Origin of the sequence: Moritella sp., from assembly GCF_013215705.1 — a bacterium.
GTDB lineage: Bacteria > Pseudomonadota > Gammaproteobacteria > Enterobacterales > Moritellaceae > Moritella.
Genome location: NZ_JABSQR010000041.1, coordinates 1 through 42,732, shown reverse-complemented (window position 1 = coordinate 42,732; position 42,732 = coordinate 1). Strand labels below are relative to the sequence as shown.

30 protein-coding genes are annotated in these 42,732 nt (G+C 40.2%); 13 read left to right on the top strand and 17 right to left on the bottom strand.

Going from position 1 to position 42,732, the window contains the following annotated elements:
• Positions 1-249, top strand: a 249-nt coding sequence (locus HRT96_RS20660; RefSeq protein ID WP_293160369.1) for a hypothetical protein, incomplete at its 5' end; no start/stop codon positions are given.
• Between the two features lie 443 nt (positions 250-692).
• A complete protein-coding gene (locus tag HRT96_RS20655) occupies positions 693-1,649 on the top strand; it encodes an integron integrase (RefSeq protein ID WP_293160367.1) in 957 nt (318 codons plus the stop codon).
• Between the two features lie 77 nt (positions 1,650-1,726).
• Here the strand turns inward: HRT96_RS20655 and gyrA are convergent, their stop codons facing one another.
• On the bottom strand, positions 1,727-4,459 hold the full coding sequence (gene gyrA / locus HRT96_RS20650; protein WP_293160365.1) for a DNA topoisomerase (ATP-hydrolyzing) subunit A: 2,733 nt from the start codon (positions 4,457-4,459) through the stop codon (positions 1,727-1,729).
• A gap of 263 nt (positions 4,460-4,722) precedes the next feature.
• Here gyrA and ubiG point away from each other — a divergent pair, with 263 nt between their 5' ends.
• The 5 genes from ubiG to HRT96_RS20625 all read left to right on the top strand — a co-directional run bounded on the left by ubiG (position 4,723) and on the right by HRT96_RS20625 (position 10,838).
• The gene (gene ubiG / locus HRT96_RS20645; RefSeq protein ID WP_293140779.1) at positions 4,723-5,421 is read left to right on the top strand and encodes a bifunctional 2-polyprenyl-6-hydroxyphenol methylase/3-demethylubiquinol 3-O-methyltransferase UbiG; all 699 of its coding nucleotides are present in this window, start codon (positions 4,723-4,725) and stop codon (positions 5,419-5,421) included.
• A 542-nt stretch (positions 5,422-5,963) separates the two neighbouring features.
• On the top strand, positions 5,964-8,237 hold the full coding sequence (gene nrdA, locus HRT96_RS20640; RefSeq protein ID WP_293160363.1) for a class 1a ribonucleoside-diphosphate reductase subunit alpha: 2,274 nt from the start codon (positions 5,964-5,966) through the stop codon (positions 8,235-8,237).
• An 87-nt stretch (positions 8,238-8,324) separates the two neighbouring features.
• Complete coding sequence (gene nrdB, locus HRT96_RS20635) at positions 8,325-9,455, top strand: class Ia ribonucleoside-diphosphate reductase subunit beta (protein WP_293160361.1); 1,131 nt, start codon at positions 8,325-8,327, stop codon at positions 9,453-9,455.
• A complete protein-coding gene (gene yfaE / locus HRT96_RS20630) occupies positions 9,455-9,718 on the top strand; it encodes a class I ribonucleotide reductase maintenance protein YfaE (protein ID WP_293160359.1) in 264 nt (87 codons plus the stop codon). Before nrdB ends, yfaE begins: the two co-directional genes overlap by 1 nt.
• 277 nt (positions 9,719-9,995) lie before the next feature.
• Entirely contained in the window at positions 9,996-10,838 is an 843-nt protein-coding gene (locus HRT96_RS20625; protein ID WP_293160358.1) for a DUF692 domain-containing protein, read from the top strand.
• 122 nt (positions 10,839-10,960) lie between these two features.
• Here HRT96_RS20625 and HRT96_RS20620 read toward each other — a convergent pair whose 3' ends face one another.
• From HRT96_RS20620 to HRT96_RS20590, 7 genes are all read right to left on the bottom strand, one after another.
• A complete protein-coding gene (locus HRT96_RS20620) occupies positions 10,961-12,226 on the bottom strand; it encodes a peptide synthetase (RefSeq protein ID WP_293160356.1) in 1,266 nt (421 codons plus the stop codon).
• A gap of 25 nt (positions 12,227-12,251) precedes the next feature.
• The gene (locus HRT96_RS20615) at positions 12,252-15,539 is read right to left on the bottom strand and encodes an efflux RND transporter permease subunit (protein ID WP_293160354.1); all 3,288 of its coding nucleotides are present in this window, start codon (positions 15,537-15,539) and stop codon (positions 12,252-12,254) included.
• Positions 15,536-18,049 (bottom strand): efflux RND transporter periplasmic adaptor subunit, encoded by a 2,514-nt coding sequence (locus tag HRT96_RS20610; RefSeq protein WP_293160352.1) that lies wholly within the window; start codon positions 18,047-18,049, stop codon positions 15,536-15,538. Before HRT96_RS20610 ends, HRT96_RS20615 begins: the two co-directional genes overlap by 4 nt.
• A gap of 148 nt (positions 18,050-18,197) precedes the next feature.
• Positions 18,198-19,313 (bottom strand): hypothetical protein, encoded by a 1,116-nt coding sequence (locus HRT96_RS20605; RefSeq protein WP_293160350.1) that lies wholly within the window; start codon positions 19,311-19,313, stop codon positions 18,198-18,200.
• Between the two features lie 64 nt (positions 19,314-19,377).
• Positions 19,378-21,030 (bottom strand): GH3 auxin-responsive promoter family protein, encoded by a 1,653-nt coding sequence (locus HRT96_RS20600; protein WP_293160348.1) that lies wholly within the window; start codon positions 21,028-21,030, stop codon positions 19,378-19,380.
• Between the two features lie 9 nt (positions 21,031-21,039).
• Entirely contained in the window at positions 21,040-21,831 is a 792-nt protein-coding gene (locus HRT96_RS20595) for a hypothetical protein (protein ID WP_293160346.1), read from the bottom strand.
• Positions 21,832-22,287: 456 nt separating this feature from the next.
• Entirely contained in the window at positions 22,288-22,506 is a 219-nt protein-coding gene (locus HRT96_RS20590; RefSeq protein WP_293160344.1) for a DUF3565 domain-containing protein, read from the bottom strand.
• A 202-nt stretch (positions 22,507-22,708) separates the two neighbouring features.
• Between HRT96_RS20590 and HRT96_RS20585 the strand changes: the two genes are divergently transcribed.
• Positions 22,709-23,452 (top strand): sulfite exporter TauE/SafE family protein, encoded by a 744-nt coding sequence (locus HRT96_RS20585; protein WP_293160342.1) that lies wholly within the window; start codon positions 22,709-22,711, stop codon positions 23,450-23,452.
• Between the two features lie 60 nt (positions 23,453-23,512).
• On the opposite strand, the gene HRT96_RS20580 is transcribed toward HRT96_RS20585, so the two are convergent.
• The 3 genes from HRT96_RS20580 to HRT96_RS20570 all read right to left on the bottom strand — a co-directional run bounded on the left by HRT96_RS20580 (position 23,513) and on the right by HRT96_RS20570 (position 25,916).
• Positions 23,513-24,232: a DUF4184 family protein gene (locus HRT96_RS20580; RefSeq protein ID WP_293160340.1), complete on the bottom strand. Its 720-nt coding sequence runs from the start codon at positions 24,230-24,232 to the stop codon at positions 23,513-23,515.
• 79 nt (positions 24,233-24,311) lie between these two features.
• A complete protein-coding gene (locus HRT96_RS20575) occupies positions 24,312-24,740 on the bottom strand; it encodes a DUF4399 domain-containing protein (protein WP_293160338.1) in 429 nt (142 codons plus the stop codon).
• A 171-nt stretch (positions 24,741-24,911) separates the two neighbouring features.
• A complete protein-coding gene (locus HRT96_RS20570) occupies positions 24,912-25,916 on the bottom strand; it encodes a rhodanese-related sulfurtransferase (protein WP_293160336.1) in 1,005 nt (334 codons plus the stop codon).
• A 240-nt stretch (positions 25,917-26,156) separates the two neighbouring features.
• On the opposite strand from HRT96_RS20570, the gene HRT96_RS20565 reads away from it, so the two are divergent.
• The 5 genes from HRT96_RS20565 to HRT96_RS20545 all read left to right on the top strand — a co-directional run bounded on the left by HRT96_RS20565 (position 26,157) and on the right by HRT96_RS20545 (position 32,712).
• Positions 26,157-28,007 carry an HAD-IIB family hydrolase gene (locus tag HRT96_RS20565; protein WP_293160334.1) on the top strand — a complete coding sequence of 617 codons (1,851 nt, stop codon included), beginning with the start codon at positions 26,157-26,159 and terminating at the stop codon, positions 28,005-28,007.
• Positions 28,008-28,072: 65 nt separating this feature from the next.
• Positions 28,073-29,299, top strand: coding sequence for a glycosyl transferase (locus tag HRT96_RS20560; RefSeq protein ID WP_293160332.1), 1,227 nt, complete (start codon positions 28,073-28,075; stop codon positions 29,297-29,299).
• Between the two features lie 56 nt (positions 29,300-29,355).
• Positions 29,356-31,194 carry a sugar phosphorylase gene (locus tag HRT96_RS20555; RefSeq protein WP_293160330.1) on the top strand — a complete coding sequence of 613 codons (1,839 nt, stop codon included), beginning with the start codon at positions 29,356-29,358 and terminating at the stop codon, positions 31,192-31,194.
• A 72-nt stretch (positions 31,195-31,266) separates the two neighbouring features.
• A complete protein-coding gene (locus HRT96_RS20550; protein ID WP_293160328.1) occupies positions 31,267-31,806 on the top strand; it encodes a hypothetical protein in 540 nt (179 codons plus the stop codon).
• 159 nt (positions 31,807-31,965) lie between these two features.
• On the top strand, positions 31,966-32,712 hold the full coding sequence (locus tag HRT96_RS20545; protein WP_293160326.1) for a glycerophosphoryl diester phosphodiesterase: 747 nt from the start codon (positions 31,966-31,968) through the stop codon (positions 32,710-32,712).
• A gap of 59 nt (positions 32,713-32,771) precedes the next feature.
• On the opposite strand, the gene HRT96_RS20540 is transcribed toward HRT96_RS20545, so the two are convergent.
• The 6 genes from HRT96_RS20540 to HRT96_RS20515 all read right to left on the bottom strand — a co-directional run bounded on the left by HRT96_RS20540 (position 32,772) and on the right by HRT96_RS20515 (position 41,998).
• Positions 32,772-37,559, bottom strand: a complete 4,788-nt coding sequence (locus tag HRT96_RS20540; protein WP_293160324.1) for a PA14 domain-containing protein — start codon at positions 37,557-37,559, stop codon at positions 32,772-32,774.
• 1,110 nt (positions 37,560-38,669) lie between these two features.
• Complete coding sequence (locus HRT96_RS20535) at positions 38,670-39,362, bottom strand: hypothetical protein (RefSeq protein ID WP_293160322.1); 693 nt, start codon at positions 39,360-39,362, stop codon at positions 38,670-38,672.
• 134 nt (positions 39,363-39,496) lie between these two features.
• Complete coding sequence (locus tag HRT96_RS20530; protein WP_293160320.1) at positions 39,497-39,934, bottom strand: hypothetical protein; 438 nt, start codon at positions 39,932-39,934, stop codon at positions 39,497-39,499.
• The gene (locus HRT96_RS20525; protein ID WP_293160318.1) at positions 39,931-40,638 is read right to left on the bottom strand and encodes a hypothetical protein; all 708 of its coding nucleotides are present in this window, start codon (positions 40,636-40,638) and stop codon (positions 39,931-39,933) included. The genes HRT96_RS20530 and HRT96_RS20525 overlap by 4 nt, the downstream gene beginning before the upstream one ends.
• 53 nt (positions 40,639-40,691) lie before the next feature.
• Complete coding sequence (locus HRT96_RS20520; protein ID WP_293160316.1) at positions 40,692-41,219, bottom strand: hypothetical protein; 528 nt, start codon at positions 41,217-41,219, stop codon at positions 40,692-40,694.
• Between the two features lie 32 nt (positions 41,220-41,251).
• Positions 41,252-41,998, bottom strand: a complete 747-nt coding sequence (locus tag HRT96_RS20515) for a DUF4145 domain-containing protein (RefSeq protein ID WP_293160314.1) — start codon at positions 41,996-41,998, stop codon at positions 41,252-41,254.
• Between the last annotated feature and the right edge of the window lie 734 nt (positions 41,999-42,732).

Sequence of the window (42,732 nt, the reverse complement as noted above, 5' to 3'; positions counted from 1 at the left end):
CTATATAAAGAAGGGCTTGGGCTTGCTCAACACTCGAATAAGGTGTCGGCTGCGCGACACCTATTCTTATATGTTAGGTATTTAGGCTCTGTTTTAGCTGAAAATAAAGAACTAAACGAGACAGTGAATAACCTATTCCCAAGAAAATCAAATGCTGCTCTGCTTGAAATAGTATGCCGTAAAAAGCGTAACCATAAAACAAATATAGCTCCCAAGGAAATTGAGCCAGATATTTATCCTTTGAAATAATTAAATCTAATGGCGGTAAAGATGCACCACAAATTAAGAATACCCAGGCGATTGGAATTACTTCGTTTAAGCTCCAAAATATAATGACCAATATGACTTTCGTTAATTGATATTGATAACCCATACTCTAGAAATACCTAACCTTTGTATAGTAGGACGTCTCGTTTTGCCAAATCCATTCACCACTACAAAGTACAATCAATCGACTGAAAACTAAGACTATACTTCAAATAGCGTGAATACTTGTTTCTGGGAAAACGAGCCGTCCTCTAAATTATTTTTTGAGTCTTGTTAATTAAAATAAAAACTCGCTATGTGACTGAGTATATTAACTTATTTTTTTAATAACAAGCTAAACAAGACTGTTTTCCGACAAACCGTGATTGCAATTACAAAAATATGAATAACACTGTATATAACATCAGTTAAATGGAGTTATGTATATGTCAGCAAGCCCGTTCATTGAATCGATCAGAGCTGAGATGCGTTTAAGGGGTTATAGTATACGCACAGAGAAAACTTATTTGTTCTGGATAAAACGGTTCATTCTGTTCAATAACAAGCGTCACCCACGTGAACTCGGCGCAGCTGAAGTCAAATCCTTTTTGACTTGGCTTGCAACCAATAATAATGTCGCGATGAATACCCAAAAAGTAGCGCTGAACGCTATCGTCTTCCTCTATCATAAAATAATGACAATAGACCTCGGGGATTTGGGTTTCAAATTAGCGACAAAACAACGCAGTATTCCCATTGTACTGAGTGCCGCAGAAGTATCAAAAATAATACACAACATGACAGGAACGCCTAAATTAGTAGTTGAAATTCTCTATGGTAGTGGACTAAGAGTAAATGAATGCCTGAGCTTAAGAGTTCAAGATATCTCGTTTGAGACTTTATCGCTAACAGTCAGGGACGGCAAAGGTAACAAAGATCGGCAAACGCTCTTAAGCCGCAACTGTATTGATAGGCTTAAAGAACATATCGATAAAGCGATGCTGTTACAAACTACAGATAACAAAACAGGTATTGGCCCCTCTTTACCTTATGCGCTAGGAGCTAAATACCCAAATGCTTTTAGAGCACCAGGTTGGATGTTCATATTCCCGTCAAAAAACCTGTGCCCACACCCCAGAACCAATCAACTTTGTCGGCATCATTTACATGACAGTGGAATCAGAAAAGCATTGAAACCAGCCGTGATCAAAGCCAAAGTTTTTAAAAAGGTGAATTGCCACACATTTAGACATTCGTTCGCCACTCATTTATTACAGACAGGAACGGATATTCGAAGTATTCAAGAATTACTCGGCCATAATGATTTAACCACGACCCAAATTTATACCCATGTAATTGGTCAGCATTTTGCTGGAACAGTCAGTCCATTAGACCGGTTATAAAAAAAGGCCTGTTACTCTAGGAGTAACAGGCCTTTTGAAGTTAATTTCAGTTAGTACATCACTGCACTACCCTTAAATTACTCTTCAGTAGCTTCTTCTGCGCTGTCTGTTGCATCAGTCGCATCAGTCGCATCAGTTGGAGTAGCAGGAACGTCTGTTGGTGATTCTGCATTTTCTGCATCATCAACAACAACTGCGTTCTCGTCTTCTTCAACTTCATCGATACGTTGTAAACCAACAACGATCTCGTCTTCACCAGTACGGATCAAACGAACACCTTGCGTGTTACGACCAACCATAGATACTTCAGAAGCACGTGTTCTTACTAACGTGCCGCCATTCGTAATAAGCATTAGCTCATCACCGTCAAGTACCTGTGTTGCGCCAACAACTTTACCGTTACGTTCACTTACTTTAATTGAAACAACACCCTTAGTACCGCGACTCTTCGCAGGGTATTCTTCAAGTGCAGTTCGTTTACCGAAACCGTTTTCTGTTGCTGTTAAGATTGCACCATCGTTCTTCGGTACGATTAACGAAACAACTTTTTGTCCTTCATCAAGTTTGATACCACGAACACCAGTCGCAGTACGACCCATAGGACGTACACCTTTGAACTTAACTTCAGGTTTGCCGTTCTCATCAAGAACTGGGTTGCCGTCTTCGTCAAGTACAGGCGTTTCTTCAAACTCGCAGAAACGTACTACTTTACCTTCATCAGAGAACAACATAATGTCGTTAGTACCATCAGTGATATCAACACCAATCAGTTCATTCCCTTCATTTAGGTTAACAGCGATGATACCGCCAGCACGAGGCTTGCTGTATGCACTTAGTGCTGTTTTCTTCACTGTACCGTTCGCCGTTGCCATGAAGACAAACTTGTCATCTTCAAACTCTGCCACAGGTAGGATAGCAGTAATACGCTCTCCATCTTCCAGTGGTAGTAAGTTAACAATTGGCTTACCACGGGCTTGACGACTAGCTAATGGTAATTGATATACCTTCATCCAGTACAAGCGACCACGGCTTGAGAAGCACAGGATATGATCATGTGTATTCGCGACTAACAGACGTTCGATGAAATCTTCTTCTTTCATCTTCGTTGCTGACTTACCTTTACCACCACGACGCTGTGCTTCGTAGTCAGTAAGAGGCTGATACTTAACATAACCTTCGTGAGACAATGTAACGACAACATCTTCACGTTCAATTAAGTCTTCTAAATTAATGTCTGCACTGCTTGCTGAAATCTCTGTACGACGTTCGTCACCAAAGGCATCTTTTGAAGCTTGTAGCTCTTCAGTGATCACTTCTAGTAAACGCGAAGGCGTATTAAGAATATGTAATAGTTCAGCAATAACATCAAGTAGTTCTTTATATTCGTTAAGAATCTTCTCGTGTTCTAGACCTGTTAGTTTGTGTAAACGTAAGTCTAGAATTGCTTGAGCTTGAATTTCGGTTAAGAAATACGAACCTTCACGAATACCAAACTCAGCTTCTAACCATTCAGGACGAGCCGCATCATCACCAGCACGCTCTAACATTGTAGCTACATCACCTAACTGCCAACCGCGGCTGATCAAGGCTTGTTTTGCTTCTGCAGATGTAGCAGATTGCTTAATTAACGCAATAATGTCATCAATATTTGCTAAGGCAATCGCTAACGACTCAAGGATATGAGCACGTTCACGGGCTTTACGCAGTTCAAATACAGTACGACGTGTAACAACTTCACGACGATGACGTAAGAACGCATCTAACATTTCTTTTAGCGTAAAGATTTTTGGCTGTTTGTCGATCAATGCAACCATGTTGATACCAAACACAACTTGCATTTGCGTTTGCGCATAAAGATTGTTTAATACAACCTCACCAACCGCGTCGCGCTTAACTTCAACAACCATACGCATACCATCTTTATCAGATTCGTCGCGTAGTGCACTAATACCTTCAATTTTCTTATCTTTTACAAACTCAGCGATACGTTCAATCAAACGAGCTTTGTTTACTTGATACGGTAGTTCGTGAACAACAATTGTTTCGCGACCACGATCATTAGTTTCAATATAAGCACGAGCTCGGATATGAACTTTACCACGACCAGTACGGTAAGCTTGCTCGATGCCCGCTTTACCATTAATGATACCGTATGTTGGGAAATCTGGGCCTGGAATGTATTCCATTATTTCTTCAAGACTTAGGTCTGGATTTTGAATTAATGCTAAACAAGCATTAATAACCTCATTTAAATTGTGAGGCGGGATATTCGTTGCCATACCCACGGCAATACCTGACGAACCATTAACCAGTAGGTTAGGGATACGTGTAGGCATAACTTCTGGAATAAATTCAGTACCATCATAGTTAGGTACAAAATCTACCGTTTCCTTGTCTAAATCAGCAAGTAATTCATGCGCGATTTTTGACATTCTGATTTCGGTATAACGCATTGCGGCTGCTGAATCGCCGTCAACAGAACCGAAGTTACCTTGACCATCAATCAACATGTAGCGCAAAGAGAAAGGCTGCGCCATACGTACAATAGTGTCATAAACCGCTGTATCACCGTGTGGATGATATTTACCGATTACGTCACCAACAACACGTGCTGATTTTTTGTATGGTTTGTTCCAGTCATTCTTCAATTCGTTCATCGCGAATAAAACGCGGCGGTGAACTGGCTTCAAACCGTCACGAACATCAGGAAGAGCACGACCAACAATAACGCTCATAGCGTAATCTAAATAAGAATTTTTTAATTCTTCTTCAATATTGATAGGTGTGATGCCTGTGGCTAAATCACTCATATAAGCCTTTACCCCTAAGTTTTAAATTGCTTTCTATTTATATTTTTTAGAGAAGCATTCTAGCATAATATTTACCTGCAAATACAATATATAAGAAAATTAACTCGGTTGAATCGATTTTTATTAACAGCTTCGCAAATTATTTATTCGACGACTCATAAATAATACTTCTGAAATCATTTTCTCGTTATATACTGTGCCCATATTTATTATTTTTCACCCTATTAAGTTTCACCTTAATTAACGTATCAAGAAGACTTTGTATGAATGTAGATAAACAGGAAATCGCTAAATTTGAAGCCATGGCCAGTCGTTGGTGGGATCCAGCAGGTGACTTCAAGCCATTACATCAAATCAATCCATTACGCTTAGACTACATAGATGAACGCTGTGGAGGCCTATTTGGCAAGAGAGTGCTTGATGTTGGCTGTGGTGGCGGTATCTTAACAGAAAGCATGGCTCGCCGCGGTGCGCAAGCACTCGGCGTTGATATGGGTAAAGAACCCCTCAACGTAGCTAAATTGCACGCACTTGAATCCGGTACTAAAGTTGAATACCGTCAAGTATTAATCGAAGAATTGGCAGAAGAACAGCCAAATAGCTTTGATGTCATTACTTGCATGGAAATGCTAGAGCATGTTCCCGATCCTGGCTCTGTGGTTAACGCTTGCATGCGTCTGGTAAAACCGGGTGGTCATGTATTCTTCTCAACCATTAACCGCAATTTAAAATCATACTTGTTCATGATTGTTGGTGCCGAAAAAATACTGAAAATGATGCCAAACGGTACCCATGACCATAAGAAATTTATCAGACCTTCTGAACTATTACACTGGGTTGATCAATCGGGCCTCTATTGTCACCACATGACAGGCCTGCATTACATTCCATTAGTTGACCAGTTCAAGCTAGGCGAGAATGTTGACGTTAACTATATGCTACATACGCAGCTTATCGATTAATATCACGATTAATGTAGTTCTTTCACCTAACAGCACCCTCGCTGTTAGGTGAACACGCTCACCTTCAGTCTAAATAATTCAGCTTAAGCCCTCATCCACGTTCTCAAACAAAGTTATCCACTTTATGGGTAATATGAAAGTTACTGTGTACAAAATGACGGTATTGTTTGTAATAACAGCCACCTCACAAAATTTAAATATAATACTTGCGTGATACTTTTCTACACGAATCAGCTGTAAATATAATCAAATTATTTGAGGATCCTCACACAAGTAAGGCAACACTTTTTTTTCTTTTTTTTTCATTTTAACTGTTGATTTTTGCTAACCGTAATTGATCACTGAGGCCAGAATGTAAGTCGCCACTAACTCACTAAATTATCCACAAGTTGTTCTGTTTAGTGCTACTTGCCAAAAACCGATTATCCCTCTATCTTGTATGCATGAATACAGGACAACACTACATCTTGTGTATTAACAAGAATATCAATACTAGTGTTGGTAGAAACATTCTTAACATTGTTTTAAGGTCAGTCAGCTAAATGAATAAGAATTTACTAGTTACAAAACGCAGCGGTAAGCAAGAAACGATCGATCTTGAAAAGATCCACCGCGTGATCAAATGGGCAGCCAAAGGGTTGGATAATGTATCAGTATCACTGGTCGAGTTAAAATCTCACATCCAATTTTATGACGGTATTCGCACTGAAGATATACATGAAACCATGATCAAAGCTGCGGCGGATTTAATTAGTGAAGAAGCGCCAGATTACCAATATCTGTCTGCGCGTTTAGCCGTCTTCCATCTACGTAAAAAAGCATACGGTCAATTTGAACCACCTGCGCTTTATGACCATGTGAAATTCAATGTTGATGCGCTACGTTATGATGCTCATTTACTTGCTGATTATACTGCTGAAGAATTCGCAGAAATGGATGAGTTAGTTGATCACTGGCGTGACATGAACTTCTCTTACGGTGCAATTAAACAGTTAGAAGGTAAATACCTACTACAAAACCGTATTTCTGGTGACATCTTCGAAAGCCCACAATTCCTATATATCTTAGTCGCTGCGAGCTTATTTGCCACTTACGACAAATCTGTGCGTATGGACTATGTTCGCCGTTTCTACGAAGCAACATCAACCTTTAAGATCTCATTACCAACGCCAATTATGGCGGGTGTGCGTACTCCGACTCGTCAATTCAGCTCGTGTGTACTGATTGAGTGTGACGATAGCCTTGATTCTATCAATGCAGTATCTAACTCTATTGTTAAATATGTGTCGCAACGTGCTGGTATCGGTATCAATGCAGGTCGTATTCGAGCCCTAGGTAGCTCAATCCGTGGTGGCGAAGCATTCCATACTGGTTGTATCCCATTCTACAAACACTTCCAGACAGCAGTTAAATCATGCTCTCAAGGTGGCGTTCGTGGTGGTGCAGCAACATTATTCTACCCATTATGGCACTTAGAAGTTGAATCACTGCTTGTACTTAAGAATAACCGTGGTGTTGAAGAAAACCGTGTACGTCATCTTGACTACGGCGTGCAACTTAACCGTTTAATGTACCAACGCTTAATTGATAACAAAAACATTACCTTATTTAGCCCATCTGATGTTGATGGTTTATATGATGCATTCTTCCAAGATCAAGATGAATTCGAGCGTCTATACACACTTTACGAACAAGACCCATCAATTCGCAAGCAAACGATTAAAGCCAGCGAACTGTTTGCTTTACTCATGCAAGAACGTGCTAGTACTGGTCGTATCTACATTCAGAACGTTGATCACTGTAATACCCACAGCCCATTTGACCCAGCTGTGGCACCGATAAGACAAAGTAACTTGTGTCTAGAAATTGCTCTGCCAACGAAACCAATGCAACACCCTGGTGACGAAGATGGTGAAATTGCGCTATGTACATTATCAGCGTTCAACCTTGGTGCAATTAAAGACCTAAGTGAATTAGAAAACCTTGCAGACCTTGCAGTGCGCGCACTAGATAGCTTACTTGATTACCAAGACTACCCAATGCCAGCGGCTGAAAAGTCAACAATGGCGCGTCGTTCATTAGGTATAGGCGTGATTAACTACGCATACTACCTAGCGAAAAACGGGGTTAAATATTCAGACGGTAGTGCCAACAACTTAACGCATAGAACATTTGAAGCAATTCAATTCTATCTATTAAAAGCGTCAATGAACCTATCGAAAGAACGTGGTCCATGTTTAGCATTTCATGAAACAACTTACGCTCAAGGTATCTTACCAATTGATACCTATAAATCATCGTTAGATGAGATCTGTGACGAAGCATTACACCTAGACTGGGAAACATTACGTAGCGAAATTAAAGAACACGGCTTACGTAACTCAACGCTAACTGCATTGATGCCATCAGAAACATCAAGCCAGATTTCAAATGCGACAAACGGTATTGAGCCTCCACGTGGTTTAATCAGTATTAAAGCAAGTAAAGACGGTATCTTGAAACAAGTAGTACCTGATTACGACAATCTACGTGATAACTACGAGCTACTTTGGAACATTCCAAGTAATACCGGTTATTTACAACTGGTTGGTTTGATGCAGAAATTCGTAGACCAAGCGATTTCAGCTAACACTAACTATGATCCACAACGTTTCCCGGGGCAAAAAGTACCGATGACAACGCTGTTAACCGATCTGATGTTAGCGTATAAATACGGCTTAAAAACGCTTTACTACCATAACACCCGTGACGGTGCATCAGACGTAGATGTTGTGAAAGAAGACGAGGGTTGTGAAGGCGGCGCATGTAAGATCTAAACAATCAACTACATACACCAAGTTAAACCTACACCCTTTCATTTGGCAGCTTAGGCTGCCAATTTAATGTATTAATAGAGATGACCAATGAGTTACACTACTTTTTGCCAAACCCCAAATGATCAATTAAAAGAACCAATGTTTTTCGGCCAACATGTTAACGTTGCCCGCTTTGACCAACAAAAATATGAAATTTTTGAAAAGTTAATTGAACGTCAGTTATCATTTTTTTGGCGACCAGAAGAAGTTGATGTAAGTAAAGATCGTATTGATTATCAGCAATTACCTGATCACGAAAAACACATTTTCATCAGTAATCTGAAATACCAAACATTATTAGACAGTATTCAAGGCCGTTCTCCTAACGTTGCTTTTTTACCACTGGTGTCACTACCAGAACTAGAAACTTGGATCGAAACCTGGTCATTCAGTGAAACTATTCACTCACGCTCGTACACCCATATTATTCGTAATATTGTTAACGACCCATCAGAAGTATTCGATGATATCGTTGCCAATGAAGAGATTCTAAAACGCGCCAAAGACATTGCCGGTTATTACGATGACTTAATCAATGCGACTCAACAACTACACCAGCTTGGTGAAGGCACACATGTCGTAAACGGTGAAACAATTGTCGTTAGCCAACGTGCAGTGAAGAAGAAATTATACCTCGCAATGGTATCGGTAAACGTACTTGAAGCGGTCCGTTTCTATGTCAGCTTTGCTTGCTCTTTCGCTTTTGCAGAACGTGAATTAATGGAAGGTAACGCTAAAATCATCAAGCTTATTGCCCGTGATGAAGCCCTGCATTTAACCAGTACCCAGCACATTTTAAACTTAATGGCTGACGGTAGAGACGATCCAGAGATGCAAGAGATCTCAATTGAGTGCTTCCAAGAAACACAAAAAATCTTTACCGATGCAGCACAGCAAGAAAAAGACTGGGCAGAATATCTGTTCAAAGATGGATCTATGATAGGCTTGAATAAAGATATTCTTGCTGATTATATTGAATACATTACCAATACCCGTATGGCGGCCGTTGGTCTACCTAAGGCGTTTGAAGTGAAAAGCAACCCACTACCGTGGATCAATGCTTGGTTAATCTCTGATAACGTACAAGTTGCACCACAAGAGTCAGAAATCAGCTCATACTTAGTTGGTCAAATTAACGCTGAAATCAACCACGCAGATATTGGTGCATTCGTTTTATAATGCCGATTACGCTGACCACTGATTCAGGGAGCTTTCAGGTTTCAAGCCAAGATAGCTCTCTGCTCGATACCCTTGAGCGTACAGGACATCAAATTGAATACCAGTGCCGCCAGGGTTATTGTGGCGCTTGCCGAACACCACTAATTTCCGGCACGGTTACTTATACAACGGATCCGTTAGCCACAGTGGCACCCGGTTCGATATTACCTTGTTGCTGCAAAGCAGATAGTGATATTAAACTTACCGTGACAGCGATGATATAAAGTAACTTGGGTATATAACGGTTGCAGCATAATATACTCGACACTTATACATTACCAAGTATTAACGCCCCGAAAATAACAAGCCTTAACGAGATTGACTACGTTAAGGCTTTTTCATATCGTGACCAAACATTCATTTTCTTCACCTCATACAATGCAACTCTCAATACCTTACAAGATTGAGTGTGATTTACTTTGCAAAACCATAAAACCTTACCCATACTCCTTTCAATAACGCACAGAATTTCAAAGGCGTATTTAAACATAGGACAACTTTATGTTAGATAATTTAGTTGGGATCGGAATGCGTCCAGCGCATTATGAGCAACTCACCAATACCCAAGTGGATATAGGCTGGCTAGAAGTTCACAGTGAAAATCACTTTGAGACTAATTCAGAGGCAACTTATTACTTAGATAAAGCCAGTGATCGCTACCCTATCAGTTTACACGGTGTCGGCTTAGCACTCTCTTCGCATGAGCTGCTTGATACCATCCATATTCATAACATTAAAAAACTGGTTGACCGTTATCAGCCATTTTGTATATCAGAGCATTTAGGGTGGAGTTCAATTGCTGGCCAGCATTATAGCGATGCGTCGCCAGTCTCCTATACAGAAGAGAACTTAAAGCATGTTATTGGGCGTATAGAGAAAATTCAACAAATTTTAGGCCAAGCAATTGCAATCGAAAATCCAGCCTGTTATAGCAAAAACAAAAAAAATACCCTAACAGAAGCCGTCTTTTTAACCGAGTTACAAGCCGCCACCAACTGTACAATATTACTCGATATTAACAATGTTCATATCAGTAGTCACCAGCTTGAATTCAACCCTTATGATTACTTAGCATCGATACCAAGCCATATCGTTAGCGAGATCCACCTCTCTGGTAGCAATAAACTATTAAAAAATAACCGCATCACCTTCGACCAAGAACATGGCCAAAAAGTAACACCAGAAGTATGGCAGCTATTTGAGTATTACTTACAGCATTGCAACACAATTCCGACCTTGATTGAATGGGATACGAATATTCCACAGCTCAGCAAATTACTAAATGAAGCATATACGGCACAAAAAATGATCCTCAAATCGCAACGCTTTAAAAACGCATGTTAGTCCGCCATTACTACCCTAGTTCGTCCTCCAAAATACGCTAGAACCCAGCCGCGACAAGGTTAGCCATGATTTGCTGATAAAAGTCGGCTGACGACCCCCTATATAAATCAAGTTCCTATTCATTAACTCACCTGCTTAAGTGAGTATTCATCGCTATTGATATTTTGTTCATGTCCAAAACAAATACCATGACATATTTGCGATAACGCATGTTCAGCACGGCCATTACTACTGAGCTGGTGTGGAATACGCAGAATAACTTCAACAGAATCTTTGTTGCCGGCTAGCACTAAAAACAGCGCAGTAGTATTAAAGTAAGGTGGAATGAAAAACACACTCGTGCAACTAAAGCCTGCGGCGCTGTATTCTTCCACGTTCAGGAAACCGAGATTAGAAATAATGCCGGAAGTACGGTACTGTCCTGTTTGTTGGCGCTTTAATGCGAGTTTGTCATTAAATTTTTTCATCCAAGCCAATGGCACCCAATTTAGTGCATTTAACGTCGGTATACCGGCAAACTGAGGCATCCTTGCGTGTTCATTTTCTGCTATTTTCAACTTAATTTGCTGCGCCCAACTCGCCGTTGTCGTCTCTGCCGATACCTGCATTAATAACCCGCCGGTTAAATTACCGGTTGAGACAATATCAGTGTCATGCATACGGAGATCAACAGGTAATTGAATACGTACTGCCGAATCTGAATAGAGGTTGGCTAATTTGGCAATACTAATACCCGCGTTGGCTAAAACTTGCTTATAACTACCAGGCAGCGTTCTACGCAGCCAAGAAGACCCAAAGTCTTGTCCAAGGGGAATACCTGTCGGCGCAGTCACAGTATCATTGACTTTTCCACCCGGGACTGTGGTCACAGATTTAGCTAAATCAACATCGCGAACAAAGCTATTGTCACCATGGAGTGACTGCTGGCGCAACGCGCGCAGTACTTCATCTGCAAATATTTTGGTGCCTCGCCCATCCATCACGGCATGATGCGTTCTAAAAATAATGTGATGTTTACCACTGTCCTCACCGAGTACTAATAAGACTTCACAACCGGTACTGGTTTTTACATCTAAGGGACGATTTAAAAATGGCGCGGCGTTATCACTCATGCCATCCCAATTTAAGCCACGGATAACTTCCAGCTGTGTAGTTTTTCCGGCATCAGCCCAGTGACTAAATCCCAGTTTGCCTGATAGTCTAAAACGCGTGCCTTGCAGCGCCTCTGAAGCTTGGGTTACCGCTTTTTGCCAAGCCGGTATGTCGATATCCCCTTGGCCTTCAAGTACCATTTGATTAACAACACAGGTAGCCGTTTCTTCGGCATTAAAATCATCACAACTAATATAAAAACGCTCTATTGGTGAAAGTTTACGTTTAAACGCCATCGTTCCTCCTTGAACTCTAAGACGGTTATGCCGCGCTATCTGCAGCTCGGTTATCAGGTAGATCCTTATTACTATTTCTATTTCTATTTCTATTACTATTACTATTACTATTACTATTACTACAATCATCAAATCCTTGGATTTTAACTATTGATTTTTTCGACACTAATGTGGTTAGTGCAACAACAATATCCTGGTTCAATAAATACACTGCGGGCACCAATAACAAACTGACCAGCGTCGCAAAGAGTACGCCAAAGGCCAATGATATCGCCATTGGGATCAAGAATTGTGCTTGTAAACTGGTTTCACTCATTATCGGTACTAAACCAATAAATGTAGTTAACGACGTAAGAATAATGGGACGGAAACGCCGCACGCCCGCACTGGTGATCGCCATTTCTAATGACATGCCTTTACTGCGTTTTTCATTGATATAATCAATCAGAACTAAGTTGTCATTCACGACGATCCCGCTCACTGCAACCATGCCAATAAATGACCACAAGGTAACATCAACCCCTAACAACAAATGCCCTAACAAAGAACCAACCAGACCAAAAGGGATCGCAAACATAACCAGCAATGGTTGTGTATAAGAACTAAATAAAATGGCCATCACTAAGTACATCGCGATTAACGCTAATAAGTAACTGCTTGTTAAAATATCCACAAACTCGACAATACTTTTCTGCTTACCGGCTTTCGACCAATTAACCGCAGTGGTCTCGGTTAATTGCTGTAAAAATCCAGCTTCTAGCTCAGCGATAACAGCCTTAGTGCTATTTTTACCCGGATCGACAAATGCAGAAACAGAAATAACCCGATTGCGTTCATAACGTTTAATATTATGCTCTGCCGATTGATAACTCACATCGGCAATGGTAAACAGCGGGACGCCTTCACCACTTGGTAGTTGAATGTGCATATTCTCTAAATGCCACAGTGAGCTGGTCGCCGCTTTTGGATAACTCACCTTCACTTTCACTTCATCTTCACCACGTGGCATGCTTTGTACTTCAACACCTAAATAAGCCTGCTGGACTTGCTGCCCAAGTGCGCTTAATGTCAGTCCCATATCGCGTGCGACAGGCTTTAGCGCAAGCTGAACTTGCCGTGAACTACGCTGTTGCGAATCTTGGATATCATATACACCTTCAAACCTGGCTAAAACTTGCTTTAATGCGTCAGCTTGCAGCGCTAAATCAGCTAAATTACGACTCGACAACTCAATATTGATATCAGCACTTGGCGGGGTAAGATCAGAGACAAAGCTTAGTTCAATACTGTCTTCAATTTCACCAACCCGCTCACGCCAGTGACTAATGATGTCATGACCAGACATTACCCGGTCGTTCGATACCGATAACTCCAGATATACTCGGCCAATATGATCATCCGCTGTCGCTTGTGATTCGCGTGAATACTTACTTGTCGGTGCCACAACTGAATACACATGAGCAATCGCAGAAATACCCTTCTCATCCGTCAACTTTTGCTGTAACTGCAAGGCTTCTTTTTCAATCTTTAACAAGGCAAGTTTGGTCTTCTGCGGATTACTGCCTTCAGCAAAAGTGACATTGGCATAGGCAATATCACCTTCAATGGTCGAAAATAATACCGTACGTAACCAACCACTGGAAAGTAACGTTAACGAAATAAAAAACAACCCTAAAAATCCCAGAATATAACTCCAACGCCAGTGTAAGACATGGTCTAGAAAGGGTTTATATTGACGGATAACGAACATTTCTAACGCGGCAGAAAACTTGGTTTGGATCCCTTCTAATCGCCCGCCAATCATTTTAAGGTTCTGATTAAGCTGGCTTTCAGCAGAATTAATAGCCTTGTCAGCGGGTTGATAGCTTAAATGCGCAGGTAAAATAAACAACGATTCAAACAATGAAAATAATAGCGTGGTAATGACAACCACAGGAATAACCTGCATGAGTTTACCTTCAGGCCCAGGTAAAAACAGCAACGGCATAAAGGCAATGACACTGGTTATAATGGCAAAGGTAATGGGCTTCGATACTTTATAAGCCCCCTCAATCGCACCTTCCACGCCTTTATTACCTGCTGCTTGCTCGGTGTAAATACTTTCGCCGACGACAATCGCATCATCAACCACAATGCCGAGCACCAGTAAAAATGCAAATAAAGAGATGATATTGATTGAACCATCAAACACAGGTAACAACCAAAACGCCCCCATAAACGAAATAGGGATTCCTAAACTGACCCAAAACGATAAACGCCAGTTTAAAAACAACAATAAGATGACAAACAATAAACACAAACCGCTAAACACATTGCCAACCAATAAATCGATACGGCTCATGAACAACTTAGAATCGTCTTGCCAAACATACAAACTGATCCCTTCAGGCAAATAGGTTGCTGGCGATTTTACGTATTTATTTATCACCTCCGCAACCTCAATAATGTTCTGGTCGCCCACACGATAAACATCTAACGATACCGCCCGTTGACCATCAAGCTGAGCCATTGTGCCCTCATCCCGAAAGCCATCGTGAATAGTGGCAATATCACTGAGTAAGATCCGGCCACCGTCTTCATTCGCTTGTAAAATAATACTGGCAAAGTCATCCGCACTTTCAATCTGACCTAAGGTTTGGATCAATATATCACCCTGCTCTGTCGCTAGACTACCGCCGGGTAAATCAAGCGCAGTGGCTTTTAACGTATTAACCACATCTTCGAACTTTAAGTTATATTGTGCCAAACTGTCTTCTGATAAAGCGATACTGATCTCGTAAGGTCTAGCGTTTTGTAACTCAATCACCGAAATAACCGGATCTTCGAGTAAATCTAACCGAATGTTTTCTGCCAATCGCTTTAATGCCCACTCATCACCGGCACCTGAAATAATCAGTTTTGCAACCCGATAACGTTCAATCAATTCACTGATAACAGGCTTTGCGACCTCTTCAGGAAATGAGTGTATGCTTTCAATTCTTGATTTAACTTCATCCAATACCGCTTTGGTACTATAACCATCGGCAATATCAATGGTGGTATAGCAAGATCCTGAACTCGCGAAGGATGTTAAATCGAGCGTCCCGGCAATATCATATACAACGGCTTCGATACGGGTACAGACAAGGGCTTCCACTTCTCGGGGGCCGGCACCGGGATACAATGTCGAGATCGCAATACGCTCTAATGACACGCCGGGGATTAGCTCTTTACGAGTTTCAGGTAATGCTAGACAACCAAGTGCGATAATCACCATCATGATCAGATTTGCCGCTACCTTATTTTTGGCAAACCAAGTGATTAAGGCTCTCATGCTCGCACCTCAATTTGCGCAGTGGCATTATGCAGCGCACTTTCTAGATCGAGGTCTAAGTCTAAGTCTAAGCTGATCACATTCAACTTCATGCCATCTACGGCAACATCAAGCGGGGTTAATATCAGTTTATCGCCTGCATTCAACCCTCCAATGATATAAACCTGCTCTTTACCTTGATGAAGCACCTCAACCCTGGCAATTTTAAGACGTTGCTCGGTATCCAACAGCCACACTTTATTATCATTACGCAAGGATAAACGTGGGATAATCACCACTTTTTCAAACTCACGACCAGCTATCTCGGCAATCACAAATCGACCGGGTTGTAAATATAACGGTTGATCCGGATCGTTTAATACCTCGGCAATGACGTACTGCAATCTATTCTCGGCTAACCCACCTTCCGTACCCGTAATCGTCCCTTGCCATTGATAGCGTTTATTATTCACGCGCACAGAAAGGGTAACCCGAGGATGTTCGACGCTGGAACCAGCGACAACAACTTCGGTATTGTTATCATTCGTAAATGCGGTGACTTTGAATGGTAAATCCAGCAAGGTTAAATATTTATCCGCAACAGGCAGACGTACATGCATCTTATCTAACGCGTATATTTCACCAATGACTTCGCCCGAATTAACTAATTGACCGCGACCAACACTCACCGCTTTAACCCGACCAGAAAACGGCGCTTTAATTACCGCTCGCTCTAGTTTTATATTGGCTAAACGTAAGTCCGCCTCAGCCGCCTTAACCCGACTTTTAGCATCATTAATTTGCGGAATGTGACGGGCAAAACGGGTGGCTTTACGCGCAAGTCCACTTCGCGCTACATGGGCTTTTGCTTTAGCTTCAGCTAAGTGGAGTAATGCACCATCCACGGCCTGCTTCTTTTTAATCACTTCAAGTTGATATGCTTCATCATCCATCGATAACAACACATCGCCAGCATTAAAATAACCACCCGCGGTGAAGTTATCAGCAACGGATTTAACCCTTGCAGTCACTTCTGAATTTAGCTTTATTTGCGTTTTTGCAGCAACGATACCACGACTAAAAATAGGGATCACAGCATCGTCAAAAGTCACATCCATATAACGTACGGATGGAAAACGATTAATCTCAGGGTTAATTTGACTTTGCGGCCGGATAACAGATAACAGCGTCATGCCGATAAAGGTGAAGGCAATAATTGAAAGCGGGATTGATATTTTTTTATGGCGAATAAATAATGCGGGTCCCTTTTGCCAATGTAGCGATAACCTTGTTTTAACCTGCTGCACACGGCTCTGTAACTTAGGTACGAGCCCCTGCTTTAATTTACTATAATGTGTTGCCTTTGCTAACTTAATAGAATGCTTTGTTTTGGTTAATTTGACTACCTGAGCCGTCGCCTCTGCGCTTATTGTATCAGTATCACCGCTACAGGTACTCACAGTCGTCTCTTCTGTCGTCAGTAAATCACCTTGTAACAGATGCTGCTTCCAACTCTGCATTAACCCATCTGTGGTCTCGATATCTTGCGCAATATAGGGGTGTAACTTTAACCCTAAGGACAACTGCTCATGCCACAATAAAATACCTGTCGAGACGGGATAATTCTTGGTGCCAATTCCACAACAAACCCACATATCATCTTGATTAATAACTGGGTTATCATCATCTTTTAATGGCCAGCTACCTAAAAAACTAAATGAACCAGCATAGAATTGGCGTTCACTGACATATTGATAAATACGACGTATGCCCTTGTCTCCAATGATTTTACCGATATGAGCCTGCCACCAAAGCTGCCAATGACTTTTGGCTTTGATTTTCTGCTTCACTTGTAACTGAATATCTCGAGGGGCAATAGTATTGTTAAGGAGAACATTAATACCTGAAGAACAATTCCCGGTGTCAGGAGTATTGGGTAATGCGCCACGTAAATTAACGGGGTACAGCCAGTAATAATCTTGCTGAGAAGCGAGGAGTTGCTCTGCAACGGCTCTGTTTAATGCCCAAAACAGATAGATATTCAGTGCGACTCGATGTTTTTTAGCTAACTTTTTGATCTCAAGCGTTTCGGCTTTAGTGAAGTAGATATTAACAATAGGGGCATCATTGCTGTATTGAGTACTATCGCTATATTGAGTACTATCGCTATATTGAGTACTATTGTCATTATCAGCTAGATTTGTCGCCGCATAATCTGGAAATGTGGCTTTCCAGCGAATTGTTTTTGGGACATTAGACTTACCGTCAGCAAACAGCATTTTAATTTGCTGCCAATTAGACGGTGCAATTTTGTCTGCAATTTTGGGTAAATCCTTACACGGGTAATCATGCTCACGTAAGATCGTGGTAAGCCCGCCTAACCCATCCATTTTACTGTGCGAAAATTCAAACCAATTGATGTCATCCGTGGTTTTATTTAACAACCCAACATTCATTCGGTCACCGATCCCAAACGCTTTACGTGCCTGAAACCACATTGCTATATAATCTTTATTTTGGCTACTACTCATCGGTTAGCTTCCTTGTTAACCAAACTGAATGCCTCGAACAAATCGAAACTGTCTTTACTTTTCTATTTTAACGCTGCTATTTCTCAACGCTTCTCGACTCACTAGCTAAGCTATTTAATACCATTTTCATTACGATAAATTAATCTGCTTACAGTCTTGCTGGCTCTAAATACAGTGGATATGTGGTATCAAATTTATGCCGAGGATCATCGTGATAACTCGCAATAAAATGCTTGCTGTGCAGTACTTTAGAACGATACTGTTCGAGAATACGTTGGCGAGTATCTAATGAGGGTAATCCACACACTAACGCCTGATAATTTAGTGCTAAACAATCATTATAAATATACTGTAATAACCGTGAAAATAACTTTTCATCGTCATTAATGACTAACAAGCTATGCAGTGAAACATAACTCAGTTTATCTCCAGCTTTCGGTAGCATCATGCCGCCAAATAATTTGGAATAAGCGTTATTGAGTAAACGCGCCACTGACATTAATTTGCTGTAAGTAACAAAACGAGTTTGCTTAAAACTGCTCTGGTCCCAAATACCGGCCATTGCCACTAGGTTTTTACCCTCAAACATCAAATAATAATTGCTGATGACGAGTCCTCGGTAATACTCATCACCATTCAACAATTTAATAAAATCATAATGTGGATAAAACTGTTTAGTCTTGGCTTGCTGCTCAAAAAACACTTGCATCAAGTCAATATCATTATGATCCGCTTTACGAATATTAAACTTACTCTCCGAACTTGGCCGCGGCATCGTTAAACGAGGATTAGTTAAATACAACATATGCGTTGTCATCTCACCAAAATCGTAATACGTTGGCGTGATGCTGCGCCCACTGCCGATCGAGTTTAATGAGGCGTCATTATCACTCAGGATCACCGTCTGCATCCAATCATTGCCCATCGCTTTGCGATAGCATTTAAGCAGGTTAAAAAGAGTTCGACCACTTTTAAAGTCAGGATGGATCCGTAAATCATTACCATAACGTACTTTCTGACGTTCACCATTAACATAGACATCACGCTGCCCAATACTAAAAATAGCAGCAACGCGATCGCTTTCACGTTCAATTGCAACCCACACATCCAGTATTTGAGTCACCACTTTCGTTGCCATGAAAAAATCAGGAGTACGTTCAAAATTGATCGTAATCGCCCCTACCTGTGGCGTTGCGGCGATTAACGCGATCAATTCATCAGAATCATTTGCTTGTGCTGGCCTGGTATAAAATCGGCTTGCCATTTGCCTTACCTCTACGACTTAATGACGCTATTTACGCTAGGATCATGTTGTAATTACGATACGGTTATGCCGCAATGGCGTCCAGAAATACATTTGGAGTATCAATATCCCAAAGCACTAAAGGCTCAATTTTGATATTCCCAACAACCATGCCACGCGCTTCACAACGGGAATAATACAAATCTCGCGCGTTCTGACTGCAACATACTTTTAAAGTCCCCAACTGACCGAGATCTCTGGCTAGTTGGTAATGGAAACAAGCCTTTAATTCAGCTTCAGCATTGGCAGCAACCTGCTTCATTTCAAGTTCGGTGATCTTGCTATTCGGTTCACAAAGTAACAGATAAAATGGTTTTTCATTTGGCGTATTCGCGGGTACAGCAAAAACAGTGATCGCTGTTAAACGTGGATTTTGTTCCGCCGATTTCATAATTTCAAGCGCGATTTCAGGACTCATCTTTTCACCGACAAGATCAATGCCATCCAACCGTCCTAAAAATTCAAAACACGGGCAATCTTGTAGGAAACCGCTGACACGTAATTTATCTTTCATCGCATAACGCAACAAGCCACTACCCGTGGTTAATACAGGGCGTACTAATTGATCTTGTTTCAGTTTCCAGGCAGGAAATACTTCTTCAGTATCAAGATCAATAAATTCATAAAAATGACTGCATATAGCCAATGGATACTGATTTTGGAAAGGAATAGTGACCACACCTTCGGTCGCCCACAACCCTTTACCCTGGAATTCACTTTGTGGCAGTAAATTTTGTAACTTACTCGCCCACGTAGCAGATGATGAGGTATCCCACGCGCTAACCAGCGCTAATTTTGGCCAAATCTGCTGTAATAACTCAGCTGAAATGCCGCCCTTCCAATGTAATAATAACTCAGCTACACGCTGTGATCTTGGACATTTTAAGCCAGGTAATGCCGGTTCCCGTTCGCCCCACTTACCAGTGGCAAGTACCGACACCAACTCTAATTTATGTTTAATAATATTATCAAATAATGTCAGTGCAAAAGTGGGACTCCACACCGATAGGAAGCTTAATGACTTATCCGCAAGCAGATAGCACAAGGTGGCAAATTGAGAATCTTCCGATGTATCAGCTAAAGACACACCTTCAGGCACTGAACTCGTCAGTCCCATGAATAGTCTTTTCCACCAAGGCAGTAATTTCAAGTCATCATTAACTGCGCCTGAGATGGTACGCCTTAATTCTGTCGGCATCCAGGACAAGGACCAGTAATGCGTCCCTTTTAACATCCCTGGATGATGCATATACATATCCATCATCCAGGGCGAAATAGCGGCATCGAGTTCATTCAAAAATGACTGTGTATAAGGGATCCATTTGATTTTTGACGTTGAGCCGCTCGTCGGTTGAAATCGCTCATTCGCTTCGACACTCAACTCTTTACGACTACCTGCCCTCGCTTTGTCAATTTGTTCAGCCCAATCACTGTATTCAGTGATTGGGACTTTACGAATAAACTCTTCATAACATAGCGAACTCGATAAATTATATTTTTTACCCGATACACTCGGTGCAATCACTTTAAGTAACGAACTCAATTTTTCACGTTGCACAGCTTGTGGTTGTGCTAAAGCTTTACAAAACTGTTTGTATCCACGCGCACTCAGATTCTGTGCGGTTTTATGGGTAAATTTATGTGCTATCTTACGAGTGATACCATTTATTAACACCATAATATCTCCCTACTTCACTAAACGGCGAGTTAAGTTTATAAGTCCTAAATCCCAATTAATATTGTTCTTTTGTAATACTTTACGTAATGATTTATGTACAAAGAACGTGAACATTGACGCGTTAATCTCACCAATACATGGTAGCTCTTTCCCCTCACGCCACTGTGGATTACGTTCTTCAAAGAATCCGATTTTAGGCACATTTAGCTTCAATTCAGTGGTAATTTCGGCAACTTCACCACGTAGCTTTTGGTAATCGCCACCAAAGTCGAGAATTTGTTGTTGCTTGTCGAAGTAACTTGGATACAGATGTTGACAGTATTGATCGACAACAGATGATAGCTCATCAAATTTGCCTTGATGGTGAGGATAATGTTTAGGGAAATTATTCGCTAATAATAAATAAGTTTTATAACCTTTAGAAATCAGTAGCCAGAATAGTGGTGTGAGTGGATCTCTTAGTTTTTCTTTCAATAACACCTTAACAAAACAAATCATCGGTTTATTGGTTCCCCAATATTTGCGTTCTAAGATGGTATCACCACTGAAGATACCTTTGACCTCTTCGCCTTTAAGCGTAAAGCGTAATGTTTTTAGGGTACTAAAACCAACTATACGCTTTGATTTACTTTCGCGAATCAAAATCAAACCGTCTTTTTCAGACAAATCATCGATGAATGTTGAAAAGTCAGCATTGTGATAGTACTGAATAAAGAGGTTGTGCATCTCCCTTACTTGCTGAATAGAAATGCGATCTAATGTGATGTAGTCTGCTGATATTTTCTGTTTTTTAGTTTCCATTTGTGACCCAATCCTTGGAAAATGAGAGAGAGTAAAATGTACTCTCATTCAATCTCAAGCCATCCTTAGCTTGACGGTCTTTCCTGATTCATAAGATAAATCTGAAAGTTAAAGTAATGTATCACTAAAATATGTTCGCTTGAAGCAAGCGTAATAACCGTGTTTTCACAAATAAACCAGACATACGTAGGTTGTAATAATTAAAACAACCTCTAATAGCGATATATAATTTCAAGTTATACAGCTACAAGAACCGAATCAACCAATGTAGGACATTTGGAGACAGTAGAACCGACCATTATATCTGTGGAAAAGTGACCGCAATCACAGGAAAATATGTATCAGAATAGAATAAAGGATCTAATCTTTAACCTATTAGCATTAGTGCTAAGCAGTACTTTCAACACGTATTTACAATTAGTTAAGTCGTTGTAATGAAAGAATATGAACAACAACTCATACCATGATCATCACGCCGTCGCGAGGTGCACCTTCATCGCATTTTTTACAGTTAAGTTCATACCCTAACATAGATTCACGTCCATCGACTGTAACGACCCACGGGCGACAAAACCAAGGTGGGTTGTGGCGGACATGCTGAAAATGATCACATGCTAGTTCAGCGACCCAATCATCCTCTTCATCTTTGTGATAACCAACAATAGGTTGTTTCATTTTATTCTCCAATCAAATCATTTCCTAATTTACACTAAATAACGCTTTAAAGGATCTAGATTAATTGAGTAATGCTTGTATTCTCAGTACAATAAAGGTCAGTTCGAAAATGTTAAGTAATTACACATAACAGTGCATTCATGCCAACTTTGATGAGTAAATACTGCGAGTTCGTATTAATCACCACGATTAGGAATACATAATGCTCGTTGAAACTTTATTGCCTTTTGTGGCGATTATTGCTGTGGCTACCTATGTACAGAGTATCGCAGGTTTTGCCTTAGGTATGATCGTAATGGGGACTGTCACAACTTTTAACCTAGTGCCTATTGCTTTTACATCCGTTGTAATTAGTAGCGTCACGCTAATGAATAGTATATTCATACTTAAAGGCTGTTTCGGGCAATTAAATAAGCGAATAGTCATGATTACCGTAACTGGCATGTTGCCAGGCATGTTTATAGGCTTAACATTACTAGAATACCTCAGCAGCTCTTTTAATGAGATATTACAAACGATACTGGGCGTTGCGATTATCGGTGCAGGGATCAGTATGATCTTAAAGTCACCACATAAAGACCGTAAACACTCTAAAGAACCCGCGTTTTTCTGTGCAGGTACTGCATCGGGTATCTTAAACGGGATGTTTAGTATGGGTGGTCCACCACTCGTCTATATTTTCTATCGCCAACCTTTTACGCTTAATCTCATTCGTTTATACCTGCTAAGTATATTTTTTGTTAGTTCAATTAGCCGACTCACTATGGTTGGGATACGCGGTGAATTAACATCGGACATGCTACTCTTTTCCGCTGTATGTATTCCTATCGTACTTGGCGTTAGCTGGCTTGCCAAACATTACCCACCACCGATCAGTTTAGATACTATGCGTAAAATAGCTTTTTGTATGTTAATGATTATCGGCTCTAGTTTATTATTTAGATAGCGAGATATGCTTTAAATACACAGATAAAAATAACATTAACTAACGCAGAAAGAGTGTAATTCATTCGTTATAAGATTTTTTATCAGCCTGTAAATGTATCATAAATGCGTACATACACATTCCACAAATACCTCCCACAATCACCCCAATGGCAGAACGAACTGCGTACTCAACAATAACCGTCGAGCCATGCACAATATTTGCCAATAAGACAAAAAAAACAATGCTTATAGAATACATAAGCACACCTTCGAGCAACTTACCCTGATATTGTTCTTGGCGATTCTTACTGACCGCAAACACATACCAAACAAACAAAGCTGCTAGGCCCAATATCCCCCCGCCGTATTGGTTCAACTTGTACATGGGTAATGAAAGTATTTCTCTATTCCAGAACTCACTATTCACAACAAACGAACCGTCAAAATGACTCGTCGCATCCCACAATACATGACTGTATGCACCGACCAACACCCCAAGCACGACTAAAAAATACGAAGACTTTCCGAATGACCATTCCCTTCTCGGCAACCGAAACAGTTCAAGAGTTGGCCCCTCGATCCATCGATACCAAACAAGTAACATTAAAAGTGACGGAAGAAGACAATAAATAAGCACCCCTAGCTCCGAATGCCCGGGCGCTTCTGTTGGACTAAGCGCGAAAAGATATGGAAAGTCGGGTGACATGCTTCCTACAACCATTGCAGCAAGCGGAACCTTTCCTCGCGCAATTACCGAGACAGGTAGTGCGACTACAGCGTGTGATAATGTGTATGGCATCGTTTTATTCACCCAACAGGTTGTTATACGGAATTACGTATAACGTGAATTCCAGTTTAATTTCATTATCATAAACAGTTTACTTAACCGTTATCGTTATTTTCGTCGACATTAACGGTTTATTATGAGGCACATGAGCATAATTCCCAAGCAGTAACTGCAAAGTATGCTTACCCGGTTTTAGTGTTAGTTGGGTTTCCGTTTGGCCACCACCAAAATGGCGTACTTTATCTGTCGCTTGTAACGGTTTAGTCAAATTTGGCAGCACCTTAGTATCAATAAGCAAGTGGTGATGCGCCGTTTTAACGCGATCTATTCCCGCGGGTGCAATGCCCATTCCACGTAAACCAAACCTAACCGTAAATGTTGATGAAACAATGTCTCCGTCGATCGGACTAATAATGTATACACTGGCGCCTGACGGGGTTGTATTTCCCGATTCCTGTTTCAATGCGAACACATTAAAACTCACCATAAACAATACCAATAATAATGATTTTCTTAACATACTTAGCGCCCCATTAATGAATGTTTTCACCATCTTGCATTAATTGTAGACCACGCCAAAAATTATAAACAATAATCTCAAATTGCAGGTAATAAAAAACCGCTGCTAAGTTACTATTCTAAGTAACCTAGTTCAGCGGTTTTTGTTTAAAGCATGTCTAAACTTAACGTATTATTTCGCGTTTTGCTCAGCTTTCTTCTTGGCTTTTTCTGCGCGGCGCTCATCAATGATGTGTTTAATTTCACCACCTATGTGTGACTCGCCACGTTGCTCAGCTAATTCCATTTGACGTTCACGTTCTGCAAAACGGCTACGCTGTGTATCAGATACTTGATCATGGCAACGGTGACAACTAAGGCCTTTCACATAATGTTCACTTTGCATTTCGTCTTGCGTTAACGGGTAACGACAAGCGAAACATTGGTCACATTCGCCTTGCTCTAAATCATGATTTACTGAAACACGTGCATCGAATACAAAGCACTCACCTTCCCACATTGTTTCTTCTTTTGGCACTTCTTCAAGATACTTAAGAATACCACCCTCTAAATGATAAACTTCGTCAAAACCTTGCTCTTTTAAATAAGCAGTTGATTTTTCACAACGAATACCACCAGTACAGTACATCGCTACTTTCTTGTGTTTTGCTTTGTCTAAGTTGTTTTTCACATACTCAGGAAATTCACGGAAAGTCGCTGTGTTCGGGTTTACAGCGTTTTGGAATGTACCAATCTCAATTTCATAATCGTTACGCGTATCAATCAGAATAACATCAGGATCAGAAATAAGTGCATTCCAATCTTGCGGTTTTACATACGTGCCAACAACTTGGTTAGGATCAATACCTTCAACACCCATAGTTACGATCTCTTTTTTCAACTTAACCTTAGTACGTAAGAACGGATTCTCATCGTTATAAGATTCTTTGAAAGAGATTTCACCCAGACTTGGGTCTTGAGATAAAAAGCTTAATACAGCATCAATACCTGCTTGTGGCCCAGCAATTGTACCGTTGATACCCTCAGCCGCTAATAACAGCGTGCCGCGAACATCTTGGCTTTCCATTTTTGCTAATAAAGGCGCGCGTAACGCTTCGAAATTTTCTAAACGTACGAATTTGTATAATGCACAAACGGTAATTTGAGCAGTATTATTGGTAGTGATTGGTGCTGACATTTGGTTATTCCCCATTGAGCTAACTGGAACGTAAATCCAGAGCTGTAGATTAAGGCGGCGATGGTAACAGAAATATGATATAGCAACCAGTGAAATTGATCCTGATCAAAAGCGCGATCCAAAACGCCCGATTAAAACATAAAAAACTATACTTTAGAGGTATCACTTTACCAAGCCACAACAACTGGCACAGTTATTGAACAATTCATAATAAGACTCGCTCATTCAAGGATGGCTTTTATGATGACAAACCCGCAATTAACTGCATTCATTAAGCGTAATACACTCGATACGTCTTATTTAGCGGATGCTGCAAAATGGTACTCCGCGCTCATATCGGCAATTAGATCGCACCAATACAGTGCATTAGCGCAGACCGTCACCAATGCAGAACACAGTCATAACAAACAAACTCCTGTTTTACTTGGTATTAATGGTTGCCAAGGTTCAGGTAAATCGACACTCGCTGATTACCTCGCTACCTATTTAACCAGCGAATATAAAATGAATGTTGCGGTTCTCTCTCTCGATGATTTTTATTATAGCCACCAGCAACGTAAAAATTTATCTGTACATGAGCATCACTTATTACAAACTCGTGGCGTGCCTGGAACGCATAATTTATCACTTGCACACGACACATTAGATAAGCTGCAATCCGCTAACAATAAATCAGCCCCCGTGGCACTGCCTCGATTTAATAAAACCACCGACAACCCTTACCCCGAATCAGAATGGCCTGTGATTTACGGCGCTGTTGATGTCATTATCTTAGAAGGTTGGTGCTTAGGCGTACAAGCCCAAACAGAGGAAGCACTATTCGAACCCGTCAACAGTCTTGAAGCGACAAAAGATAAATACGGTGTTTGGCGTCGCTATGTGAACAACCAGATAAAACACCATTATGCTGCACTTTATGAACGACTAGATATGTTAGTCATGCTTAAAGCACCGAGTTTTGATACTGTTTATCAGTGGCGATTGGCACAAGAGCTAAAATTAAAACAACAAGCACTAACGCTCAGCACCCCACTTGAACGTGTCATGACCGAATCTGAGATAAAACTGTTTACCGCTTATTTTCAACGACTCACCGAACATGGATTAACAACATTACCCACCTTATGTAACTGGGTGTTTGAACTCGATACTCACCGAAATATAGTGCATTCATACTGTCCTCAATCGATACAGCTTGATCATTACCCGACCATTTTCACCGATCTTGATGGCACCTTGCTCGATCATGATAACTACAGCTTTACACCCGCATTAACGACGCTGGCTGAATTAAAACGCGCGGCAATACCGGTTATTCCCAATACCAGCAAAACTTACGTCGAATTGGTCGAATTAAGACGTATATTAGATTTACACGGGCCCTTTATTGTTGAAAACGGTGCAGCTGTTTACATCCCAGTTAACTACTTTAGTCACCAGCCTATCGGCACAATACAACAAGATGGCTACTGGGTTAAATCTCTCGTACATTTACGCGAACATTGGTTATCACTGCTGCCAACCGTACCCGTAGAATTAACTGCATTGTTTACCAATATGAATAACATGACAGTTAACGACATAGTCAATGCGACAGGATTGGATGCAGCAAGTGCGACCCTTGCCAGTCAGAGGCAATACGGAGAGCCCGTACTCTGGCATGGCAATGCCGCGCAGAAACAACTATTTATCCAACATTTAAACAAACAAGGTGCGACAGTTTTAGAAGGCGGGCGTTTCTTACATGTCTGCGGCAATTGCAACAAAGGCAAAGCAATGGACTGGTTAATGGAGCAGTTCAAATTCTTTAATCCACAGCAAACGCCCTACTCTATCGCGCTTGGTGACGGTAATAACGATATTGCCATGTTAGAAGCTGCACAATATGCCGCCATCATTTCATCACCTGTACACATACCACCAAAATTAAAACGTAAACAGCGCTTAATCACCAGTAAAAATACGGGGCCAACAGGCTGGGCAGAAGTGTTAGCTAAGTTATTACCGCAGGTATTATCTGAGCTGTCACCTAGGCTACTTCCCAACGTAGTACCAATAATGTTACCTGAGCTTGAACAAACGACAGCTTAAATTCATGACGCATTAATTTAAGCTGTCGTTCAATAGTTAGATGCAAATATTAAGGAAGGTTTATCATGGCTGATTTTTATCAAAATGGTGTTATTACAACACTGCATAACCTAAACCAACGTCCATTAGAAGCAATGGAAGCAGAGCTCATCGAGTTTTCGAAACTGCGTCCTATGGCATTAATTCTCCCATCACTTTTCTCAGAGTTAGAAGGTGAAGCACTGCCTAACATTATTAATCATTTACAAGATGTGCCGTATTTAAACGAGATTGTGATAGGTTTGGACCGCGCCAATGAAGCACAATATAAACACGCGTTAAAATTCTTCGGTGCCCTGCCACAACATCATCGTATTTTGTGGAATGATGGCCCTCGCCTGCAAGCACTTGATGCCGAACTCGCCGAACTAGGCTTAGCACCCAAAGAATTAGGTAAAGGCCGTAACGTCTGGTATTGCATGGGTTACATTCTCGCATCAGGTAAATCTGAATCTGTGGCTCTGCATGATTGCGATATTCTAACTTATGACAGATCACTGCTCGCTCGCTTAATTTACCCCGTTGCTAACCCACAGTTTAACTATGAATTCTGTAAAGGCTTTTACGCTCGCGTTGCCGACGGTAAAATTAACGGTCGTGTTTCTCGATTATTAATCACACCATTATTACGCTCATTAAAACGCGTTGTTGGTCATAACGATTACCTTGAATACATGGACAGTTTCCGTTATCCACTCGCGGGTGAGTTTTCATTCCGCAAAGACGTACTCAACGATATTCGCATTCCAAGTGACTGGGGATTAGAGATCGGTGTATTGTCAGAAATGCACCGTAATTACTCCCATAATCGATTATGCCAAGCTGATATTGCGGATATATACGATCATAAACATCAAGACCTGTCATTGGATAATGAAAACGGCGGTTTATCAAAAATGTCGATTGATATTACCAAGGCTTTTTTCCGCAAACTCGCAACGCAGGGTCATACCTTCACCAATGAGAATTTCCGCACCATCAAAGCGACCTATTACCGTATCGCCTTGGATTTTGTTGAGACCTATTATAACGATGCGGTCATGAATGGCTTAACGCTCGATATTCATGCAGAAGAAGAAGCGGTGGAAATTTTTGCGCAGAATATTATGACCGCAGGGCAAAACTTCCTCGACAATCCAATGGAAAAACCGTTCATGCCCAGTTGGAACCGCGTTATCTCAGCCATGCCTGACGTTTTAGAACGCCTCAAGGAAGCCGTTGAATTAGATAGAGCAGAGTTTATATCTCAGTAGTGAAGAGTTGAACGCTCAATTATAGCCGTATCAACACTATAAAATGGATGGTGACGATGTTAAATCCAAACAACTTACAACTACAGTTACAACAGCGAGTAGCACAGCAGCTCTGCACAATTTATGCGGATATTAAGTTATCCGTATCAATCGAAGCGCTGGCCGCTAAATTGATCAGCACCATGCGGCTAACCGATCAGTTGCATACGCCAACACCACAAATAAATCATTGGTCTGAAAAAGATACCATCTTAATAACCTACGGTGACAGTATCCTCAATCCAGATGAAAAGCCGCTGCAGACTTTACATCGTTTTCTACAAGGTTATTGTACCAATACCATTAACAGTGTGCATATTTTGCCATTTTTTCCGTATAGCAGTGATGATGGATTTTCGGTTATTGACTACGCCAGCGTTAACGAGGCCTTAGGTGATTGGGATGATATAAAGCAGATAGCGCAAAGTTATCACCTTATGTCAGACTTAGTGATCAACCATTGCTCTAGCCGCAGTAAATGGTTTGACAACTTCATCCGTGATGAAGGTACTGGTTATGATTATTTTTATACCGCAGCAACTTATTCACTGTCAAACGCAGCGGTCTCAACGAATACCGATAAAAGTGATAACAGTTACGATATAGACGCCGTCGTTAGACCGCGCACGTCTCCCTTGTTTAGATGTACACAAACCGCCTCCGGCGAACAGCAAGTATGGTGTACCTTTAGCCATGACCAAGTCGATCTTGATTTTAGCAATCCCAAGGTACTCATCAATTTCGTGTCTATTATCCGCCAATACTTAGACAATGGCGTGAAGCTGTTCCGCCTCGATGCTATCGCCTTCTTGTGGAAGAAAGCCGGCACACCTTGCATTAACTTGCCTGAAACCCACGAAATGGTGCGTTTACTCAGAACCCTAATCGAACATGCACGCCCAGACGCCGTGATCATTACCGAAACCAATATTCCCAACAAAGAGAACCTGACCTATTTTGGTAATGGCAACGAAGCACACTGCATCTACAACTTCGCCCTACCACCATTATTAGTCAATACCTTGATAACCGGTAATTGCCAATACTTAAAACAATGGATGATGAGTATGCCACCAGCACAAAATGGCACGGCTTATTTTAACTTTATCGCGTCGCACGATGGTATTGGCTTACGACCTGCTGAAGGGTTACTGTCTGAGCAAGAGATAAATCAGTTAGTCACGACGATGCAAGCGTTTGGTGGTGAAATATCCTGGCGAACAGTGAGCACAGATACCAAAAATAACGCGAGTTCGCAAACCAAAATAGAGCGTAAACCTTACGAGTTAAACATTAGCTTATATGATGCATTACAAGGAACAACAGCAGGTAGAGATGAATGGGGACATTTACGTTTCATCTGTGCCCACACGATCATGTTCGCACTCGAAGGTATCCCCGGCATCTACATTCATAGTTTACTGGGCACCGGTAATGATTATAAAAAACGTCAACACACCAGTCATAATCGCGCCATTAACCGACATCGCTGGCAGCTTAATTTGCTCACCGCACAGCTTAATGATCCCGAAAGCCAACACGCACGGTCATTGCATGATATCAATTACCTGATCACATTACGCACTGCGCAGCCGGCGTTTCACCCAAATGCCACTCAATTCACTTTACAGTTAGGCGAACAACTCTTTGGATTTTGGCGACAAAGCATCGACCGTAGCCAAAGCATATTCTGCATCACTAATATATCTAATACACAACTGACATTAGCGCTAGTCAGCGTGAACTTGATCAGCAGCGATTTTTGGTATGACTTAATTACCGGTGATACCATCGACGATATTAGCCAAATATTAACACTCTCCCCCTACCAAACATTGTGGTTGAGTAACCGTTAAACGCAAAGCAAAGTTATATTAACTATACTCTGTTGTAACATTCCTGAACTTAATCAACAGGGGGGTAGTGTAATGAGAGTTACATCCTATATTTTAGGTTCAATATTACTTTGCAGTAGTTTTACCGCTACAGCATATAATGACAGTAAATCCCAAAAGTTACTCAAAGATGCCTTGAGTGCTGCGCCTATCGCCTTGCGAAGTAAAGTAACCGTACTGGATTGGGATCACAAGGTATTAAAACAAGGCTCGAATAACTACGCCTGTTTTCCTACGCCGCCTCACCTAAAAGGTAAAGCCCCGATGTGTTTAGACGGTCCTTGGCTGGCATGGGCTGACGCATGGATGAACAAAAAACCATTCCAAGCTAAAGCCATGGGTATCTCGTATATGCTTGCTGGTGACGAAGGGGCAAGTAATATCGACCCTTACGCCAAAGAAAAAACAAGTGATAATCAGTGGATCAAAGAAGGCCCGCATTTAATGATAATAACCCCAGATAAAACCCTACTCGATTCACTACCGACAGACCCGCGTAATGGTGGTCCCTACGTGATGTGGAAAGGGTCGCCCTATGTTCATATCATCATCCCTGTTACGACACAAAAATAAAACAAACTGCATACTCGGATTATCTTCGGCTAACAATATTGCAATACATGAAGTTAAACCTTTATTTTATTTTTTAAATTTCGAATGGCGATGGTAGTATTAGTGTCACATTTCGTTTCTATAATCACATCTATTATCTCGCCACCATTTAGTGTCAATATGTTAACAACAAAAAGATTGATTGCTCATCGTGGGATGTCATCCCTCGCGCCAGAAAATACATTAGCCGCATTCTCTTTATGTAAAGCTCATAATATTCAGTGGTTTGAGTGTGACGTTGATATTTTAAGAGACGGTACGATCATTGTTTCCCATGACGATACCTTAGATCGTTGTACCGACAAGAGTGGTCAGTTATATAACATCAGCTGCGACGATATCGCTAATATCGATGCAGGCAGCTGGTTTGCAGACCAATTCATTGGTGAAAAACTACCCACTCTTGAAGAGTTAATTGCCTTAGCAAATACGCTTGAGCTAAACATGAATATCGAAATAAAATCATGTGCAGCCAGCCCAGAGTTAAGTTATACCCTTATTGATAACTTAATCGTTGGGCTGAAAAACCTAGACCCTGAGCGTGAATTAATCGTCTCAAGTTTCAACCACCTTGCACTAACCGAATTCAAACGTCGTAGCCCTGAAACTCAAGTTGCTTGTTTATTTGAAAGCCACAACTTGTGGGATAATTGGAACTCAATTCTAGATTGGTGTAACGCTGATTACATCCACCCACAAGACAAAGGTTTAACACAAGAAATGGTTCATAAATTTAAAGCTGCCGGTTTTAAAGTTAACGTGTGGACAGTCAACGATCATGCGCGTGCTAATCAGTTATTCAACTGGGGCGTTGACGGTATTTGTACCGATATCGCACATGAATTCACAATACAAAGTATTAGCTAACCAATAATAAGCTTATTAAGCATCGACAACACACCGGTGGATGTATCTAAAGTTACGCTTTATTCCGTGAATAAAGATCTGACGTCCTGTGCTGACAATGCTTTATGATAAATTTTGACACTATCATATGCTTGTTCCAATGCGGATACACAAACTTTAGGGTCATCCGAGGTCGCACCATCTTCACAGGTAACGCTCGTATGCCCACCCACTTTAAATGGTGAACCGCCACCGTAACCAGACGTATTCATTGCCGCAATGATCGGACTATCCCCAGCAGGTAAATTACCTTGTAGATCAAACGGTGCACCATCAATATAACCAAGTAATTGCTGATTTTCTCGATCGATGACAACGGCCACATGGTGCCAACTGCCGTCAACAATTGCAGCAGGTTGAGTGATCGTTACATTATTCGGATACATAAATCGGTCGCGGAAGTTAACTTGAATTTCTAAATCATGTCCACTAGCGCGGATCTCCCAACCACCATAATTCATATTATTTGGGGTTTTAGACGATTTACCAATAAGCAGTTTATCACCGTCGGTTACCGTATATTTAAACCACATTGCTGCAGTAAAACTTTTATGACCCGGATCTAATTTATGTGGTAATAAGCTGTCACCTAAAGGATCATCAGCCACCAGCTTTGACGCTAACAGTGGAATAGTAATACCTTGGTCTGCTATCCCTGTAGTTTGCATTTCCGTCAATGTAACACCTGCTGTTTCGGCCTGTAAATCGTGACTAAAACCAGACAAGTCCGTCACTTTATTATCGATTAAGTTATCCATATCCCAATTGGCGGCTAATTCAGGCGTTAACACTTGGATCATCACAGGGCCACGGGTTTGATATTCACCATCAGTGACAACATAACTAAATTGATCTACCCCAACAAAATCGGCTGGTGGCGTATAACGTAATGAATCTCCATCAACAGCAATCGCACCACCCGCTAATGTTGTCGAGTCAAAACGAGCAATTGTTAATACATCGCCATTCGCATCATAATCATTTGCGAGTGGATCGACTAAGCCAGATTCATTTTTATACACAGTTAAATAATCTTTAAAAGTGGCAGGTAACATTGGGTCGGTTAATGCCTTCGCGGCTTTAAAGCGAGAGCCTTTTTGAATCCGACGCGTCGTATTCCATGCTTGCATATTACCCATATGCGTTTTTGGCTCTTGGATTTGATTATTATTATCGGTTTGTTCACCATGGCCTAACCCTAAGTTATGCCCAATTTCATGAGTGAAGCCCCAGCTCATGGTATAACCTGCGGTACAGCCAACCCAATAACCACCACCCCAACACTGCCCGCCATTCACCGGATCTTGAAAATCAATCCTGAAGTTAGTAGCATCTGGCGCACTCGGACGAGTTTGCGTAGCCTTACCGATATCTCCTTTTAATTCGATAACTGCTTTACCAATATCCCAACGTAAGCCTGTTTTTTGTGCCCACATATAGTCAAGTTCATTAATATGCCCTTCCATTTGCGCAATACCATTAACAATGTTATTTCCTGCTGCTTTATCAAATTGATTTTCTTCAAATTTAAAAGCCACACGCGCTAAACTATTATGGAAGTCATGTCCAGGTTGCGGTTGATATAAACGGCCATTCTCAATAGAAGGCAACTCAAAATCAAGAATTAACTCTTGAGTATTGGTTTCATCATTACCTAACGCCGTTATAGTTATAAATTCACTGACATCAACATTTTTCTGCCAAGCCAGCATATCTCCCCCCCAAGCAGAAAGGTGAATAATACCTAACGCATCAACCACACCAGTAATAGTGACAGTCGGGTTATTCGTTACAATGCCACGGTAAGTTCGAATCTCTGGCATTGGTGACACAGATTCATATTCTTTGACTCGACGAGAATCAAATGTGAGTAATTGAAAATTGGGAGAACGTACCGAATGTTTGGTTAACGCTAATGAGTAGTCAACGTCATTAATGCTAACATCGATATCAATATTTTTCGGTAATGACTCACCAGCAGTTTTGTTGGGATCAATAACAACCGTATTCACAGTAATCGTATGCTGACTCCAGATACTGCCCGTAGGCCCAGCAGTCACAGTCCGAATATAATACGTTTTACCGGGATCTATTGGTGACAATGTAATGCTATGCTCCCCAGCTAACAAATCATTTAACTTAACGCGATACTGCCAGCCTTCAGTATTACTACCAGCATCCATTTCACCATAATAGACCCAAACTGGATAACCCTCAGCGCTTTCATCTACACTAATATCAAGCTTAAGCTGATTGCCTTGACTATCAAAACCGGTTTGTATTGCAGTTTCTACTTGTGCCGCAGCAGGATGAAAACGACTGTACGGTATCAGGTACTCTCCCGTCATCAAGGTACGATTGGGAATACCAGCCCCCTGCCATGCAACAGACATGTGATCACCACCACCGCCTTCTTTATGAAGCACTTCGATATAATAATACTGACCAGCATTTAAATTAATATTCGTTTTAACCTGGCTACTATCACGCCAGTTATCTTCACGAGTATAACCCGTAATATGTGCGACTAACTCAGCTTTATCACGCGTCATATCAGGGCTAATACGTAATTCACTATTATCATCAGAAGCGATCCAAAAACTGTACTCCCCACTCACTGGTACAGTGAAATAACCATAAACTCGTTGGCCATAAGAAAACCCCATATTGGTGAGTGATTTAAAGTCTGTTAATGTACTTTGTTGATTAATCGAGGCTAAAGTATTAATAACAGCAACACTCGAACCGGATATTCCAGTCCATATTTCCTGTGACACACCTTGATAAACTAATACATCACGGGGTAAAACATTCACTTTCACTAGCGTAGCACTTGTTTTATTAGCTTTAGTTATTGTAATTTCAAGATTAAACGAACGGGATTCGCCCTCAAGTATATGACGTTTCAAGCTAAGCTGGCCTTTCTCATTGATTGCAAACAAGTCAGCATCGTCACCAGATATTATCTTAAATACCAGCTCCTGCGGCTCATTAAAACTCAATATTGCAAACGAAGTACCGATAGAGTGATTAGCAGGAACCGCAAATTCATAATACGGATATTCGAATACAGGAGTACCAGCAACCAAGGCGTTAGTCTGAATCGATCGCACACTTGATAAACCACTACGGTTACCAACAATATCAATGGCTTCAAATGTAATATCGTAATTCGTAACAGGTAATAATTGCTTTAGTTTATAATTCGTATCATAAGTTTGTGCTACATATTCTCCACCTTGATAAATTCGGTAAAGTATTTGTTGTTTATCTTCATCGGTTGAAGCATCCCAACTCAAACCTATAAAATCAGTCCCCTTTTCATTAACCCTAATATTAGTCACCATCGAAGGCGCTATAAAATCATCAATCACGATCATCAAAGAATCACTTTCCAGCGACTTGTTACCGGCTTTATCCTGTGCGCGAATAGTGAAGTCATAACGAGTGGCACTTTCTAATCCCGTTAACTCAATCGATAACTCGTCCTTACCTGTTGTTGCGAACAACGTATTATTTGCATAAATTAAATAACGCTCTACATCAACATTATCGGTTGTCGCATTCCATTGTAAAATCACCGTATCTTCGGCCGTTTTTAGCCAATTAAAGTTAAAAATAGACGCTGGTTTTATCATATCAATAGGTAAACGTAGATATTCATTAGTGATAACCCCTTGTGAAATGCCAGGACCTTCCCAAGCGACAGCTAACAAGTCAGAGTAATACTTCTCTGCCATTAACGCCCTTACAGCATATGCTTGACCTGCTTCAAGGTATATTATTTCAGAAGCTTGGCTATCATAACGCACAGGATCCCATTCATGTTTTAATGTAGAATGGTCGGTATAAGCAATTCTGGTTAGTCCCTTAGTACTGCCACTATCACTTAATAACAACTCAGATTGTTCATTTGATGCAATCCAGAATTTATATTCACCTGTGACAGGCGGCACGATATAGCCTTCCATTATTTGGCCGTATCTATTTGCAAAATTACTTGGTGATTCGAAGTTAGTTTCAATATTGATAGATGTCGGATTATCTGGAAATGTAGGTAATGCTTTAAGCTCAGAAAGTAAACCTCGAACGCGATTATCTCGATAGTACTTACGCAGCAACCCTTGATTCTCTGGTTTTTCCGCATACGGTATGAATCCAACCTCAAGTTTCACTGTTGCCGTACTTAAGCCATCACTAACATCTACAAAAATATCCATGACTTGTAATGACAACGCATCAATCGATGACGTCACAGTTAATATACCTTGCTCATCAATAGCAAAATAATTCAATGCCTGTTCATTAGAAACTCGATAATGTAATGAATCACCATTGGCATCGGCTGCATCTATTTGAGTCACAACATAACCAACCACAGCGGTATCGTTTAGCAAAATAATATCAGTAATCGGTGAAATGACAGGGCTGTCATTCTCAATTGTTAAAGCGGTTATAGCATGCGATTCAGACTCTCGCCCCTCACGATCAAGCGCTAATACTTCATAGACATAACGCTGATTTTCTTGTAAATAATTATCAGTGAAGCGATATAAACCACGACTAACCGTCGCGATCTTATTATTATCTCGACGAATAATATAGCCTGCCGCGTCATGACTATCATCCCAGCCTAGCGTCAAGCTCTTTTTGCTAGTAGCAATTAATCGCACATTTTCAACGGCCACAACCTCTTTTTCCGGTTGCTCAAGCACAGAGCTTGGTACATGAATACTTTGTTCCGGTCCGGAATTTTCGTTACACCCTGTAACCGATAAGATTAATACAATCCAGAACATATACTTCATTATGCTTTCCTAAGTTTATCTAATAAACCCCATCTTTTTTGATGGTGCAATATAAAATCACAGCCACATATGATAATTCACATATGGCAGTGCGTATATGAAAATACATATACGAAAGCACATTTAAAAGCACGGCGAGTAAAAACTACAATCAATATCAATAAATGGCCACAATATTGTTTATAATTCATTCAAAAGGTGACGCAGTATATTAAGATGAAAAAACCCCAGTAATTACTGAGGTTAGGAAGGATTATGATTAACAGATATATCTATGTCATTACATTGTTTTAGCGAATGTACGGGTGATAACGTCTTGTTGCTGTTCTGATGTTAATGAGTTAAAACGCACAGCGTAACCCGATACACGAATTACGGTTGGAATTTTTTTTAGACTGAAACAGTTGGCAACTTTTTTAGACTGAAATAAGACTCCAGTTTAAGCTTAGAATAGAGGTTAGTTTGGCCCTACTAATTCTACAAAACAAAAAAAGTCCAACCTCTTATATTTGATAGAGAGAGATACCTGACTAACTAGTTTATAGTTGAGCGAAAGAGGAGTGCTTGATTAACTAGTTTAACTTTACGGAGATTTACAGGAATGAGTAATTGTAAACCCAGTCATATGATTCTTGATTTAAATGCCCTCTCTGAAAATGAAGTGAGAAGCCAGTTCAGAAAATTCAATGTGGAGCTACCTCTTCATTTCGACTTCAAGCAACATTCATCAATTAAGATCTGTACACAAACTAGAATAGTATTAAAAGTGGTTAAGTTGTACTAATGCAAATCTCATTGAAATCTAGTGCGCTAGCTGATCAACAAACTGACCTTTCTGGATCATTAACACGGTTTACATAAATCTAATATTTAAAGAGTAGGATGTTGGCAACTCCAAGCAGATAAACTTGGACTTATGGTGGCATTCATCGCTTAGGGTTAGGGTTATCACAAGGGTCAGAGTTATTGCTCTAAGCCATAGCTGGACAGGAATGGCTTAGAGCTTATGCTTCAATAAGGACGTTTCGCATTACTGAAAGTAAAGCGAAGTTGAGATTAACGCCACGTTAAGCGGACTAAAATAGACGAAGTGTACACTGGTGAGTATTTCTAAAAAGGAATATCACCAGAAACTATATACGCATTAACTTTCACTCCATTAATGCTATCGATTATCAACTTGAAAAATGACTCAATCTTATAGACTTTGCCGTAAAGGAATTTATCAAGCACATGACTATTAAAGCGTTCAACACCATTAAATTCTTGTAATTTTTTTGACCCATTAATTTTTAGCGAATGCTTCAAATCATTTGACACTAATCGAAGGTTATTTATATCTGCATACCCATCAATTTTTTTTATATTTACCTTATTGATCTTAAAACAATTTACAATTTTATATAGACTCGATAAATCCTCTGTTTTTTCATTAAATTTTGAGGATAAAATAGTTTTTAGTTTAATTTCAACTTCTTTATATAAGTAAAGTAATTTCATTTCTAATAATGAAATTAAGTGTTGTTCTTTCTGAAAATTAAAAAATTCAAATTGTGCCTGTGCAGCCATTTCTTCATGACGTAACTCAGCCTCAACTCTTAGATCATAGTTATGGTAATCATAAAACTCACCCATTTCACGCTCTGACTTTTGAGCAGCATTTACATAGTCAGTTAACTCCTTGGTTGATCGATTCTTGTAATCAAGATTCTCTAGATGTTGCTTTTCGTGATACTCACTGAGAATTTCGAAGAAAGAGCTTACATTACTAAACGAAGTTATAATCCTATCTAGTTGGTTCAACGACTTCCCCTATTAACTGAACGCTAACGAAATGATTAGCACCTAAAGCCCACATTAAGCGGACTAAAATTGTTGGCTATAATGTGTAGCGAAGCGACACTGAGCCAACTGTTTAGTTCCATTTAAATTATATGTTAGCTTTTAGTCGTACTGTCCAACCATAAATTTATCTGACTAATATAAGTCTCAAGCTTTTTATTTTGAGATTTGAAAGAATCAAGTGTAGAAGCCCAATATTCCAAATCAGATTGATCGTATGATTGTGGGTATATATTTTTATAGTCAAAAATAATAAAGTCCAATTCGTTCATAAAATACACATCATTAAACACGATAATTTCAACGATATTGATATAAAAATCATTTAGGTCAAAGACGTCATTGAAAACAATACTAAGCATATGAGGTACTTTTTGTCTCTCTACGTCTATGTTCTTTATACCAAGATGACGTCTCATAGCTTCGATGTGGTATTTATTACCGACCTCAACTTGACTATAGAGTGCATTAAAATATGGTGAGTTCTGTACTAGAGGGGTAACAAACTCTTCAAACCACCCGACTATTTTCATACGTTCATTAGTATCATTTGGTAGCCTTTTGTAAGTGATGACCTCATCTCCTTCAAAATGTAGTCATCTTCACTAAAAGCTTCTTTTCGGAAATTTGTAAAATTTCTGATAAATGAGGGTAAAAGTAATTTAGGGGCTACAGTTTCAACTACTAGATTACAGCAGAGTTCGAGATCCTTTCTTTTGATTCTAGTTAACTTTAAAGACTCATGAATATCTGCTTTAATCAAGGAAATACGCTCAGCTTCTTCCTTCGTTAAGCTCGAATTTGAAAGCTGTACATCTAAGTCCACCTTTAGTAACTGTTTAAAAAGTGTTTTGATTACTGAAATATATTCTTCTAAATGAACACGTTGAACCGTTAAACCATTTCCTTGATGATAGAGTTTGTTTCTAATCCCATGAAAAAACTCTACTCTAGCAAGATCTTTAGCGCTAATGCCTTGTCTGCTGTTCTTTACTCCTTCGATTACATCGTGGAAACCTTTGCGAATGATGCTGTACCTTTCATCCTCAGAGGTTATCGAACCCGTAATCTTTTTGGGTAACCCTAAATAGGTTTTAAGCAACATTTCAGTACCAACATCTAACAGGAGAAAGGCTATCAAATTATCTTCTTCATTTTGCTTATTTGTGTGTTGGATAGCTTCACTTACGATTTTAACAGGAGCTTTTTGCCAAGCTTCTAAATTTTTTTTATTCATTTACCATTTCCAACTCAAATTCAATAAAAGATCATGCCCTGTTATATTTTGTTCTATAGCATTTTTGACTTCATAAGGTTGCGACAAATCCCTTTGAGTTCTATAGATGCCTTATCAATATGCACTCTAGACTCTTTAACCACTTGCTCTCCGCTAACCTCTTTTCTAGCAAACTTTCCACTTGTTGCCGCCGAAAAGGCAGGCATCTTTGATATACAATAGTCTTTAGGCTCGAATTTTACTTCTGGGAAATACAAACCACATAACATTTCAATTTTAGCTATTGAAGACTCTCTTTTATCATAAGTAGCCTCATTGTAGCGATGATAGCCAGTTTCACTCTCTCTGTAGGTGCTTTTTTGAATATCGGTAATGAGATCGTCACAAGTCTCCAAATATTCAATAACCGCTAAATAGAGTTCTTCTATTTTTTCTACATATACTTTTTTTCGTTCCCTGATATTCGTCAATTTTTGATTTAATAATAGAACGGAGATCGCAACACATGACGATACAAATATCGAAATAAATTGTGATTTCCCTGTCGGGGTACTAAATGCATCTAACAACCATTCAAACAAAACTAAAACTCCGATAAAAATATAACGCCTCGTTATGCAGTTCGGTCTACACCCTTTGCAGCATTAATTCGTTCTACTAAAGCTTCAATCGAAGCTTTCTGTTCAGGATATAACTCAACCAAAATATGTTCAAAAATGTTGTACCCATCATTCACATCTGATCTTCGAATATGATAACCAGAGTGAGTACCATCATTGCCTAGCCACCTAATGGCATTTGCTGGTTCAATTATTTTTCGATAGCCCTCAGGCAATGAACTAATTCGTCTGGCTAAAGATAAAAAATTACCATTTTCGTCTACTGATGATACATCCATTTCACCAAGTAAAACCTCAAGAGCAGCGCGTAAAGTACTAAGACTTGTACTAGGTGAAGAAAAATATGTAGAAAATGAAATATCTAACGCTTTTATAACTCCACTTGGGGTTCCATTTGGAGGAGTAAATAAACGTAATGGTGGTTCAAAAAATTTCACTTCGAAATTGTCAAACCAGCCCCAATCACCAGAACCATCATGTAAATACTCTTGTGATACATCCCCTGTTCCAATACACATAACTCTGCAATCACATGAAGAGATAGTGCATTTCAAATTCATACTGAAAACATACCCGATGTCGTCAGGCGAAAAAGCTGGATGGTTAGGATCAATTGGTACTTTGTATTGCTTATGAAAGCCTTCAGCAGAACACGATAGTGAATTAGCACTACACATGGGACAAGGCCAATTTGGTATATCTTCACTTCGAAAGTGCGTATGAAACAATTTATCATCCATAGTGTAAAACTCCATTATCGGCATAAATTTGTATAGTCGGACGTCTCGAATTCCCAAATCCATTTACCATTACAAAAATAGGTTAACACATTGAAAAATAAGGTTGTATCGGAAGTTGTTTTATTGCCTACTTCAGACAAATCGAGCCGTCTTGTAAATTATTTTTTAGTCTTTCAAGTTATAAAAAGACTATCTATGCAATTGATTGTATTGATATTAAATATCACAGGCAAGATAAACCTGATTATTTTTTGGAAATTCGAGGCTGCTTGCCAAAATGCTAATGATATTGTATTAAACTATCCTTGTTTAATAGTTTTTATTAAACATAAATATGGTCAATTTAGTTACTTAATTTACATGATAAAATGTATGGCAAACCGATATGAATACATTGCGAGTGATTAACGGATCTAACTCGAAAAGGGGCCGTTTCGGCTTAGAGCGATCATCCTAAGCCATTGATGGACATTAATGGCTTAGAGTATAAGCTTTATAGGGAGTGTTTCGCATTACAGAAAGTATTGCTAAATTCAGATTAACGCCGCCTTAAGGCGTGAACAACGCTTAACCAACTAACCTAAACCATTGTACCGTAGATACAAAGCTCAACCTTGAACTGGAAATGCCAAGTGTTGAGAATCGCTCTTAAACGCTTTGTTGAACGAAGCCGCTGCGCGGCAGAGTCTTTGCCCTACCAGTCATACTAACCAATAGCATCACCATTATGGTTG

Excerpts from the sequence above, each read along its gene's own strand:
- HRT96_RS20560 (WP_293160332.1), top strand. The coding sequence starts at position 28,073 with ATGGCTGATTTTTATCAAAATGGTGTTATTACAACACTGCATAACCTA.
- HRT96_RS20605 (WP_293160350.1), bottom strand. The coding sequence starts at position 19,313 with ATGGCAAGCCGATTTTATACCAGGCCAGCACAAGCAAATGATTCTGAT.
- HRT96_RS20600 (WP_293160348.1), bottom strand. The coding sequence starts at position 21,030 with ATGGTGTTAATAAATGGTATCACTCGTAAGATAGCACATAAATTTACC.
- HRT96_RS20550 (WP_293160328.1), top strand. The coding sequence starts at position 31,267 with ATGAGAGTTACATCCTATATTTTAGGTTCAATATTACTTTGCAGTAGT.
- HRT96_RS20525 (WP_293160318.1), bottom strand. The coding sequence starts at position 40,638 with ATGAATAAAAAAAATTTAGAAGCTTGGCAAAAAGCTCCTGTTAAAATC.
- HRT96_RS20545 (WP_293160326.1), top strand. The coding sequence starts at position 31,966 with ATGTTAACAACAAAAAGATTGATTGCTCATCGTGGGATGTCATCCCTC.
- gyrA (WP_293160365.1), bottom strand. The coding sequence starts at position 4,459 with ATGAGTGATTTAGCCACAGGCATCACACCTATCAATATTGAAGAAGAA.
- nrdB (WP_293160361.1), top strand. The coding sequence starts at position 8,325 with ATGAGTTACACTACTTTTTGCCAAACCCCAAATGATCAATTAAAAGAA.
- HRT96_RS20625 (WP_293160358.1), top strand. The coding sequence starts at position 9,996 with ATGTTAGATAATTTAGTTGGGATCGGAATGCGTCCAGCGCATTATGAG.
- HRT96_RS20515 (WP_293160314.1), bottom strand. The coding sequence starts at position 41,998 with ATGGATGATAAATTGTTTCATACGCACTTTCGAAGTGAAGATATACCA.
- yfaE (WP_293160359.1), top strand. The coding sequence starts at position 9,455 with ATGCCGATTACGCTGACCACTGATTCAGGGAGCTTTCAGGTTTCAAGC.
- nrdA (WP_293160363.1), top strand. The coding sequence starts at position 5,964 with ATGAATAAGAATTTACTAGTTACAAAACGCAGCGGTAAGCAAGAAACG.
- HRT96_RS20615 (WP_293160354.1), bottom strand. The coding sequence starts at position 15,539 with ATGAGAGCCTTAATCACTTGGTTTGCCAAAAATAAGGTAGCGGCAAAT.
- HRT96_RS20570 (WP_293160336.1), bottom strand. The coding sequence starts at position 25,916 with ATGTCAGCACCAATCACTACCAATAATACTGCTCAAATTACCGTTTGT.
- HRT96_RS20590 (WP_293160344.1), bottom strand. The coding sequence starts at position 22,506 with ATGAAACAACCTATTGTTGGTTATCACAAAGATGAAGAGGATGATTGG.
- HRT96_RS20580 (WP_293160340.1), bottom strand. The coding sequence starts at position 24,232 with ATGCCATACACATTATCACACGCTGTAGTCGCACTACCTGTCTCGGTA.
- HRT96_RS20620 (WP_293160356.1), bottom strand. The coding sequence starts at position 12,226 with ATGGCGTTTAAACGTAAACTTTCACCAATAGAGCGTTTTTATATTAGT.
- HRT96_RS20555 (WP_293160330.1), top strand. The coding sequence starts at position 29,356 with ATGTTAAATCCAAACAACTTACAACTACAGTTACAACAGCGAGTAGCA.
- HRT96_RS20585 (WP_293160342.1), top strand. The coding sequence starts at position 22,709 with ATGCTCGTTGAAACTTTATTGCCTTTTGTGGCGATTATTGCTGTGGCT.
- HRT96_RS20595 (WP_293160346.1), bottom strand. The coding sequence starts at position 21,831 with ATGGAAACTAAAAAACAGAAAATATCAGCAGACTACATCACATTAGAT.
- HRT96_RS20575 (WP_293160338.1), bottom strand. The coding sequence starts at position 24,740 with ATGTTAAGAAAATCATTATTATTGGTATTGTTTATGGTGAGTTTTAAT.
- HRT96_RS20565 (WP_293160334.1), top strand. The coding sequence starts at position 26,157 with ATGATGACAAACCCGCAATTAACTGCATTCATTAAGCGTAATACACTC.
- HRT96_RS20610 (WP_293160352.1), bottom strand. The coding sequence starts at position 18,049 with ATGAGTAGTAGCCAAAATAAAGATTATATAGCAATGTGGTTTCAGGCA.
- HRT96_RS20530 (WP_293160320.1), bottom strand. The coding sequence starts at position 39,934 with ATGAAAATAGTCGGGTGGTTTGAAGAGTTTGTTACCCCTCTAGTACAG.
- HRT96_RS20540 (WP_293160324.1), bottom strand. The coding sequence starts at position 37,559 with ATGAAGTATATGTTCTGGATTGTATTAATCTTATCGGTTACAGGGTGT.
- HRT96_RS20655 (WP_293160367.1), top strand. The coding sequence starts at position 693 with ATGTCAGCAAGCCCGTTCATTGAATCGATCAGAGCTGAGATGCGTTTA.
- ubiG (WP_293140779.1), top strand. The coding sequence starts at position 4,723 with ATGAATGTAGATAAACAGGAAATCGCTAAATTTGAAGCCATGGCCAGT.